General features: G+C 61.4%; 47 protein-coding genes (2 of these 47 running past the window's edge). 22 read left to right on the top strand and 25 right to left on the bottom strand.

Annotation, left to right across the window (positions count from 1 at the left end; all coding sequences use genetic code 11):
* Nucleotides 1–578, top strand: the 3' end of a protein-coding gene (locus J3P75_RS24690; protein WP_434708520.1) for a DUF4329 domain-containing protein. It extends 4231 nt beyond the left edge of the window; the window shows 578 of its 4809 coding nt (coding positions 4232–4809); its start codon lies off the left edge, out of view; it ends in the stop codon at nt 576–578.
* Between the two features lie 42 nt (nt 579–620).
* Here the strand turns inward: J3P75_RS24690 and J3P75_RS24685 are convergent, their stop codons facing one another.
* The 10 genes from J3P75_RS24685 to cbiE all read right to left on the bottom strand — a co-directional run bounded on the left by J3P75_RS24685 (nt 621) and on the right by cbiE (nt 9594).
* Entirely contained in the window at nt 621–1994 is a 1374-nt protein-coding gene (locus J3P75_RS24685) for a PepSY-associated TM helix domain-containing protein (RefSeq protein WP_434708519.1), read from the bottom strand.
* Between the two features lie 121 nt (nt 1995–2115).
* Nucleotides 2116–4236, bottom strand: a complete 2121-nt coding sequence (locus tag J3P75_RS24680; protein WP_434708518.1) for a TonB-dependent copper receptor — start codon at nt 4234–4236, stop codon at nt 2116–2118.
* Between the two features lie 84 nt (nt 4237–4320).
* On the bottom strand, nt 4321–4767 hold the full coding sequence (locus J3P75_RS24675) for a DUF2946 domain-containing protein (RefSeq protein WP_434708517.1): 447 nt from the start codon (nt 4765–4767) through the stop codon (nt 4321–4323).
* Nucleotides 4768–4788: 21 nt separating this feature from the next.
* The gene (locus tag J3P75_RS24670; RefSeq protein WP_434708516.1) at nt 4789–5268 is read right to left on the bottom strand and encodes a copper chaperone PCu(A)C; all 480 of its coding nucleotides are present in this window, start codon (nt 5266–5268) and stop codon (nt 4789–4791) included.
* A 46-nt stretch (nt 5269–5314) separates the two neighbouring features.
* Nucleotides 5315–5713 carry a DUF2946 domain-containing protein gene (locus J3P75_RS24665; protein ID WP_434708515.1) on the bottom strand — a complete coding sequence of 133 codons (399 nt, stop codon included), beginning with the start codon at nt 5711–5713 and terminating at the stop codon, nt 5315–5317.
* A 99-nt stretch (nt 5714–5812) separates the two neighbouring features.
* Nucleotides 5813–6103: an addiction module antidote protein gene (locus tag J3P75_RS24660; protein ID WP_077570750.1), complete on the bottom strand. Its 291-nt coding sequence runs from the start codon at nt 6101–6103 to the stop codon at nt 5813–5815.
* Nucleotides 6100–6408 carry a type II toxin-antitoxin system RelE/ParE family toxin gene (locus tag J3P75_RS24655; RefSeq protein WP_332765091.1) on the bottom strand — a complete coding sequence of 103 codons (309 nt, stop codon included), beginning with the start codon at nt 6406–6408 and terminating at the stop codon, nt 6100–6102. Before J3P75_RS24655 ends, J3P75_RS24660 begins: the two co-directional genes overlap by 4 nt.
* A gap of 159 nt (nt 6409–6567) precedes the next feature.
* On the bottom strand, nt 6568–7296 hold the full coding sequence (locus tag J3P75_RS24650; RefSeq protein ID WP_434708514.1) for a cobalt-precorrin-6A reductase: 729 nt from the start codon (nt 7294–7296) through the stop codon (nt 6568–6570).
* Nucleotides 7293–8390, bottom strand: coding sequence for a cobalt-precorrin-5B (C(1))-methyltransferase (locus J3P75_RS24645; RefSeq protein WP_434708513.1), 1098 nt, complete (start codon nt 8388–8390; stop codon nt 7293–7295). Before J3P75_RS24645 ends, J3P75_RS24650 begins: the two co-directional genes overlap by 4 nt.
* Nucleotides 8383–9594, bottom strand: a complete 1212-nt coding sequence (gene cbiE / locus J3P75_RS24640; protein ID WP_434708512.1) for a precorrin-6y C5,15-methyltransferase (decarboxylating) subunit CbiE — start codon at nt 9592–9594, stop codon at nt 8383–8385. Before cbiE ends, J3P75_RS24645 begins: the two co-directional genes overlap by 8 nt.
* Before the next feature lie 42 nt (nt 9595–9636).
* Between cbiE and cobG the strand changes: the two genes are divergently transcribed.
* From cobG to J3P75_RS24615, 5 genes are all read left to right on the top strand, one after another.
* Entirely contained in the window at nt 9637–11025 is a 1389-nt protein-coding gene (gene cobG / locus J3P75_RS24635; protein ID WP_434708511.1) for a precorrin-3B synthase, read from the top strand.
* Nucleotides 11018–11644: a precorrin-8X methylmutase gene (locus J3P75_RS24630; RefSeq protein ID WP_203420569.1), complete on the top strand. Its 627-nt coding sequence runs from the start codon at nt 11018–11020 to the stop codon at nt 11642–11644. The genes cobG and J3P75_RS24630 overlap by 8 nt, the downstream gene beginning before the upstream one ends.
* The gene (locus tag J3P75_RS24625; RefSeq protein WP_434708510.1) at nt 11641–12375 is read left to right on the top strand and encodes a precorrin-2 C(20)-methyltransferase; all 735 of its coding nucleotides are present in this window, start codon (nt 11641–11643) and stop codon (nt 12373–12375) included. Before J3P75_RS24630 ends, J3P75_RS24625 begins: the two co-directional genes overlap by 4 nt.
* Nucleotides 12375–14075: a precorrin-3B C(17)-methyltransferase gene (gene cobJ / locus J3P75_RS24620; protein WP_434708509.1), complete on the top strand. Its 1701-nt coding sequence runs from the start codon at nt 12375–12377 to the stop codon at nt 14073–14075. The genes J3P75_RS24625 and cobJ overlap by 1 nt, the downstream gene beginning before the upstream one ends.
* 292 nt (nt 14076–14367) lie before the next feature.
* Nucleotides 14368–21519: a TcdA/TcdB pore-forming domain-containing protein gene (locus J3P75_RS24615; RefSeq protein ID WP_434708508.1), complete on the top strand. Its 7152-nt coding sequence runs from the start codon at nt 14368–14370 to the stop codon at nt 21517–21519.
* Nucleotides 21520–21602: 83 nt separating this feature from the next.
* Here the strand turns inward: J3P75_RS24615 and J3P75_RS24610 are convergent, their stop codons facing one another.
* Complete coding sequence (locus tag J3P75_RS24610) at nt 21603–22199, bottom strand: MarC family protein (RefSeq protein ID WP_025111770.1); 597 nt, start codon at nt 22197–22199, stop codon at nt 21603–21605.
* 231 nt (nt 22200–22430) lie between these two features.
* On the opposite strand from J3P75_RS24610, the gene J3P75_RS24605 reads away from it, so the two are divergent.
* From J3P75_RS24605 to J3P75_RS24595, 3 genes are read left to right on the top strand one after another with little or no spacing between them, the layout of a single operon-like run.
* Nucleotides 22431–23231 carry a hypothetical protein gene (locus J3P75_RS24605; protein ID WP_434708507.1) on the top strand — a complete coding sequence of 267 codons (801 nt, stop codon included), beginning with the start codon at nt 22431–22433 and terminating at the stop codon, nt 23229–23231.
* Between the two features lie 54 nt (nt 23232–23285).
* The gene (locus J3P75_RS24600; RefSeq protein ID WP_434708506.1) at nt 23286–23990 is read left to right on the top strand and encodes a hypothetical protein; all 705 of its coding nucleotides are present in this window, start codon (nt 23286–23288) and stop codon (nt 23988–23990) included.
* On the top strand, nt 23983–24624 hold the full coding sequence (locus J3P75_RS24595) for a hypothetical protein (RefSeq protein WP_434708505.1): 642 nt from the start codon (nt 23983–23985) through the stop codon (nt 24622–24624). The genes J3P75_RS24600 and J3P75_RS24595 overlap by 8 nt, the downstream gene beginning before the upstream one ends.
* A gap of 13 nt (nt 24625–24637) precedes the next feature.
* On the opposite strand, the gene J3P75_RS24590 is transcribed toward J3P75_RS24595, so the two are convergent.
* From J3P75_RS24590 to prmA, 7 genes are all read right to left on the bottom strand, one after another.
* The gene (locus J3P75_RS24590; RefSeq protein WP_434708504.1) at nt 24638–27412 is read right to left on the bottom strand and encodes a response regulator; all 2775 of its coding nucleotides are present in this window, start codon (nt 27410–27412) and stop codon (nt 24638–24640) included.
* A 99-nt stretch (nt 27413–27511) separates the two neighbouring features.
* Nucleotides 27512–28807 carry a phosphoribosylamine--glycine ligase gene (purD, locus tag J3P75_RS24585; protein ID WP_434708503.1) on the bottom strand — a complete coding sequence of 432 codons (1296 nt, stop codon included), beginning with the start codon at nt 28805–28807 and terminating at the stop codon, nt 27512–27514.
* A 163-nt stretch (nt 28808–28970) separates the two neighbouring features.
* On the bottom strand, nt 28971–30578 hold the full coding sequence (gene purH / locus J3P75_RS24580; RefSeq protein WP_434708502.1) for a bifunctional phosphoribosylaminoimidazolecarboxamide formyltransferase/IMP cyclohydrolase: 1608 nt from the start codon (nt 30576–30578) through the stop codon (nt 28971–28973).
* Nucleotides 30579–30661: 83 nt separating this feature from the next.
* Entirely contained in the window at nt 30662–30982 is a 321-nt protein-coding gene (gene fis / locus J3P75_RS24575; protein WP_002555375.1) for a DNA-binding transcriptional regulator Fis, read from the bottom strand.
* Nucleotides 30979–31989 carry a tRNA dihydrouridine synthase DusB gene (gene dusB / locus J3P75_RS24570; protein WP_336355796.1) on the bottom strand — a complete coding sequence of 337 codons (1011 nt, stop codon included), beginning with the start codon at nt 31987–31989 and terminating at the stop codon, nt 30979–30981. The genes fis and dusB overlap by 4 nt, the downstream gene beginning before the upstream one ends.
* Before the next feature lie 184 nt (nt 31990–32173).
* The gene (locus J3P75_RS24565) at nt 32174–33418 is read right to left on the bottom strand and encodes a DUF3426 domain-containing protein (RefSeq protein WP_434708501.1); all 1245 of its coding nucleotides are present in this window, start codon (nt 33416–33418) and stop codon (nt 32174–32176) included.
* 30 nt (nt 33419–33448) lie between these two features.
* Nucleotides 33449–34327, bottom strand: a complete 879-nt coding sequence (gene prmA, locus J3P75_RS24560; RefSeq protein ID WP_434708500.1) for a 50S ribosomal protein L11 methyltransferase — start codon at nt 34325–34327, stop codon at nt 33449–33451.
* A gap of 192 nt (nt 34328–34519) precedes the next feature.
* Between prmA and J3P75_RS24555 the strand changes: the two genes are divergently transcribed.
* The gene (locus tag J3P75_RS24555) at nt 34520–38476 is read left to right on the top strand and encodes a type III effector 1 (RefSeq protein WP_434708499.1); all 3957 of its coding nucleotides are present in this window, start codon (nt 34520–34522) and stop codon (nt 38474–38476) included.
* A gap of 64 nt (nt 38477–38540) precedes the next feature.
* On the opposite strand, the gene accC is transcribed toward J3P75_RS24555, so the two are convergent.
* The 5 genes from accC to gcbA form a co-directional block, all read right to left on the bottom strand.
* The gene (accC, locus tag J3P75_RS24550) at nt 38541–39896 is read right to left on the bottom strand and encodes an acetyl-CoA carboxylase biotin carboxylase subunit (protein WP_203420579.1); all 1356 of its coding nucleotides are present in this window, start codon (nt 39894–39896) and stop codon (nt 38541–38543) included.
* 17 nt (nt 39897–39913) lie between these two features.
* Nucleotides 39914–40372: an acetyl-CoA carboxylase biotin carboxyl carrier protein gene (gene accB, locus J3P75_RS24545; protein ID WP_203420580.1), complete on the bottom strand. Its 459-nt coding sequence runs from the start codon at nt 40370–40372 to the stop codon at nt 39914–39916.
* Between the two features lie 48 nt (nt 40373–40420).
* Nucleotides 40421–40873 (bottom strand): type II 3-dehydroquinate dehydratase, encoded by a 453-nt coding sequence (aroQ, locus tag J3P75_RS24540; RefSeq protein ID WP_090281057.1) that lies wholly within the window; start codon nt 40871–40873, stop codon nt 40421–40423.
* A gap of 243 nt (nt 40874–41116) precedes the next feature.
* On the bottom strand, nt 41117–42160 hold the full coding sequence (locus J3P75_RS24535; RefSeq protein WP_434711367.1) for a methyl-accepting chemotaxis protein: 1044 nt from the start codon (nt 42158–42160) through the stop codon (nt 41117–41119).
* Between the two features lie 954 nt (nt 42161–43114).
* Nucleotides 43115–44785, bottom strand: coding sequence for a diguanylate cyclase GcbA (gene gcbA / locus J3P75_RS24530; RefSeq protein ID WP_434708498.1), 1671 nt, complete (start codon nt 44783–44785; stop codon nt 43115–43117).
* A 423-nt stretch (nt 44786–45208) separates the two neighbouring features.
* Between gcbA and J3P75_RS24525 the strand changes: the two genes are divergently transcribed.
* From J3P75_RS24525 to J3P75_RS24495, 7 genes are all read left to right on the top strand, one after another.
* Nucleotides 45209–46276: a DUF2333 family protein gene (locus tag J3P75_RS24525; RefSeq protein ID WP_434708497.1), complete on the top strand. Its 1068-nt coding sequence runs from the start codon at nt 45209–45211 to the stop codon at nt 46274–46276.
* Nucleotides 46277–46279: 3 nt separating this feature from the next.
* A complete protein-coding gene (locus J3P75_RS24520) occupies nt 46280–46837 on the top strand; it encodes an NUDIX hydrolase (RefSeq protein WP_434708496.1) in 558 nt (185 codons plus the stop codon).
* Nucleotides 46838–47023: 186 nt separating this feature from the next.
* Nucleotides 47024–47395 (top strand): translation initiation factor Sui1, encoded by a 372-nt coding sequence (locus tag J3P75_RS24515; protein WP_434708495.1) that lies wholly within the window; start codon nt 47024–47026, stop codon nt 47393–47395.
* Nucleotides 47396–47614: 219 nt separating this feature from the next.
* On the top strand, nt 47615–49528 hold the full coding sequence (speA, locus tag J3P75_RS24510; RefSeq protein ID WP_434708494.1) for an arginine decarboxylase: 1914 nt from the start codon (nt 47615–47617) through the stop codon (nt 49526–49528).
* A 233-nt stretch (nt 49529–49761) separates the two neighbouring features.
* Complete coding sequence (locus J3P75_RS24505) at nt 49762–51111, top strand: type VI secretion system Vgr family protein (RefSeq protein ID WP_434708493.1); 1350 nt, start codon at nt 49762–49764, stop codon at nt 51109–51111.
* Nucleotides 51108–51896, top strand: coding sequence for a DUF4123 domain-containing protein (locus J3P75_RS24500; protein ID WP_434708492.1), 789 nt, complete (start codon nt 51108–51110; stop codon nt 51894–51896). The genes J3P75_RS24505 and J3P75_RS24500 overlap by 4 nt, the downstream gene beginning before the upstream one ends.
* A 17-nt stretch (nt 51897–51913) precedes the next feature.
* Nucleotides 51914–52789: an alpha/beta hydrolase gene (locus J3P75_RS24495; RefSeq protein WP_434708491.1), complete on the top strand. Its 876-nt coding sequence runs from the start codon at nt 51914–51916 to the stop codon at nt 52787–52789.
* Here the strand turns inward: J3P75_RS24495 and J3P75_RS24490 are convergent.
* Entirely contained in the window at nt 52783–54132 is a 1350-nt protein-coding gene (locus tag J3P75_RS24490) for an MATE family efflux transporter (protein WP_434708490.1), read from the bottom strand. The two genes, J3P75_RS24495 and J3P75_RS24490, sit on opposite strands and share 7 nt — an antisense overlap.
* Before the next feature lie 293 nt (nt 54133–54425).
* Nucleotides 54426–54719, bottom strand: a complete 294-nt coding sequence (locus J3P75_RS24485) for a hypothetical protein (protein ID WP_093105111.1) — start codon at nt 54717–54719, stop codon at nt 54426–54428.
* A 242-nt stretch (nt 54720–54961) separates the two neighbouring features.
* Between J3P75_RS24485 and J3P75_RS24480 the strand changes: the two genes are divergently transcribed.
* The 5 genes from J3P75_RS24480 to J3P75_RS24460 all read left to right on the top strand — a co-directional run.
* Nucleotides 54962–55264 carry a MazG-like family protein gene (locus J3P75_RS24480; protein WP_203420596.1) on the top strand — a complete coding sequence of 101 codons (303 nt, stop codon included), beginning with the start codon at nt 54962–54964 and terminating at the stop codon, nt 55262–55264.
* Nucleotides 55264–56013, top strand: a complete 750-nt coding sequence (locus tag J3P75_RS24475) for a methyltransferase (protein WP_434708489.1) — start codon at nt 55264–55266, stop codon at nt 56011–56013. Before J3P75_RS24480 ends, J3P75_RS24475 begins: the two co-directional genes overlap by 1 nt.
* A 12-nt stretch (nt 56014–56025) precedes the next feature.
* Nucleotides 56026–56634 carry a DUF4136 domain-containing protein gene (locus J3P75_RS24470; protein WP_434708488.1) on the top strand — a complete coding sequence of 203 codons (609 nt, stop codon included), beginning with the start codon at nt 56026–56028 and terminating at the stop codon, nt 56632–56634.
* A gap of 53 nt (nt 56635–56687) precedes the next feature.
* A complete protein-coding gene (locus J3P75_RS24465; RefSeq protein WP_434708487.1) occupies nt 56688–57245 on the top strand; it encodes a DUF4136 domain-containing protein in 558 nt (185 codons plus the stop codon).
* 235 nt (nt 57246–57480) lie between these two features.
* On the top strand, nt 57481–57671 hold the 5' end (the start) of the coding sequence (locus tag J3P75_RS24460) for a pilus assembly protein TadG-related protein (RefSeq protein WP_434708486.1). It continues 1807 nt past the right edge of the window; 191 of the gene's 1998 nt are visible here — the first part of the coding sequence; it begins with the start codon at nt 57481–57483; the stop codon falls past the right edge of the window.

Genomic DNA, 57671 nt, shown 5'->3' with positions numbered 1-57671 from the left:
TGGCGCGTTCGAAGAGCCAGCGCTTTGTGCCGCTCGAGCCGGTTGCCGTTTTCAACAATGCCGCCAGCCTTGTTGCACAGCTGTTCCGTACCACCAAAGACGCGCAGTCGCGCAACCCGCCACTGAGCCTGTTCGAGGGCTATACCTGTGTCGCCAGCCACCAGTTCAACCTGTCAGCGAGCACCAGGCTGACGGCCGACTTCGAGCAGATCGGAGCTGATTTCCCCAGTTCCGATCGCATGCATGCCCACACCCATGAATTGAAAAATCGGGGGATCGATGTTCAGGCTTATTTCTACTCGACACCCGATCAGGCACTACTCAAATACGTACCTGATTATTCAGCCACCGAAAGCGCGCTGTTGCTGTCGGCGCATTCGCTGGTATTCAGGGACGGGCGCTGGATAAGCCGGTTGAGTCCGGCGGAGTTCATTTCGCAGCTCAGGCTGTTGGGCGAACTGCGGGTACTGCTCAGCGGACGCTACTGGCGTCAGACCGGGCGCTTGGGCAGCCTCTGGAAAAACCGCCGGCAGCAGCCCTTGCTTGAGACAACCCTGCGCGCCAGAGACGAGCTGTGAACCGGCGGCGCGGGCAGACGAGACTGCCCGCGCCATTCGGGCTCAAGGCGCAATATCTGCCGTGCGCTGGCCCAACCGTGCCAGTAACAGCCTGTCAAGCAACCACACCACCACCAGCGATGCCCCCACCAGCGGGAATATCACCGCCAGCACCAGCATGATCGCCACGCCGGTTTTCCATTTCGGCAGATCATGGCGTAGCGGCGGTACGCCGAATTTTCCTTCGGGCCGGCGCTTCCACCAGATCACCACGCCACTGACAGCACTGAGCAGGATCATCAGGCAGATCAGCAGCACGACGATCTGATTGAAGGTGCCGAACATCTTGCCTTCGTGGAGCATCACACCGATTTCCGTAGCGCGAGCGACCGTGCCGTACTGCTCGAAACGCACGTCGGCGAGGACCTTGCCGGTGTACTGATCGACATGCAGGGTGGCATCGTTGCGCGGGTCGTCGGCGAACACCGCGATGGTGAACACGCCGGTGGCGGTGGTCGGCAGGGTGATGCTGTAGCCCGGTTCGACTTTGCGCTCGGTGGCGATATCCTGTACGGCTTGCAGGCTGACGGCCGGCGCGGCAGGCCCGGCATGGGCACCTGCGTGCGCCATGTGTTCGGCATGGTCGCCGGACATCGGCATCGGCGTGTTCTCCATCGCCCATGGCACGGTCTGACGCGTGGCGCTGTTGAGGCTGCGCGCTTCAACGTCGGAAGTCGGCACGTTGTTCCACATCGCGGCCGGGAACACGTTCCATACCGCCGCATATTGTTTGCCCCAGAAACCGGTCCAGGTCATGCCGCTGAGCAGCATTACCAGCAACAATGTTGCGCCCCAGAACCCGGTGACAGCGTGCAGATCACGCCACAGCACGCGACCGCGGGCGTTCAGTCGCGGCCACAAAATACCCGCCGCCTGACCCCGCGGCCACCACAGGAACAGCCCCGACACCACCAGCACCACGCCCCAGCCAGCGGCCATTTCGATCAGCCGGTCACCGACGGTGCCGATCATCAATTCGCCGTGAATCGCTCGGGCGATGGCTTGCAGGTTCTGTTTGGCATCCTGCTCGCCGAGAATGTCGCCGTGGTACGGATCGACGAACACGTTGAGTTCGTGGCCGGCATTGTTGACCACGAACTGTGCGCTGCGCTCGGCGTTCAGCGGCGGCAGGTACTGGGTCACCTGGCCTTGCGGATAGGCGTTTTTCACCCGTTGCAGCAGGTCATCGGCCGGCACCGTGTGATGACCGGCGGGGACGTTGAGCAGGCTGCTGTACATCAGCGAATCGAGTTGCGGTTTGAACAGGTAGATGATGCCGGTCAGCGCCAGCATCACCATGAACGGGGCGACGAACAGGCCCGCGTAAAAATGCCAACGCCAGGCCAGGTTGTAGAAATTCGGTTGGGGCTGTTTCATCAGGTTTGCTCCGCTTGGCTTGGTTCTTCTGATTGTCTTTGGCGGTTGCTGTGCAACCGATCGCCAGCAGGCTGGCTCCCACAGGATTAGTGTCGAACCTGTGGGCGCCTGCTGGCTGCTGTCAGAAACTCATATCAACTTTGGTCCAGAGCGTGCGCCCCGGTTCATTAATGGCTTGCGGATCGTTGGCCGGGTAGCCGAATCCGGCGTTGCCGGCCAGGTTCAGGTGTTCGGCGTACGCCTTGCCGAACAGGTTGTCGACGCCGCTGCTGACCTTCCATTGCTTATTGATCCGGTAGGCCGCGTTGAGCGAAAACACGCCGAAACCTGCGCTCTGCTCGTAGTCCTTGCCGACCACGTTGCCCTTGTTCTGATCGATACGGTGCTGCGCGGCGACCACCCGCCACAGGGCGCCGGCGCTCCAGTCGTCCTCGCTGTAGGTCAGGCCGAAACGCGCATCCAGCGGCGGCATTTGCGGCAGGGCCTTGCCGTCACTGCTGTTCTTGCCCCACGCATAGGCGAGGGTCGCATCGGCTTTCCAGTGGTCGGTGAGCTTGTAGGCCGCACCGACTTCGCCGCCCATGATCCGCGCATCGATGTTCTCGGCGCGCGAGGTGCTCATACCCATCATCGCCGGGGTGTAATCGAAGAGGATGTAATCGCGCACCACGCCGACGTAACCGGACGCCCAGGCTTCGAGGTCGGCGCTTTTGTAGTTCAGGCCGAAGTCGAACTGGGTGGTCTTTTCCGGTTTAATCGCATCGAATGCATTGACCGAACCCAGCGGGCCGCGGCTTGCCGAAAACAGTTCCCAGTAATCCGGGAAACGCTGGGCATGGCCCAACCCGGCGTAAAGCGTGGTCGGGCTGTCGGCGAGGTCATGCTCGTAGCGCACGAAACCGCTGGGCAGGGTGTCGGCGCGCGTATCGTCGGCGGTCGGATTGGGCCGTGACATCATTCCGGAACCGGTGGTTTGCCGGTAATCCTTGGCCGAGGCGCGGTCGAGCCGGGCGCCGCTGACCAGCCGATCACGCTCGGCGGCGTACCAGGTCATTTCGCTGAACACGCCATAGTTATGGAAATCGGCGTCCTTGCTGTACGGCAGATCCTTGTAAGTGTCGATGCCCATCGCACTGCGCTGGCGGTGTTCATTGGTCTGCGCATCGAGGCCGGTGATCAGCTGAATATCGGCCCAGCGCCAGGTCGCCTTGATCCGCGCGCCGAGGGTGCGGCGGTCGACATTCGACGCCATCGGCCCGGCCATCATGCCGGTCCCGGACGGGGTGCGCAGGGTGTAGTTGTCCATCACATGGTCGGCGTAGTTGTAGTAGACCTGCGCTTCGAACTTCTCCAACACGTCAGTAATGTTTGATTTCTCGAAGCGCAGGCCGAGGCTTTCGCGCAGAAATTGCGCACCGTCCATGCCGCGTCCGGCGTAGCGCGCTTCGCCATCGCCCTTGCCGGCGGTGAGCTCAATCAAGGTGTCGGCGTCCGGGGTCCAGCCGAGTGCGATATCGCCGTTCCATTTGTCATAGCGCGAGGCGACGATGTCGTTGTTGCCGTCGCGATAATCGTCGGAATGCGCAGTATTGCCGATTACTCGCACATAGCCTTGCGGGCCGCCGGCAGCGGCGTCGATGACTTTGTCGAAGCGCCCGTGGGAGCCAGCCAGAATGCTCGCATTGACCCGTGTGCCGAGTTCGCCGAAGTTTTCGGGCTCACGCTCGAACAGCACTGTGCCGGCCGATGCTCCTGGCCCCCAGAGCACGGTTTGCGGGCCTTTGATCACTGTGAGCTGATCGTAGGTTTCCGGGGAAATGTACGAGGTCGGCGCATCCATCCGCCCGGGGCAGGCGCCGAGCATCATGCTGCCGTTGGTGAGGATGTTCAGGCGCGAGCCGAACATGCCGCGCAGCACCGGATCGCCGTTGGTACCGCCATTGCGCACCAGGGCAAAACCGGGAATGGTCTTCAGATAATCGCCACCGTCGCTGGCCGGCACCGGCTGGCGCGGGTCTTTGGGGTTGGTGACGATGGTCAGCGGCGAGCTCGGTGCGATCGCGGTGATCACCGTCGGGCTCAGTTCCTGATTGTGGCCGGCGTGTTCATCGGCCAGCACCAGCGGCGACAGCAGGACGCCGCAAAGCACGGCGGTAGCATGCCTGAAACGAATCGATGATTCGTGCAAAGCGAAAGACGCCGGGGCACACCCCGAGCGTGAAACAGCAACAAACCTGGACATGACAATTTCCATCGAACAGTCGTAAACGACACGGTCGGCAGCCTGAAGCTGTCTTCTCAACCGTGTGCAATCAGCGGTGCGTGTTTACGCGGCGATGGGCGGGGCGCGGGTGCGGGCGCCGGGGAAGAAGGGTTGCCGGGCGTGACCCAGACGTGGAGCGGGCGGGGTGAAGGTGTTCAGCAGCGGCAGATTGAAGGCGATGAAGTCGCCGCCAGCGGTCAGCGCCGGGCAATTGAACAGCAGGCTGCAGTAACCGCATTTTTCCCACAGCACATGGTGGGATGATTGCGGCGGGCAGTGTTCGGCTGCCGGTTGCGCGTCATGGCTACTGTGGTCCATGCCAGGCATGGCCATCGACATGTCCATGCTCATCGGCATCGAAGTCGAGGCGTGTTGATCCATCGGCATCGACTGAGAGATCAGTGGGCCGATGAAGATCATCAACATGGCAAACAGGGCGATCCAGCTGCCGCGGGTCAGGTGTTCAGTCTGACGGCGTTGCCGGGTGGGCCTGCTGCCTGGCGAGCGCATGGGCGAGGTCTGCCGGATGGCTTATTGAGCGTGCGCGTGCGTCTGCGTGGTTTCCGGTGGTTTTTTCTGCACGGCGACTTCGACGGTGAGGTCACCGGCCTTTTCGAAATGCAGGGTCAACGGGAAGCGCTTGCCATCACTGAGCAGGCTGCGATCGCTCGGGTTGAGCAGCATGACGTGGTAGGCCATCGGTGCGAAGGTCACGTTGCCACCCGCCGGAATCGCCACGCTCGGCACCTGCTGCATCTTCATCAGATCGCCCTGCATGACGTGTTCGTGCAGTTGCGCGTCCGGAGCAATCGGCGAGTCGACGCCGAGCAGGCGATCGTCGGTTTTGCCGGCGTTGTGAATGATGAAATAGGCAGCGACCGTCGGGGCATTCGGCGGCAGTTCCTGCGACCACGGATGCGCGATTTCCAGCGCGCCGGCCTTGTATTCGTGGGCATGGGCAAAGCACGTCGGCAACAGCAGCGCAGCGACGACGATGAGTTTGTTCAACATGGCAGTTCTCCAGAACGATTTGAAACGCGGGTATTGCGCGAACAAATCAGACCAGAGGGGAAGCTCGGGGATTGAGACTCGGCCATTGCTGGCGCGGTGTCGGTGTTTGCAGCGAGGCGGGCGCGACGCTGCGATTGCTCTCAAATCGGGCGAAATACAGGTGCGGCGAATGCCCCGGCAGCGCCACCAACGGCGCCGAGCCCGAGCAACACCAGCAATGCTGCATGTTCGAATGAGTGTCGTTGAGCGGCGCTTGCTGATCGCTGGCGCCGATATCGATAGCGACCATCTTCGTACCGCTGCCGGTGCAGAAAGTGCTCCAGAGCAATTGCTCGGCCGGTGAACTGGCCGCTTGCGCCATCGCCCCGCTCATCGGCATGGCGAGCATGTTGAACAGCACTGCAAAGCAGGCGATCCAGGCAAATGCTAGCCGGTGTCGGTTCATGGGACAGATCCGTTGGAGTGGGCGATCAGGCGCGGGCTATTTAGCCTGATCAGGGCCGATAAGTAAAAAAGCGTCGTGCGGTTTGGTGTCGCAGTGCTTTTAAAGTGTTACGGCATGCAATCTCAAGCCAAGAGCCTTCATGACTTTCATGATAGTTGCGAATTCGGGATTGCCAGTGCTGCTCAGCGCTTTATATAGACTTTCGCGGCCCAAACCTGCATCCCGTGCCACTTGCGTCATGCCTTGAGCCCGGGCGATGTCATTGAGCGCTGCACGGATAAGGACGCCGTCACCTTCATCGTCGTCAAAACAGGCATCCAGATACGCCGCCATGTCCTCGGGAGTTTTGAGGTACTCGGCGGCATCAAAACGGGCGAATTCTTCGCTCATGATCTACTCCTCATTTCCGATGTGTGAGCCATCTGCACGGCGCGTTTGATATCTCTTTTTTGTGTCGATTTGTCGCCCCCGATCAGCAGCAGATAAATCACTTCACCTTTGCGTGTGAAGTACATCCTGTAACCAGGGCCATAATGAACACGCATTTCATAAACAGTGTCACCGACGAACCCGCAATCACCGAAGTTGCCATTTTCGGCTTTTTTGATTCTGGAGATGATTCGGCCTTTCCCATTGATGTCTTTCAAGGCGTCGAGCCATTCGGAAAATATGCGGGATCGTTCAAAAGCGATCATGTTGGGATCGTATTCCTTGGGATACAAGCTGGCAAGCCGCTTTTCTTGGCTGTCTGCTTGTCGGGATTGAAGGAACCGAAGTATTGGGGTGAGGATGTAGTGAAAAACAGTCGGCTGCGTCCTCAAAAATTGCAGGTAAATTCGCAAATAAATTCGAAGTCAGGAAAAGTCTGACGTCGTCAGCGCTTCAAGGACTTCAGACGCTGATCGAAATTCCCGATCAACTTCTGGCAACCCCGGCCGCTGCAACACCAGCACCGGCACCCCGCATTCGCGCGCCACTTGCAGCTTCGGCTCGGTAGCACTGCTGCCGCTGTTCTTGCTGATCAGTACATCGATCTGCCGGCGTTCGAACAGCGCTCGCTCATCCTCCAGCAGAAACGGCCCACGGGCGCCGATGACTTCGCAGCGTTCGTTGCCGGGGTAAACGTCGAGGGCGCGCAGGGTCCAGAACTGGTCGGCGGGGATTTCATCGAGGTGCTGCAGCGGTTCACGGCCAAGGGTGAACAGCGGTCGGCGAAACGGTTTGAGCGCAGCGATCAACTCGGCCCAGTCGCTGACTTCGCGCCAGTCATCGCCGGGCTGCGGCTGCCACGCCGGACGTCGTAATGCCCAGCAGGGGATGTCGGTCAGTCGCGCGGCGGTCGCAGCGTTCTGGCTGATCTGTGCGGCATAGGGATGCGTGGCGTCGAGCAGCAAATCCACGCCTTCATCAGTGATAAATCGCGCCAGACCTTCGGCACCGCCATAGCCGCCAACGCGCACCTGACAGGTCAGATCGCTCGGCACCCGGCCGACCCCGGCGAGGCTATAGATGTGTTCTGGCCCGAGGGTTCGGGCAATCGCCAGCGCTTCAGTCACGCCGCCCAGCAGCAAAATCCGCTTCATGCAAAACCTCCGGCATGCCCGACAATGCCGCCCTGACGATCGATCGCAAACACCTCGACCTGCACCTGCGCGGGGACCACGCTGCGCGCAAAGTTCAGCGCATGCCGGCACACCTCATCACCAAGTGCGACCCCCGCCGCAGCCGCCATGGCCAGCGCCTGCTGACTGGTGTTGGCCGTGCGAATGCCGTGCTGCAAGGTTGCGTCTGCGCCAATCGCCGCCGCCCAGCCGGCCAGTTGCGGCAAGTCGATGCTCGAATGCCGTGAATGCAAATCCATGTGCCCGGCCGCCAGTTTGCTGATCTTGCCGAAACCGCCGCACAGGCTGAGTTTGTCCACGGGCACTTTGCGCAAGTGCTTGAGCACCGCACCGACGAAGTCGCCCATTTCGATCAGGGCGATTTCCGGCAGGTCGTAGACCCTGCGCATGGTGTCTTCGCTGGCGTTGCCGGTGCAGGCGGCGATGTGCAGGTAACCGTTGGTTTTCGCCACGTCGATGCCCTGATGGATTGAGGCGATGTAGGCCGCGCAGGAAAACGGTCGGACGATGCCACTGGTGCCGAGGATCGACAGTCCGCCGAGAATGCCCAAGCGTGGATTCATGGTCTTCAGCGCCAGTTCTGCGCCGCCTTCGACATTCACCGTGACTTCGAATCCGCCGCCGTAGCCGGTTTCTGCAGCGAGCAGGTTCAGGTGATCGCTGATCATTTTACGTGGCACCGGGTTGATCGCCGGTTCGCCCACCGCCAGCACCAGACCCGGACGGGTCACGGTGCCGACGCCGGCACCGGCGATGAAACGCACGCCCGGCTCGGCGAGCAGCCGCACCTGCGAATAAAGCAGAGCGCCGTGGGTCACGTCGGGATCGTCGCCGGCGTCCTTGATCGTGCCGGCTTCGGCGCCGTGCGCATTCAATCGGCAGAACTCCAGACGCATCTGCACCTGTTTGCCTTTGGGCAAGACGATCTGCACCGCATCGGCCAACGTGCCGCTGAGCAGCAGGCGCGCGGCGGCAAGGCTGGTGGCGGTGGCGCAGCTGCCGGTGGTCAGGCCGCTGCGCAGGGGCGCGGGTTGTTCGGCGGTTTCGTCACGCATCGAGGGGTTTGACCAGATCAAGCAGGGTGATCGGCAAGGCCTGGCGCCAGGTATCGAACTCGCCGAGCGGCTGGGCCTGGGCGACGTGAATGCGCGTCAGCTCGCCGCCGTAGCGCTCGCGCCAGTTCATCAGCGTCAGTTCGCTTTGCAGCGTCACCGCGTTGGCGACCAGACGACCACCGGGTTTGAGCTGTTGCCAGCAGGTTTCAAACACGCCTTCGCGGGTCACGCCGCCACCGATGAACACCGCGTCTGGGCGCTCCAGCCCGGCCAGCGCCTGCGGTGCCTTGCCGCGAATCAGTTGCAGGCCCGGGACCCCCAGCGCATCGCGATTGCGTTCGATCAGTTGCTGGCGACCAGTATCGGCTTCGATGGCCAGCGCGCGGCAGCTCGGGTGCGCGCGCATCCATTCAATGCCGATCGAGCCGCTGCCGGCGCCGACGTCCCAGAGCAGTTCACCGGGGGTCGGCGCGAGGCGGGCGAGGGTGATTGCGCGCACATCGCGTTTGGTCAGTTGGCCGTCATGTTCGAATTCTGAGTCGGGCAGCCCGGCCAGACGCGACAAGCCCCGCGTACCGGCATCCGCCAGGCACTCGAGGGCGATGACATTCAGATCGGCAATCGGCGCATCACGCCAGGCGCTGGCCATCGCGTCGACGCGCCGCTCGGCATCGCCGCCCAGATGCTCGAACACGCTCATGCGACTGGCGCCGAAAGCCCGTTCACGCAACAGCTGCGCGACCGCCGCCGGGCTCTGGCCGTCGTTGCTCAGCAACAACAGACGCACGCCACTGGCCAGATGCGCATTCAGTGCCGCCAACGGTCGGGCCACCAGCGACAGCGTCACTACGTCCTGCAACGGCCAGCCGAGGCGCGCGGCGGCCAGCGAACAGGACGACGGCGCCGGCAGAATCAACATCTCGTCGCTCGCCACCTGCCGCGCCAGACTGGCGCCGACGCCGTAGAACATCGGGTCACCGCTGGCCAGCACGCACACTGCCTCACCACGACGTTCCAGCACGGGCGCGAGGGAAAACGGGCTCGGCCACAATTGCCGCTCGCCGCCAAGGCAAACCGGCAACAGATCCAGCTGGCGCTGGCCGCCGACGATCCGCGAGGCGCCCATCAGGGCACGCCGGGCATTTTTGCCCAGGCCCTTGAAGCCGTCTTCACCGATTCCCACAACCGTCAGCCAGGGCGACATCTTTCTTCCTCTAAACACGCCGTTCCGACGGGCAGACTTTTCATGCCGGCGGACAAAGCAGGCATAATACCGCGCCTTCGCTTGCGAAGCGCCTTTGCCACGCAACCGGTCAGCCCCTTGAACGAACGCCCGACATCCACCGCTGTACGCCCCTCGGCCTGTCCGGGGTTGCTGCGTATTGTCCAGGCGCTGGATGGCGGCATCTGCCGGATCAAACTCAATGGCGGTTCGATCAGCGCCGACCAGGCCGACGCCGTGGCAGACGCCGCCGAACGCTTTGCCAGCGGCGCGATCGAGGCGACCAACCGCGCCAATCTGCAGATTCGCGGAATCGGCGCGCAGTCGACGGCATTGATTGACAGCCTGCTCGCCGCCGGTCTCGGTCCGCGTACCGCTGCCGGCGACGACGTGCGCAATCTGATGCTCAGTCCCGCCGCCGGGATCGATCGGCAGATGTGTTTCGACACCCGCGCCCTCGCGGGGCAAATCCTCGACACCCTGCAAAGCCATTCGCGGCTCCATGAGTTGAGCGCCAAATTTGCCGTGCAACTGGACGGCGGCGAAGCGCTGGCGATGCTCGAGCATGCCCATGACCTGTGGTTGTCGGCATTCGAGCACGGCGGCGAAACCCGGCTGGCCTTCGGCCTGGCCGGCTGCCCGACGGATCGTGCGCTGGGTGCGGTGGCGGTGGAAAACGGCCACGCGTTGGTGGTGGCGGTGCTGGAACTGTTCCTCGACCTGGCACGTCCCGAGCAGACACGCATGCGCCATGTGCTCGAAGAACTCCCCATGCTGGCGTTTCTTGAGCAGTTGAGACGCCGCGTGCCGGTCAAAGCCATCAGTGGCTGGAAGCGCCAACCGGCGCAGGACTATCAGCATATCGGCGTGCATGCGCAACGCATTGCCGGGCGGGTCTATGTGGGCGCGGTGCCGCCACTCGGGCGACTCGATCCGGCGATGCTGCGAGGTGCCGCGCAACTGGCCCGCCAGTTTGGCGACGGCAGCCTGCGCTTGACGCCGTGGCAGAGTCTGCTGCTGCCGAATATCACAGCGGCGGATGCCGGCGAGGTGCTGCCTCGATTGCAGGCATTGGGCCTGTTGACCGAGGGCACTGAACCACTGGCGCGGCTGATTGCCTGCACCGGTGCCAGCGGTTGCGGCAAAGGCCAGGCCGACACCAAGGGCGACGCCCGACAACTGGCGACGCTGTTGCCCGCAGCGGTCGAGGTCCATCTGAGCGGCTGCGCGCGTTCCTGCGCCGCCGCACACTGTGCGCCAGTGACGCTGCTGGCCGTCAGTCCCGGTCATTACGATCTCTATTTTCGCGATGCAGCGCTGCCGGGTTTCGGCGCGCTGCACGCCTGCAACCTTACTATTGAAGCGGCCGCGACCTTGCTCGCCGCCCGCGCCCGGAGCCCCCTTGATGCTTGATTACATCCGCGACGGTCAGGAGATTTATCGCAACTCCTTCGCGATCATTCGCCGCGAGGCCAATCTGGCGCGCATCCCGGCCGACCTGGAAAAACTCGCGGTGCGGGTGATCCACGCCTGCGGCATGGTCGAAGCCGTCGACGGTCTGCAGTTTTCCGAGGGGGCCGGCAAGGCCGGGCGCGATGCGCTGGCCGCCGGTGCGCCGATCCTCTGTGATGCGCGGATGGTCTCCGAGGGCGTGACCCGTGCGCGCCTGCCGGCCAATAACGAAGTGATCTGCACCTTGCGTGACGAGAGCGTGGCTGATCTGGCTCGCGAGCTGGGCAACACCCGTTCCGCCGCGGCGCTGGAGCTGTGGCGTCCGCACCTGGAGGGCAGCGTGGTGGTGATCGGCAACGCGCCGACCGCGCTGTTCTATCTGCTGGAAATGCTCGACGCCGGTGCACCGAAACCAGCGCTGATTCTCGGCTTTCCGGTGGGCTTCGTCGGCGCGGCCGAATCAAAAGCCGCACTCGCCGCCGACAGCCGTGGCGTGCCGTTCGTGATCATGCAGGGCCGCCTCGGCGGCAGCGCCATGGCCGCAGCGGCGGTCAACGCGCTCGCCACGGAGGTGGAATGATGCAGGCCAAAGGACGTTTGATCGGCCTCGGTGTCGGCCCCGGTGATCCGGAACTGATTACCGTCAAAGCCCTGCGCCTGCTGCGCGAGTCGCCGGTGGTGGCATATTTCGTCGCCAAGGGCAAAAAGGGCAACGCGTTCGGCATCATCGAAGCGCATCTGGTCGAAGCGCAGAGCCTGCTGCCGCTGGTGTACCCGGTGACCACCGAAGCGTTGCCGGCCCCGCTGTCCTACGAGCAGGTGATCAGCGATTTCTACGACGAGGCCGCCGTGGCGGTCGCCGAACATCTGGATGCCGGTCGCGACGTCGCGGTGATCTGCGAGGGCGATCCGTTCTTCTACGGCTCCTACATGTATCTGCATGATCGCCTCGCCACGCGTTACGAGGCCGAAGTGGTGCCAGGTGTGTGCTCAATGCTCGGCGGCGCTTCGGTGCTCGGCGCGCCGCTGGTGTATCGCAACCAAAGCCTGTCGGTGCTCTCCGGTGTGTTGCCTCACGAAGAGCTGAAACGCCGGCTGGCTGATGCCGACGCGGCGGTGATCATGAAACTGGGGCGCAATTTTCCCAAAGTGCGTCAGGTACTCGAAGAACTCGGCCTCGCTGAGCGTGCGCTGTATGTCGAGCGCGCGACCATGGCCAACCAGAAGATCGTGCCGATGGACCAGGTCGAGCCGATGTCCTCGCCGTACTTCTCGCTGATCATCGTGCCCGGCGAACGGTGGCAAGGTTGATGACGCCGATCACTCCCGCCATCGTCATTCTCGGTCAGGGCAGCCTGGCCACCGCGCGGCGCATTCAGCAGGTGTACCCGGCGGCGCAGATTCACGGCCTCGCCGGGCGCGTCGAAGGTGCTGATTCTGTTTATCAGGAATTCGGTGCGACCCTGCGCACGTTGTATCAGCAGGCCACGCCGATCATTGCCCTGTGTGCGGCGGGGATTGTCATTCGTACGCTGGCGCCGCTGTTGCTGGAAAAGGGCGCCGAGCCGCCCGTACTCGCAGTCGCCGAGGATGGCAGCGCGGTAGTGCCGTTGCTGGGCGGCCTGGGCGGGGTCAACGTCATGGCGCGGGACATCGCTGCCGGGTTGCAGGTGGCGGCAGCGATCACCACCAGCGGCGAGTTGCGTTTCGGCACCTGCTTGCTCAACCCACCGTGCGGTTATGCGCTGGGCGATCTGGAGTCGGGCAAGCGCTTTGTCTCCGACCTGCTCGCGGGCCACAGCGTGCGCGTCGAAGGCGCGGCGCCGTGGCTGGATCAGGCGCAGTTGCCGCAGGATCCACAGGCGCAACGCACGATTCATGTCGGCACTGCCGAGCGCCAGGCGAGCGTCGACGAATTACTGATTTACCCGCGCAGCGTCGCGGTGGCGGTGCGTGCCGAGACAGCCGACCTGGCGCATGCCGTGCGCAGCGCGTTGCAGCAGGCGAAAGTCGCCGCGCAATCGTTGGCCTGTCTGCTGGCGGCTGATAGTGACATGGCTTCGGCAACCTTGCGCGAAGCGGCGCATGAGTTGGGCGTGCCGCTGCGCTTTGTCGCGGCTGCACCTGATGTGCAGGCAATCGCGCTGGCTGCCGTACCGCAAGCGCAGCTTCATCTTGTGCAGAATCTGGCCATTGCAGTGGCCGCCGAGCCGCTGGACATCGAGCACGTCGGCCGCCCTCGCGGACGTCTCGCGGTGATCGGCCTCGGTCCTGGTGCAGCCGAATTGATGGTGCCGGCGGTGAAGGCCGAACTGGCCCGCGCCACCGATGTGCTCGGCTACGAAACCTACGTGCGCATGGCGGGCCCCTTCCGCGACGATCAGGTGCAGCATTGCACCGACAACCGCGAAGAGATGCAGCGCGCCCGTCACGCCTTTCGCCTCGCCGCCGCAGGGCGTTCGGTGATCGTCGTGTCCTCGGGTGATCCCGGGGTGTTCGCCATGGCCGCGGCGGTGCTCGAAGCGTTGCACGAATCGAGCGACCCGGCGTGGCACAGCGTCGATCTGCAAATCCTGCCCGGGGTCTCCGCTTCGCTGGCCACCGCCGCGCAGGCCGGTGCGCCACTGGGCCATGACTTCTGCGTGATGTCGCTGTCGGACAACCTCAAGCCGTGGTCGATCATCGAAAAACGTCTGGATCTCGCAGCGCAAGCGGATCTGGCGCTGGCGTTCTACAACCCGATCTCCCGTGCGCGACCGTGGCAATTGGGCAGGGCGCTCGAAATCGTTGCGCAGCACCGCACCCCAGAAACACCGGTCGTGCTGGGCCGTGACATCGGGCGTCCAGGCCAGACCTTGCGTACCACTAGCCTCGGCGCGCTGACGGCGGATCAGGTCGACATGCGCACGATGGTGCTGATCGGCTCCTCCACCACCTGCACGTTCCCCCGCGCCAGCGGTGGTGAGTGGGTTTACACACCGCGTTGGTACGGCGAAAAGCCGCTTTCCTGATTTGCACGCCGAGGCAAGTTGTAAGCAACTTGTCTGGGCGTGACATCCGGTCAAAGTTCCTGTCTGAATCTTGCCCTTTGAAACCGGGCGATGCTTGCGTCAAGAACGCCGCTTTGGCTCTTTGGTCAATGACTGGCGGGCAACTTATATGTTGCCGGATGGTGCACGTGAACAACGTGACTGTTATTCGATGTTTCTCAGGTAATCATTTGAGTTTTGTGTTTTTTGAAGTCACTGCAACAGCAGCATAACTTCGTCCAGGTTCACTTCAATGAATCAGGGATGAAGGCTTATGGGTGTCATGGAACAGTATGTCGGCGAAGCGGATCTTATTTCTGCCGAAGATTATTCAGCGCTGCAACGCGCCTTGAAGGAATTTTCCGCTACTGGCGAATATGCCGAGTTGGCAGCGCTTTACGAGAGCGCCGGCAGGGCCTCGGATTTCACTGAAAAACTGCAAGTCGTAACGCTTTTCCTCGACAACTTCGAACGCCTGGCCAAGCGCAAGACGGCGCCCATGCCGGTGGCCATTGATCGAATCGAAAACCGGCTGCGCGATTACGCGACGCGCCTGGCGGCAACGGTGAGCATGTTCAGTGACGTACCCGCGCCAGTGCCAAAAACAATGCACTTTGTCTGGGTCGGCGGCAGCCAGGTTGGCGCTATCCAGCGTGATTACATGAATATCTGGCGCCAGGTCCTGGCCGCCGAGGGCTACCAGTTCAATCTCTGGTACGACAGCGATGCCTTGCTCGCTTTCGAAATGAACCGGGTCATTTCCGACAGCGCGCGAGTGGATGCGATGGAGTCCGGTGGTGACACTGTGAGCCGCCCCGGTGCGCTGGCAACGATGATCGAAGATCGTGCGCGAGTCTTGAAGCGCGAGATGTTCGAATTTCTACAACAACCACAATGGCGAGACAACGCCGATCAGGCCCGGATCGAATTGATGGCGCGCGCTTACGGTAAAGACCGGGCGACACTGGAGAACTTTCGGCAGCAATGTTTGCAGACCCATCAGCAAATGGCCGGCAGCGACTTGCAGTTGCGCGACGTTCGCCGGGAGCTTCACGGGCATTTTCTCGCCGATGTCTATCAACGTGAAGTGGCGATGCGCGGCAACTTCGCCGCCGCCAGTGATGTTGTGCGCTTGCAGGCGCAGTACCTGGAGGGCGGGCGTTACAGCGACATGGATTACTTGCCGCCGCTGGCTGAAAAGTTGGGTGGCGTCGATATAAGCAAGTTCGATGACGTGCAACGCTTGGGCGTGTTGCAACTTTTGCTCAATCACGATGAAACATTGCTGCCGGGTCGTGACCGCCTGCGCTATGCCGATCGCACCGATACCTTGCCTGCTGCCGATCTGGATGCGTTGCTGGCATTTGCCCGCAGCAAACCCGGCGTGACGCAGATATTCGTCGCCCCGCTTGAAAGCCGCAGCCCGGCTCACGGTTTGCGCATGGGTACGCAACTGGACCGGGAAATGAACGCCTACATGCTGGCCCAGCCGCATAGCGAAATGACTCTCGCGGTCATGCAGTTGATCCGGTTCAATTACGACTGCCTTCAAGCCGTTGAACAGTCAGTGATGGCCTCGTCGGTGGATTGGTCACAGACCGAGCGATTGCTCGATGTGATCGAAAACGTGATGAACGAGAAAATCGAAGGGGGGCAACTGACGCGAACACAGCAGGATTTTCTCGGCAGTCTGAGCGAGGCCATTTTAAATTATTACCGTGATGGCATTCGCGTCGGAGCGCGCGGCACCATTGCGCTAACCGGACCCGGAGCGGCGGTGACCGGGGTAAGGAACTATGTTGAAACTCGTCTGTTCGCACATGATGTGGTCAAGGTTCAGCAACACTTGAAATTGGCCGAGGGCTACAACGTCCAGACCGAAGAAGAAATGATCTCCGGCTGGACCGTCAATGACGATGAGGCGCAGTGGCTGGCCAAAGAGCAGGAAAAATGGCGCAGCGGCAAACTCAAGTCGCGTTATACCGGCCAACTGGCGGATCTGCTCAAACCGCAACAGACGCTGACGTTCAAGCAGGGCTGGCCGGTAGTGGGCGGAAAACCGGTATTGCTGACCTCGGTCCTGCAGCAATGGATGGATGACCTCGGCGAGCCTTTTGTCCGGGCCATGCGCGAAAAACTCAGCGGTGAGATCACCTTCACCGATGCTTTGGCCATCGGCTTCGACACGCGGCAGTTGATTGCGGCGCAACCGCAGGGCGAGCTGCCGGTTTCCCATGGCGCCGAAACGTCCAGCAATTTCAACGAGCTGTTCAGTCGGATTGCCCATGACGCGCTGCCGCTGCAACAACTCAGTCCGCTGGTGCGGGTCATGCTCGGTGGGATTTTCGGTGCGGACAGTCTGGACGATGCGGGCTTTGCGGGCGTCTGGCAGACCGTGCGTGAGCTTGCCGTAGCAACCGATGGCGACGGCACTTTCGCGCGTTTTGACGCCATCGAAAAAGCCATTCAGCAGCGCCCGGAATTCGCGACGGCGCTGACGCGGGGTGAGGCGCATGAAGTGCTGACGGCGCGTGAACTCAAGGTCCAGGCGCTCTTCGAAGCGCTGACGGTGCGGCAATGGGGTGAGCGTATCGGGCAGATCAAGCGCACCGCGCAGCGTGAATACCGCACCCGGATCATTCAGCGCAATGCGCAGGTGCGGGAAATGTTCATCAGCGCCGGCGCGACCTCGGCCCGGCAATTGTCGCAGGATTTGCTGATGCGGACGAGCAGCGACCCTGGGCGACGGTGTTATCCGCTGGCGCTGTTGATGGGCGCAGCGGTGGTCGCCGGCGAGTCGGCCGAGCGCACGCTGGTCGGGCATGTCGCTACGGCCAACATCGATCCTGAACACACCAGTTCACGGGCGTTGCTCAGTGCGCTGAACGAATTGCGGACTGTACCGACCAACACCATTGGCAAGCCTCTTGGCCTGCAGAATCTGGACTCGCTGATGCAGCAGCTGGAGGCGAAAACGGCTTCTACCGTCCTGTTGCTCGACACCGGCGATCACGCGTTGTTGATGGCCAAGGTGCAAGTAGACGGCCGGTTCGTCTATCGCTTCTACGACCCGAACTTTGCCATCTACGCGTTCGCCACAGGTGCCCAGGCCAGGCTTGGCGTGGAGCGTTATCTGAGTGCAGGCGATAGCGCACTGGCCAGGCTTTACGGGCTGGGCGACATGGCGGCAGCGCACTTCAACGTCATCGAGCTGAACACTGAGGTGATCGCCGCGCGCAAGCTGTCGGCGGGGTTGCGCGTGGACAGCTTTTTACACTCGCCATCGAGCGATTCGCGCCGTGCCTCCGTCTGGGCCAGACAAGCACTGGCGCGCCAGCGCTCGCTCAGCGAAAACGCGCGCATGGGCACCAGCCTGGCGCAAGTGGATGCACGGTACTGGGCGCAGGCATTCGGCGAGGCCACGCAGCAATTGCGCAGTGAACACTCGCTCGGGCGCGAATATCTGCCGTTGCTCGACACCCTCAAGCCGCAGGCGGACGGCGCTTTTTCGCTGACTCTGGTCGATGCGCAAAACCCCCGTCAGGCGCGAACGGTCAGTACAATCGACCCGCGATTCAACACGCTCAAAGAGCATCTGCAGCGGTTGGTCAAAGCGGCCAAACCCGCGGCCCCGGGTGAGTCTGACGGCGGCAGTCGCTTGAGCTTTGCCTTTGCGATCCAGACCCTGGTCACCGAAATGCGCCAGCGCGATTACCAGGCTGGCGATCAGTTGCCAGCCCTGTCAATTGCCCTGCAAGTGCAGGTCTACGTCAGTTATGCCCAGCTGGGTTTCGGTGTGGTTAGCGATACCGCTCAGGTGATCAATCTGGTGCGGCAGGTGGCAGCCAGTGAGCAAGCGCTGCTGTTGCGTCAGTCGTCACTGGCCGGCCGTGTGCTCGGGCCGGCAGCCACTGGTGTCGGCTTTGCGTTCTCGCTGGTTAATATCGGCTTCGACATCTACAACCTTTCGCAGGCGCAGAACCACGAGCAGCGCTCACGTTTTTCCACGTCGCTGGTGTTCAATGTGGCGGCATTGGGGCTGGACATTGCTGCGCTGGCAGTCGGTGGAACGGTCGGCGCGGCGGCAGCCATTCTGTCCGTGCCGTTGCTCGGTATCGGCATCGGTGCCACCGCGATTGCCAGCAATCTGGGGCAAATCGCCGACAAGGCTACGGCGGTCGGCAATCATTTGCGTGCCATCCACAACGCTTACCAGCCAGGCGCTTTTACCTTTGCTGACGGGACGCTGCAGTTCCCGCCCGAAGCCGTCATTATCCAGCTTGATCTGCAAGACCGGCAGGTTCGTTTTGACAGCCAGCGGTTTTATCCGTGGGGCGGCGGCCCGCTTGAGTTACCGCAGTACAACGATGATCCGAAGCAGCTCCACCGATCGCTGAACATTCGCCAGGCCTTCGGTCTGGCCGAGAGCGCACCGCTGGATATCCGCGACGATGCTGCGCTGCATACCGTGGTGCTGCCCTGCACGCCGCTTTGCTATTACGGTTACGAATATCAACTGGGGGGCGCCGGCTATGTCTATGAGCCGTTAGCGGGCGAGCAAGTTGAGCCGCGCAGTTCCAGTGAACATGCCGAGCCGCACTGGTACGCAGCGCTTCATCCGTTCACCGCCCTTGGCGATTCGCTGGCGACGCAACTGGATGAGCGCATCCATACTCGCTATCCGCAATTGCGCAACAGCGTGGCGGACAAGCTCGAATATGATGGGCAAGGCAACCGGCGTTTTTATCTGCACAGCACGCCGTCGCTCAAACACATTCTCTACAAGCTGCATCCGGTCTATAAACCGACCACGATTCGCGTGCAGCTCAACGAGCATGTTCGTCAGTTGGCGGTGCCGACGTTGCCGGTGGAATGGCTGCACAAAATTTCCTATGAAATCACGTCCATGCCCGGTCACTGTCAGTTGCGCCTGACTCGCGGTTTGAGCGAGGTGAAATTTAACGGCTTCGGCAGATGGCTGGTGCATGCGCCCTGGGTCAATCTCGAGCAGGTCCGCTTTGCTGATGCAGTGATTGCGGATGACGACGGCCCACGGTTATATCTGGCGGGGCGTCAATTGGCGATTGACGGCATCGTGCTGTCGGCTTTCGAGGGGCTGATCGAACTGGCCGGAGGTGAACTGTACGAGCTGGACTGGCAGCACAATGCATTGCGCCTGGTGTCCGTTACGCTTGGCGATACCCACCATTGGCGCGATGTCCTTGCGCGACTAGGCAAACTCGGTGACGAGGATCGTCTGGCCGCCGGCTATCTGAGGCTTGAGCGATTCAACGTGCCGTTCACCCCGGCCAGCCGCCCGCTGAGGACCACGGCTTTTTACGATGGCCCGCGCAGACGCCTGTTATATGCGCGCAACCTGCCTGGCGCGGTCAACGATGGCTTGCTGCTGGGCGCCGCCACGGCAGATGAAGCGTGGTTTTATCATCCCGATCACGCCACCGTCTGGCGCGTCAATGTGCTCAGCGGGCTGGTCGTGCAGCGCTATCGTTTGCTGAGTCTGGAACCCGGCACGAAAATCAGCGCTTTCGCGCAACTCGCAGATGGCACTCTGCGCGTCTCGCAGCAGTTGGTCGAGCGGAAAAACCTCAACGTGCAAACCACGCTGGAATTTCACCTGGCCGACAAGGACGTGACACTGACCGACATCACGCTAAGGTCGCGCGGGTTGGAAAATTCGCCCCTCAAAGCTGAAGAAGGCAGCCGGATCGTGTTTTTCCGTCATCGCCAGAAACAGCCTCGCCCCTATGCCGACGAAACCCCCGGCATGGCTCCGGCCATCAGCACATGGCGCTACGCACCGTATATTCATGCGCAGGCTTATTCCTTCGATCAACTGCTCGAGCGAGCCTGGATTGGCGCGGAAAACGGCCGCTACTTGCGCGCCGACCCGCACAGTGACGCGGACAGAGTGTTGCTCATGCCGCGATCCGCTGACCCGGCCACGGCACGGCTGTTCTACAGCAAGCAGAGCCAGATGCTCAGCCATGGCATCGAACTGCGTGACAATGTTTTCATGCAGCAAGCGCTGGGGCGGGATGTGGTTGACATCAGACGTGTCGGTGACAGCTATCTCGCCACGTTGAGCGATGGTCGACTGTTCGAGATCGACCTCGGTGCCCGTGAGGATAACTGGTTGTCCGAGATAGACAGGGATGTGCTGCAGTTCGTCGGCCTCAGCCAGCGCTGGCTGCAACAACATCCCGACTGGCTGGCCGCACTGCCGGCGCTGGCCAGGCAATACAACAGCGCAGCATTTGCGATCATCGGCTTGCGCGCCCAGGCAGGCCAGCCCTTTCTGGCGGCGTGGTGCGTGGACGAAAAGCTGGTACTGGCGCAAACGCCTGGCAACCATGAGCTGACGTTACTGGGCCTGACGCCGGACCGGCAAGCCGTCTGGCTGCTGGATTCCGATGCCGGAGCAATCTGGCGCCAGACGCTGGTGTCATTCGAGGAAGCTCGCGCGGCGTTCGGCAACAGCAGCGTCGTGCAGCATCGCCAGGCCTTGCCACAGGCCGAACCGGTCTGGTCGTCGTGGACATTCGGCGAAGTCCTGCCGCAGGGCGATGGCCTGCTCGGACGCACCCGTGAAGGCGTGACGCTGCAACTGCAGGATCAACAACCGGCGCGGATTGTCGGCACGGAAAATCACTGGTCCTGGCGCCTCGGCGAAACGCCCGCACAATTATGCGAGCGTTTGAAGCAACTGCTGGACGGACAATCACATGCTGCCTTCCTGCCCGTCGAAAATACCGGCAATCGTTACCAATATTACGTGCCGACGCTGAATCGGCTGTTCGATGTGTCCGCCCGGGAGGACGGCCAGTGGGCGACGTTCCTCGGTACGCGCGATACCGATAGTCCGCTGTTGCTCGACTCGATCGACGAGCTGGTTTTCAGTGCTGGAAAGACCGACAGCGTCTGGTTGCCCGGCAGCCATGCTCGACGTGAAGGACAGGTCATGTCGCTGCAGGTGAGCGATGACCTCACTGAGGTCCTGCCGCTGCTGGTTGACGGCGTGAACACCTTGATCCTGAGCTTTGGTTCGCACGCGGAGGGCTATCGGATTTCGGCCGAAAGCTGGCAGCGTCTGGATTGCCTTGTCGTCGATGTGCGGCGTCCGTCCGCCAGCGAAACGGCGGAGCCAGGCTTGCTTGCGCTCGACGTGGGCGAGTGTGGGCATTGGTTGATGTCGCGGGTTGGTGACGAGCTGCTGCTTGCCGATCCGGACAATGGTCGCAGTCTGATCGTGCGCCACGCCCAGGAGCAGAGCGCCTGCGAGTTGGCGCTCAGCGTATCGGGTCACCTGTATCTGGTCGCGCTTGAGCAGTGGTTGCTGGCGTTCGAGGCCGCACAGGACAGCGACGCCACAGCCACGCTGGCGGCCGTGACTGAACAGTTGCCTTGACGGGTTGAGCCTGGACGATAAAACGCCGCGAACGTTGCCGTTCGTGGCGTTTTATCGTGTCCTGTGCGTACAGCCGCGGGCGCTCAAGGCACCAGATAACCTTTGACTCCGGTAAAAATGATCTGCGCCGCCAGCGCGCAAACAAACAGGCCCATCAAGCGGCTAACGATCTGCAAACCCTGATCACCGAGAATTCGCTCGATGCGGTTCGATAGATAAAGCACCACGCCCACCGTGAAACTGGCCAGCGCAATGCTCATGATTGCTGTGAGTTTGTCGTCCCAGTGCGGTTGGCTGACGCCCATGACCAACAATGCACCGATGGTGCCCGGGCCGACCGTCAGCGGAATGGTCAGCGGCACGATGGTGACGTCCTGCTGCACGTTATCGGCCTGTACCGCCGGCTTGCCCTGCGCCATGCCCAGCGCGGAAATGAACAATACGCTGCCGGCACCGATGCGGAACGCATCAACCGTGATGCCGAACACATCGAAGATCACCCGCCCGAACAGATACAGCAAGACGCTCGACACCAGCGTCGCCACCGCGACCTTCCAGGCCAGGCGCCGTTGTTCCTTGCGCGAATAACCGCGGGTCAGGCTGATAAAGCAGGACAATACGAAGAACGGGCTGTAAAGCACCAGCATCTTCAGATAAACGCTGAACAACACGTGAAGCATGGTCTTGTCTCGCAGCAACGAACAATGGTAGTGGAGTCTACCAGTGCTTCAGGTTGTTGTGTTATCGACTTTCGTGACTTGTTTGTTTTTGATTTGGTTGCTGATTAGTTGCTGTTTTATAGTTCTGGTAATTGCTGTTACATGTTTTGTTTTGTGGGTTTGTGCTGTTCTTGGTTATGGTTGTTTTCGCAAGTTAATGAGAACTTGCTTAAATGATGATAAGGAATTCAAGTGAACACTCAAACTATCAAACAGCTTCAAATCAATAACTGCATGAATGCTCTGCAGCAATATGAGATTGACGCGCTGCCAATGATTCAAGGCCGTAGTATTGCCTTGAATCTGAATTCGGGTGACGCCGTGGAAGCGCCGACCAAGGCGTCTGTTGTAGGCGAAGGCATTCTGGCTTTTTCTGGTCAACTGAGTGCTGACAATCGCACCGATGCACAGAATGCTTTCCTTTTCGCGACCCTCGTAGCCAGCAAGAAATACCCGCTCGAGAGCCAGGGTTACGAGTGGTACCTGCTGTTCCGCGAAGTCATGACCAATTCGGGCTGGACGCCTGTTTCCAAGTACTACAGCGATATGGAAGTCGCCGGCACCAGTGTGCGAATGGACAAACTGGTACTGGAAATTCTCGGCTCGGTAGTTGCTGGTCTGGCGGTGCCGGGCCCAGCGACCGCGCTGATGCTGAAAGTGGCGAGCGATGCCATCACTGCCTTGCAAAAGCGTGACACCGCCTTGACCCTGTACGAACGTAATCTGTTGGCGCACGGTGTTGGCGGTCTCACCAGCGGCGTCTGCACCGAGCTCAACGGCGAAGCCATCATGGCCGTCGGCACGGTACGTTTCTTGCGCCGCAATACTTCCACTAAAGTTCTGTTTGTCGATGTGGATGTGCGTAATGTGAAGCTTTATCGCGGTGAAACTATCTTCGCCAAAAATACCGAAGTTGCTGACAAAGCTCGCGACCTTATTCGTAGCAAACTGGGTATCAGTATTATCTCGAAAATTGAAGAGTATGAGTGCTGATAGAAAAAAGAGGGCAGCCGTCATGGCTGCCCTTTTTATATATGGAGGTAGTGTATGGATGATAATTTTCAGATATTGGTAGTCGGCGCGGGAATTTTGGTCATACCCGGCGACGAATCACTCGATATGTACGCTGATTTGCTTGATTCAATTTTACTGGCCCAACTGGTTGCGAATAAAAAGAGCGAAAAAAAGTCGTCCGTCAATTGGTACGACACCTACGTGAGTGTTCTTGATGATTTCTGGTTACGCCAGCAAAAATCACATCAGACATGGCAGCGCAGTGGTTTTGTGGATGAGTCTGCACTGGCGTTCTTCAGTGACGCGTTGGGTAATGATGCGCTGCCGGAAACGCAAGTAATAGCTACCGTTCTGGGGCAAGTGGCGCAGATCTCGGGTGATGATCCTGCGATCCAGCGTCTGCGCAGTTTCATGAAGGTACCTGTCGCGATCGAGTCGGTTACTGCTTCAGCGTCATCGGACGCAGTGCATTTACTGGTGGCTATCGCCAACTCACCCACGTCTTTCACCAGCGCATTCGTTGAGTTTGAAACCCGGCGCGAGCTCGGCCAAAACCCGTTTCAACAGATGTATCAAACTGAAGATATTCAAGGGTTGGTTCACGTGCGCCACTCGCGCACGACGCTGGCCGAAGGTCGCTACGGCGACGCGCGCGAGGCCATTGCCAGAAAAATCAGGGACAAGCGTGCTGACAATGTGGCAGTCCTGAGTTTGCCAGGGGAGATGCCACATGACTGATCTGGTTGCACCACAAGCCGCTGTGGTGGGCGGCAGTGTCGTGGCGTTTGCCGGTGGCTTGCCAGCGTCTCATCGCGACGACATCTACATGAGCACCGCCTATGCGCAACGAGCGACCCGCGCAGCGTTCGAAGATGGCCTGTCGGGCGACTGGTTCGAGTATTACAGCAATGTGTTGAGGTTCATCGGGTGGGACGTGCCGAAACCGCAGACGCTGGCGGCGTCGAACATCTCCCTTATGGCCGGTCAGGCCACTCAGCGTATCGCCAGCGTATGGGGTGAGTCGTTTTCTGAACCGATGCGCCTTGCATTGCGGGCGATGGAGCGTAATGCATTGGCACTCAAGCTGTTCGAATCCACGAGTGTGCGCGCCAACGTCGGTTACTTCCAAATGATCCCCTGCATCATGAACGGCCCGAACAAGGTCCAGATGGGCGTCTATCACCGCCAGTTCGAGATCGAGCGAGAGGCCGGTGGATTTCTATTCAGTGAAGATGAAACACTGATTCATAACAGCGTTGAGCAAGTCGCTGCGATTACATTCAACACGCTGTATTACGCCCAGTTTCGCGACAAGGTGAAACAATCGGTCATTACCGGCTCGCTCAAATATCTCAGCGGTCTGGAGATCTGAATTACCGGAGCGCTCAGAACGTCGAGGCCGTGCGGTTCTGTTGGTCGCGCTGGGCCACCCAATGTTCGATCAACTCGCGCAACTGCGACAACTCAACCGGTTTGGACATGTGCCCGTCCATGCCGGCCTGACGCGCGCGTTCCTTGTGTTCAGCGAGAATATGCGCGGTCAGCGCGACGATCGGCGTGCGAACACGCTGGTTGCTGACTTCCCAGGCGCGCAATTGCTGAGTCGCCGAGAAGCCGTCGAGAATTGGCATTTCGCAATCCATCAGCACCAGGTCGTAACGCTGGGCCTTCATCGCTTGCAGCGCTTCTTCGCCGTTGGCGGCGGTGTCCGGTTGCAGGTTGAGCTTGCCGAGCATGCCGCGAATCACTTTGGTCGAAATCGTGTTGTCTTCTGCCACGAGGATGCGGAAGTCGCTGGGTACTTTCGCCGCCGTGGCGGCCGTGAGCACTTGCGGCTGGAACACGGTCTGGCCTTTGTTGCGCTGATTGAGCTCGTCGGCCAGGGTGGTTTTCAGGGTGTAGCCTGCCACCGGTTTGGCGAGGATGCGTTTGATCCCCGAGTTGCGCGCAATGATCTTGCTCGGCGCATTGCTGATGCCGGTGAGCATGATCAGCAGGATGTCGTGATTGAGGCTCGGGTCTTCCTTGATCTTGGCCGCGAGCTGCATGCCGGTCATGCCCGGCATGTTCTGATCGAGCAGCACCACATCGAAATAGTCACGCAGGTGCGCCTTGGTTCGCAGCAGGGCCAGCGCTTCCTTGCCCGACGGCACGGCGCTGACATTCAAGCCCCAGGCGCTGCACTGCTGGACCAGCACTTTGCGGCAGGTGTCGTTGTCATCCACCACCAGCACCCGCGCGCCTTGCAGTGGGCTGTCCAGATCCGAGGTCGGGTGTTCGAGGCGATCGGGGTCCAGCGGCAGTGTCAGCCACAAGGTACTGCCCTGAGTGGCGCCGCTCTTGATGCCGAATTCGCCATTCATCAGGCGGATCAGTTGCCGCGCGATCACCAGCCCGAGATTGCCGCCCAGGCGGTTGGCCGACAGGAAGTGCTTGCTGTGCAATTCGGCGTGCATCAGCGCGTCGCGTTCTTCCTGTTCCATCGGTTGGCCGCTGTCCTGCACGGCAATGCGCAAACGTGGCTTGTTGCTGCGCTCGTCGAGGGCGACGACGATCAGCACTTCGCCTTCGTCGGTTTTCTTCAGGGCGTTTTCCAGCAGGCTCAGCAATGTCTGGCGCAGACGGGTCGGGTCACCGCTGATGACCCGCGGCACTTGCGGCTGGATGAAACTGATCAGCTCGACGTTCTGCTGTTCGGCCTTGGCGCGATAGATGCTCAGGCAGTCATCGATCAAGGCGTTGAGGTCGAATTGCACGTCGTCCAGTTCGATCTGCCCGGACTCGAGCTTGGAGATGTCGAGAATCTCGTTGATCAGCGTCAGCAGTTCATTGCCGGCGCTGTGGATGGTCTGCACATAGTCGCGCTGCTTGACCGACAGCGGCGTACCCAGCAACAGTTCGGTCATGCCCAGTACGCCGTTCATCGGCGTACGGATTTCGTGGCTGATCTTGGCGAGGAACTCGGCTTTGGCGTTGATCTCGGCGTTGCTCGCGGCCAGATCGCGACTGACGCTGAAGCGGCTCTCGGTGATGCTGCGCTGACGCTCGCCCAAGGCGACGCTCATCAGCAGGCCGCTGATGCAGATGAACACCATCAGGATCATGATCAGGCCTTGCGGCGATACCAGTGTCAGCCCCAGCAGCGCCGGCAGAATGATCAGCGTGCCGATGTTGAACACCACCATCGCCGCAACGAACAGCCGCGCGGGGCGGTAGCCTTTCTGCCAGTGGTAGAAGCCGACGAACAACATGCTCAGGCCGGCCAGGGCCACCAGCGCGTAAGTGATGATGTTCAAAGGCAGGGTGTTGACGAACAACAGCAGCAGGCTGCACGTGACGATGAGCAGGATGTCGCCAAGCAACAGTTTGTTCAGCGGGTGCGGGCCGAGCGGGGCGAAGTAGCGGTAAGCAAACATGAGCCCGGCCGGCGCGGTCAGCAGCAGCGCCAGGTAAGCGCCCGGCGTCTGCACGGCTTGCCAGTTCGGCAGCCACGGCCCGGCGAGATTGAGCAGCAGCAACAGGCTCAGGCCCAGCAAACCCTCGCAGACCGCCAGCCACAGGCTGCTGCGCGAACGCGAATAGGCGTAGCGCACGAGGTTGTGCAACAGCAGCATGCCGAGGCAGCCGAACAGCAAGCCGAACAGCAGCGTCTGATGGTGGTCGGCTGCGCTCATCACCGCCGACTGCAGGGTGACGTGCGGACGCAATTGATGGTCGGAAACCATGCGCAGATACACGTCGAGGGGTTTTTCGCTCTGCGGCAGCGGCAGCATGAAGTCGCTACTTGGCAGCGGTCGTTCGGCCTGAGGCTGGTCGGTGCCGGTGTTGCGTTGCTCGATCAGCCTGTCACCGTCGAGCACATACAGATTGAGCTGCGAAAGGTCCGGGGCAAAGATGCGCAGTACCTGTTCATGCTTTCCCGGCGCCAGCCTGAAACGCAGCCACAAGGCGCCATCGGGCGCGGCCGCGGTGAGGCGGTCGAGTTCGATGGGGCTGAATTGACTGGTGTAGCGGGCAGAGCGGATATCGCTCAGTTGCAGATTGCCCTGATCGTCAAGCAATACCGACCAGCCACTGCCTTGACCGGCGAGGGCCGGAAGCATGCAGAGCAAGGTCAGCAGCGTGACGGTGAAGCTTATGGCAATCCTGAGCCAGCGCACGGCGAAATCCCTTCGTAGGTTGATGCCAGAATATAACGACGCGCGGCGGCAGAACAGCCCGGCGAGGAACGGCGTCCCTCGCCAGGCGCAAGGCTCGGCTTATTGCTCAGTTTCGCCACGTTCACGGGCAATGGCGCGGTAGCCAATGTCCTTGCGATAGAAGCAGCCTTCCCAGTCGATGGCTGCTGCCAGCTTGTACGCCTGCTGCTGCGCTTCACCCACGGTTGCACCCATGGCCGTGGCGCACAGCACGCGACCACCGGCGGTGACGACGGCGCCGTCTTGCAGTGCGGTACCGGCGTGGAACACTTTACCTTCCAGGTTGGCTGCTGCCTCCAGACCGGTGATCGCCGCACCCTTGGCGTAGTCGCCCGGATAGCCGCCGGCGGCCAGTACGACACCGACGCTCGGACGTGAATCCCATTGCGCTTCAACCTTGTCCAGCGCTTGCGCCAGTGCGGCTTCGACCAGCAACACCAGGCTCGATTGCAGACGCAGCATCACCGGTTGGGTTTCCGGATCGCCGAAGCGGCAGTTGAACTCGATGACTTTCGGATGACCGGCCTTGTCGATCATCAGACCGGCATAGAGGAAACCCGTGTAGACGTTGCCTTCGTCGGCCATGCCGCGCACGGTCGGCCAGATCACCTGGTCCATCACGCGCTGGTGCACGTCGGCGGTGACCACCGGGGCAGGGGAGTAAGCGCCCATGCCGCCGGTGTTCGGACCGCTGTCGCCGTCGCCGACGCGTTTGTGGTCCTGGCTGGTGGCCATCGGCAGGACATTCTTGCCGTCGACCATGACGATGAACGAGGCTTCTTCGCCGTCGAGGAATTCCTCGATGACTACGCGCGAGCCAGCGTCGCCGAACGCGTTGCCGGCGAGCATGTCGCGCACCGCATCTTCGGCTTCAGCCAGGGTCATGGCGACGATGACGCCTTTACCGGCAGCCAGGCCGTCGGCCTTGATCACGATTGGCGCGCCTTTTTCACGCAGATAAGCCAGCGCTGGCTCGATCTCGGTGAAGTTCTGGTAGTCGGCGGTCGGGATCTTGTGGCGGGCGAGGAAATCCTTGGTGAAGGCTTTCGAGCCTTCGAGCTGCGCAGCACCGGCGGTCGGGCCGAAGCAATCCAGACCGCGCGAGCGGAACAGATCGACGACACCGGCGACCAGCGGCACTTCCGGGCCGACGATGGTCAGGGAAACGTTTTTCTCGGCGAAATCGGCCAGTTGCTCAAGCGCCAGCACGTCGATGGCGACGTTCTCGCACTTGGCTTCGATTGCCGTACCGGCGTTGCCCGGCGCGACGAAAACCTTCTGCACACGCGGATCCTGAGCCACTTTCCAGGCCAGGGCGTGTTCACGGCCACCGCTGCCAATGATCAAAACATTCATTTCAAAAACCTCGGATGACGCTAATTCTATTGAGCGCCGCAGGGACGCTGATCGTTCCCACGCTCTGCGTGGGAATGCCTCTACGGACGCTCTGCGTCCGAGGGACGCGGAGCGTCCCGGGCTGCGTGCCCACGCAGAGCGTGGGCACGATCAAGCAAAATAATCAGTGACGGAAGTGGCGCATGCCGGTGAACACCATCGCAATGCCCGCTTCATCGGCTGCGGCAATCACTTCCGCATCACGCATCGAACCACCCGGCTGGATCACCGCGGTGATGCCAACCTTGGCCGCGTTGTCCAGACCGTCGCGGAACGGGAAGAACGCGTCCGAGGCCATCACCGAACCGGCGACCTGCAGACCGGCGTGCTCAGCCTTGATCGCGGCGATACGCGCCGAGTTTACGCGGCTCATCTGGCCGGCGCCGACACCGATGGTCTGACGGTTCTTGGCGTAAACGATGGCGTTGGACTTGACGTACTTGGCGACTTTCCAGGCGAAGATCAGGTCATGGATTTCCTGCTCGGTCGGGGCGCGCCTGGTCACGACTTTCAGGTCATCGGCGCTGATCATGCCGATGTCGCGGCTCTGTACCAGCAGCCCGCCGTTGACGCGCTTGTAGTCCCACGCGGCAGCGCGGTCTGCCGACCACTCGCCGCAGGCCAGCAGGCGCACGTTGGCTTTGGCAGCGACGATGGCGCGGGCTTCTTCGCTGACCGATGGGGCGATGATCACTTCAACGAACTGACGCTCGACGATCGCCTTGGCGGTCTCGGCATCCAGTTCACGGTTGAAGGCGATGATGCCGCCGAAAGCCGATTCGGTGTCGGTGGCATAGGCCAGTTCGTAGGCCTGACGGATACCGCCTTCGGCGTCCGGGCTCACGGCAACGCCGCACGGGTTGGCGTGCTTGACGATCACGCAGGCCGGCTTGACGAAACTCTTCACGCATTCCAGCGCGGCGTCGGTGTCGGCCACGTTGTTGTAGGACAGCTCTTTGCCCTGCAGTTGGGTCGCGGTGGCGATGCCGACTTCGGCAGGCCTGGCTTCAACGTAGAACGCCGCGCTCTGGTGCGGGTTCTCGCCGTAGCGCATTTCCTGGGCCTTGATGAACTGGCTGTTGAAGGTGCGCGGGAATTCGCTGCGGCCTTCGGTGCTCAGGGTTTCAGCCGCCTGATTCACCGTGCCCATGTAGTTGGCGATCATGCCGTCATAGGCCGCGGTGTGTTCGAAGGCCTTGAGCATCAGGTCGAAACGCTGCGCGTAGGTCAGGCCGCCGGCCTTCAGGTTTTCCAGCACGCTGCTGTAGTCACTGGCATTGACCACGATCGCCACGTCTTTGTGGTTTTTCGCCGCCGAACGGACCATGGTCGGGCCGCCGATGTCGATGTTCTCGATGGCGGTCGGCAGGTCGCAGCCTGGCTTGTTGATGGTGGCTTCGAACGGGTACAGGTTGACCGCGACCAGATCGATCGGCTGGATGCCGTGTTCGCTCATGATCGCGTCGTCGATACCGCGACGACCGAGGATGCCGCCGTGGATTTTCGGGTGCAGGGTTTTCACCCGACCGTCCATCATTTCGGCGAAACCGGTGTAATCCGCGACTTCCACTGCGGCAACGCCGTTGTCACGCAGCAGCTTGAACGTTCCGCCGGTGGAGAGGATCTCGACGCCGAGAGCTTCCAGCTCTTTGGCGAATTCGAGGATCCCGGTCTTGTCGGAAACGCTGATCAAGGCGCGGCGGATCGGCAGGCGGGTAGTCTGGTCGGTCATCTCAATTTCCATCAAAAGCAAAGGAAGTCAGCAAAAAAGGCGACCGTTTTTTAAGCGGGCGCCTTTCTGGTTTGATTGAATGCTTACAGCAGATCGTACTGCTTGAGTTTCTTGCGCAGCGTGCCGCGATTAAGTCCCAGCAGCTCACTGGCCTTGGTCTGGTTGCCCTTGACGTAGTTCATCACGCTTTCGAGCAGGGGAGCCTCGACTTCGGAGAGCACCAGGTTGTACACATCCGTGACGGACGCGCCCTCAAGGTGGGCGAAATAATTGTGCAGCGCCTTCTCGACACTCCCGCGAAGGGTCTGGCCTTCTTCGCTCGGCGTGTTGAGGTGCTGTTTCAAATTCACGTTGTCGCTCACGGGTGTTGTTCCACTCACTAAAGTCTCGGTCATCATCGTCATGCGGCCACCCCTTCTTCGTCCCCTGTCAGGCTCTTGTAACGCTCGGCGAAGAACTCCCGAACGTTGGCGCATTGTGTTTCCGTACCATCCAAACGATTGAAACGGGCGCGAAACTCCCTAGCGCCCGGCAAGGTTGCGAGATACCAGCCCACATGCTTGCGCGCTATGCGCACGCCCATCACGTCCCCATAGAAAGCGTGAAGGGCGGCCAGATGCTCCAGCAGAATGCGTTCCACCTCGATCAGCTTCGGTGCCGGCAATTTCTCGCCGGTACGCAGGAAGTGCTCGATCTCGCGAAAAATCCATGGCCGCCCTTGAGCGGCACGGCCCACCAACAGGCCATCGGCACCGGTCGCATCAAGCACGTAACGGGCCTTCTCTGGCGAATCGATATCGCCATTGGCGAAGACCGGGATCGACACCGCCTGCTTGATCGCGGCAATCGTGTCGTATTCGGCTTCCCCGGTGTACAGATCGGCGCGCGTGCGGCCATGCACGGCCAGCGCAGTGATCCCGGCCTGTTCGGCGATTTTCGCCACGGTCAGGCCGTTCTTGTTCTCGCGATCCCAGCCGGTGCGGATCTTCAGGGTGACCGGCACATCAACTGCGGCCACTACGGCCTGCAGGATCTCGGTCACCAGTGCTTCGTCTTTCAGCAACGCGGAGCCGGCGGCCTTGTTGCAGACCTTCTTTGCCGGGCAACCCATGTTGATATCGATAATCTGTGCGCCCAGCTCGACGTTGGCCCGGGCCGCCTCCGCCAGCATCTGCGCATCACCACCGGCGATCTGCACCGAGCGTGGCTCGGGATCGCCTTCGTGGATCATGCGCATGCGCGACTTGCGGGTATTCCACAGGCTCATGTCGCTGGTGACCATTTCCGAGACTACAAGCCCTGCGCCCAGACGCTTGCACAGCTGACGAAAGGGCTGATCGGTGACGCCCGCCATCGGGGCAAGAATCAAGCCGTTCTGCAATGTGTATGGGCCGATGCGTACCGCCGACATAGGACTTCCCTGAGGTGGGGCCGGATCATGAGAGTTCGAAAAAGGGTGGGCATGATACCCGCTCTCGATGACTGGTTAAAGGCTGAATTGAACAAAATCTGAACAGTAATTTTGTTATCGCCGCTGGTTTGGTCGTGCACGGCGAAGTCAGAAAACCGCCGTCAATCCACAAACCGCGCGGGCTTCACTCGGGGGAGTGGAAACTCAGGCTGTAATTCACCGCTTTCGGGCCTGGATCGAGAATGTCCAGTGCGATGTGGATCGGCGTCTGCGGCGGCATCTCCGGCAGGCCTTCAAGATCGCCCTTGAGGTATTCGCCGGGTTTGAAGCGACGACTGGCGATCAGATGACCATTGAGATCGGCAAAGCGCAGTTCCAGCAGCGGGAACGGCTGGGAAAACGTCGCCCGGTTGTAGATGATCGCATCGACCACCAGCGCACCGTTGAATTCCGGATGGCTGCGCACCACCAGATTGCTGCTCTTGATTCTGGAGATGTCGACCTTGGACGGCACCGTGCAGCCGATCGGCGGGCAGATTCGCTGGAACCATGGGCGGTATTGATCCTGCCGGGCCAGTTCGTCGAAATGATAGGCAATGTACTGCGCCGCCAGACCACCCGCCGCGATCAGCACCAGCAGCAGCCAGAGCAGGCGGCGGCCCCAGGGCGAGCGGCGTTTCTGCCAGTCGAGTTGCAGCGGATCGTCGGTGAGGTCTTGCAGGACTTCGGCGCGTACGCCGGGCTCTGCGCGTTCGTGCTTTTTGCGCAGCGGCGTGATCGACGGCAAATCGTCATCATCGCTGTCGTCGCTGGCCGACAGCCGTTCGCGGCGGGCATTCGGGTCGATCGGGTCGTGCAGGCGCAACTGCGGAATGCGCGGCTCGTCATCCAGATCCACCGGTTCCAGCGACAGCGAGGGTTCGGTGCGTTCGGGTTCGAGGGTTTCGATGGCTTCGATGTCCGGCTCGACATCCGGCTTCGATGTGCGCTCATCGGCCGGTTCGCTGAACAGGCTGCCCGGCCATGCCGCGTCATCCGGTTCGGGGCTGTCGCGGCGTGCACTCAGGGAGTCCTCGCGCGGGCGCCCCGGTTCGGTGACCGGCTGGATTTCGCGCTGCTCGAGACGGGCCAGTTCCTGATCCAGGTCGAGGCTGTCGAGATCCAGTTCCGAAGCGTTCCACTGCTTTTGGCTGATCGCGCGTGGCGCTGGCGTTTCATCGACAACAGGTGATGGTGCTTCAGCCTGCGTCGGCGCGACGGGCGTCAGTGCATCCTTGCCGGCGTGTTGTTCAAGCAACTGTTTGGCGGCGTTGAACACTTGCAGGCAGGAGCCGCAGCGAACCACCCCGCGGGCCACGCTCAATTGAGCATGGCTGACGCGGAAGCTGGTTTGGCAATGCGGGCACTGAGTGACGAAACTGTCGGTCATGCGGCGATCCGGTTTATGCAGGCGCTCATATTAGCGCCGACGGCCAGTGATGCGCACCCAGCCATCGCGATTGGCAATCGGGTCGAGATCGAAGTCCTGAGCATAAGCGGCGGCGACTTCGTCACCTTGTTCGGCGAGGATGCCGGACAGCGCCAGACGCCCACCGGGCTTGACCAGACCGGACAGTTGCGGCGCCAGCGAAACCAGCGGGCCGGCGAGAATGTTGGCGACCAGGACATCGGCTTTGACCTGCGGCAGATCTGGCGGCAGGTACAGCGGGAACAGTTCGTCGGCGATATTGTTGCGCCCGGCATTGTCGCGCGACGCTTCCAGCGCCTGCACGTCGATGTCGGTGCCGACCGCTTGTTTCGCGCCCAGCAGCAGCGCCGCGATCGCCAGAATTCCCGAGCCGCAGCCGAAGTCGAGCACGTTGCAGTCTTTCAGATCCTGGCCGTCGAGCCATTCAAGGCACAACGCCGTGGTCGGGTGCGTGCCGGTGCCGAAGGCCAGGCCCGGGTCCAGCAGCAGGTTGACCGCATCAGGTTCCGGCGCAGCGTGCCAGCTCGGCACGATCCACAGGCGCTGACCGAAACGCATCGGCTGGAAACCGTCCATCCAGCTGCGTTCCCAATCCTGATCTTCGATCACTTCACTGTGATGCTCGGGCAGCGGGCCGCCGGTCAGCAATTCCAGATGAGCCAGAACCGGTTCCGGTTCAGTGCCACCCTCAAACAGGGCCAGCAAATGCGTGTGCGACCACAGCGGGGTGGTGTTGAGTTCCGGCTCGAAGATCGGCTGGTCTTCGGCGTCCATGAACGTCACCGACACAGCGCCCACTTCAAGGAACGCGTCCTCGTAGGTTTCGGCTTGTTCCGGGGTGATGGCGAGACGGACTTGCAGCCAGGGCATGGCGGTTACCTTTGAAATCTGTGGGGCAGCCCGAAGCTGCAAAAGCGCGCAGTTTACGCCAGGTCGCCAGCAAAGTGGACAAGCCGGTTGGCTGTTACACATTCGCGGGCGCGATATACCGGTGTATCGCCTGAGTGCGCTGGTTGGCAAATACAGTGGAGGCTAATTTCTACGCAACGACGGGCCGGGACTATGGCGACTCAACAAGGGATTGTAGAAGAAACCGCAGCCGCCGCTGCGTCGACAGGGACGGTGCAGGAGGTTCTGCTGCGGATCACGCGTTGGCAGGTGTTGATCGACAAGCGCCTGAGCAGCCAGATGAGCGTGTTCGAGGCCATGGAAGATTTCGCATTGACCGAACTGCGCAGTCATCACCCTGACGGCAATATTGATCCGGGTTTTGTGCAGGCCCTGCTTGATGCGATTGTGCAGAAAATGATCGATGGCAAGCCTTTGATGTACCTGGCAATCCGCGACGCTCCGTATCGCTGGCCGGGTGCTGCCGATCGGGGCTTGCCTGCCAGCCATCGTGAGGCGGTCATCCGGACAGTGGATAGCGTTGCCGAGCATTTCCTTGTTCAGTACAAAAACTACCTGCAAGAGCTTTGGGAAACCAAGGAGCAGGAGGCGGCGTTCGATCGCCTCGTCCTGCGCAAGCTGCAGCGCTTTATCGACGACATCGACGCGCTGTTCAACGCAGACCGGCTCGCGAACCTGACGCTGGATAGATTGCGCAGGCAAATCGAAAAGATTGAGAATCGAAACACTCGCCGGTATCGGTTGACCGCGCTGGCAACCGCCGCGGAAAAGAAAATCCTTCAAGCGCAGTCATTCGCGCAGTTGCCGCACTGGCTGCGAGTGCTGAACGAACCGGACCGTGCCAGGTTGCGCGAGTATCAGCAACAGACGTCACTGGCCCAGGCCGCGCTTGATGACCTGCTGGAAGGCTATGGATCGCTGCGCACTTTCGCCCGTCAACAAGCGATCGATTACCTTCTGCTCAAACTCGACATCGAAGTAGAACCGGACCGCATCGAGGTGCGCTTGAAATGGCGCTCGGCGGTCGGCGAGCCAACGCAGAATCGCAGCCTGAGCGAATTGCTCGCGGCGGGGCCGATCGGTAAGGATTTCGCTGCGGTGCTGGACGTTACCAGTGGTCCTTCGCAACGTAACCAGCCCCTGACGCCGACATTCGTTGCCGATATGCTGGCGGAGCTGGACTGTCCGGCGGATTACCTGCAAGTTCTGGCCCGGCAGTACGAGCGCGAGGACGTACAGAAAGCCTCGTTCGACTGGCTTGTCGCGCGGCTTAAACAAAGCGCGTTCGTTGCGCGTTGCGCTGGGCATCTGACCGTGGCCGACCATGCCCGTCTCGGTCAGGCGTGGGCGACAGATGTCACAGAGAAAACTCTGCGATTCGCTGCGCTGACGCTGCCCAACGGCATGCAGTGTGCTGACCTGCTGGTGTGTTATCGCGAAGAGACTGCGCAACAGGTCGAGGATCTTTTGCTGTACGCGCCGAACAAGCCAGACGGCCAGGAGTGGGTGCGCTTGCGTTCGCTGGCGGCGTTGACCGGAGAAGTCTGGAGCTGGACGCAGAGTGAATCCGGGCGCGAATACCTGTTGCAGCAACTTTCACCCACTGCGCATCGCAAGGCGCGGGATTACCTGTTAGCCGTGTCGGCGAGCCCGGCTCTCTGGGGAATGACCAGTGACATTCGTCGCGCACCCGTTCCGTTCGCCGAATGTGTTGAAGCAGCGGTAAAAATGGGTCTGGCAAAAAGTCTGCAGCGTGTCGAGGAGGATAACTCGCTGCGCTGGTACACGACGCTGGGTCTTGAGGCCCGCCGGCGCATCAGCAGCCAGAATCAGGAACTGGTGGTGCATCAGCAGACTTTCAATGAGTTGCTGGGCGGTTTCGAAGTTTTCGTCGACTTCGCCAGGCGCACGGTTGCCGCAGCGATTGCGCCGTATATGCGCAGCAAGAATGTGCTCGAACCGGTCGACCCGGGCACCGTGTTGATCGACTACAGCCCCGGCGTTGGCGACCGCAGGAAGCAGCCATCAGCCAGTCTGCTTGACCTCGCGATCTACGGCTACGATGACAACGCTGGCATCGAGCATCCAAAAAAAGGCGTGCGCTCGTCAGTCGGCCAGGATTTGAGTCAGGTCCGCAGCGCCGATCTGGCGCGGTACATGCGCGGGGCCTGGCTGGGTGAAAAGTACGCCAAAGAGATCCGTGGCCAATACCTGGACGCTCGCGATGACGTCTACGAGTCGCGTCGGTTCGGCTACCGCAATGTGCTGTTGTCGAAAATGGACCGTGATCTGCGCATTGCCCGAAGTCAGGCGCGCTTGAGCGACGCAGTGTATTCGGCGCTGGTCCGTCAGGTCTCGCTGCTGAGCCAGCTGCCAACGTCGGGAGCGCATGTGCCGGGTGCCGACATTGCTGCGAGCGACGGCGTGTTCAGGTTCACCGTGCGCCATAACGTCGTGCTTGGGGTGTACGTTTTTATCTGTTGCCAGCCCGAACTGTCCCGATGGCTATACACGCCGGATGCTCCCGACGGTCTGACGGTGCGTCCGTATCTGTCATTGGAGGGCGAGGTCGCCGGTACATTGCATGACTACCTGATGGCGCGCTGCCCCGTCGCCGCGCGCAATTCGGTGTCGCGCTCATTGCGCGCGATAGCGGCAAAGAAACAGCGCGTCGATACGCTGTACGAAGCGCAGCGAGTGATTGACGCGCGCAGTGAGTTCAACGCTTACATCGAGCGCACGGTCACGGACGTGGAGGACATCACCACCAGCCGTGCGGAAATGATCGAAAGGCAAGTGGTTAAAGGATTGATGTTCGGCGCGGCGCCGTTTTGTATGGTGTTTCCGCCGTTTGCCTTGCTGCTGGATGTTGTATTCATCGCGGTCAGCGCCGGCCAGGCAGTCGCGGCGCACCTGGAGGGCGATGTTGATGGCGCGCTCGTTCATTGGCTGGAGGCATCATGGGGCGCGCTGTTTGCCATGGTCGGTGCCGGCAGCGCGGTCAGGTTCCTCGCAGGCACGGTCAGTAATCTGAAGCGTACGACGAGGCCGGTCTCATTGTTGGCCGAACGCTTCGAGACGCTGGCGCCGATTCGCAAGGAAGCACTGCCGGCAGTCCGGGAGGTGCGCTTTCGCGCGGGGCAGGCCGTCGGCAAGGTGCCCGAACAGTTGCAGCGGGTCACTGAAGAAACGGTGTTTTTCGGTACCTGGCGCAGTCCGCCAAGCGCCGGGCAGCCTCAACCGAGCTATTACATCCGCAACAAAGGCAGGTATTTCCAGGTCCGGGAAAATCCGCATTTCGGTGGGCTGAGCCTGATCGATGCCCGTCGCCCCGCAGCCATCTATCAGCGGCCCATACGTTTGACAGCCAACGGTAAGTGGACTCATGACCGGGTCGGGCTGCGCGGCGGCAATGATCAGGTGCGCAATCTTGGCCATGTGAACAACCTGCGCAACGCGTTTCCCGGGCGAGTCGAGCCGGCGCTCAACCGGGGCGCCATGCAGGGTGAGGCTGTGGTCGCGAGGTTCGTTGCCGGGTCAAAGGACAATTATCTGTTTTCGCTGAACGCGCAGACCTGTGTCATCGCCTCAATGTACAACCCGCTGACGAAGGTTGGCGCGGTCATCCATTTCGACCACAACATTCGCGCGCTGGCCGAGCGCACTGTTCGTGACGTGATGAGACGACTGGGAGGCTCGCCCAGCGACGTTCGCGCGACGCTGGTAGGTGGTGACTGGTTGACGGGCACGGATATCGGCGGATCGATCAGGAGCGTATTGCGCCAGCAAGGGCTGCGACCGACCTGGGATTACTGGTCCTATTCCTCTTGTCTCGGGAATAACTATGCCGTGTCGTTGAATCTGCAGAACGGCGTGTCGACCGTGTTCAAGGCTTCCGCCAGTCAGGTCGAGCGGTTGTATACCCCGGTTTTGCAGCGAGCCCGGTACGCCAACGACGCGGTATCGACGCGCGCTACGAGCTTCATGCAGAGAGTGCGCAGCAGGCCGCTGTATGAGGATGCCTCAGGCAGCGTCGTCGATCAGGCCGGCCGTCGCGCGACCGCGGCGATGGTCGAGGAACAGGCTTTTTCGACGGTACTGATGAACTGATGCGTTTGTTGCAGGCATAAAAAAACCCGATCGCACGGATCGGGTTTTTCACGCCGGTGCAGTCTTACGACTGTTTGGCCAGCTTGTGCTCGAGGTAGTGAATGTTCACACCGCCTTTGCAGAAGCCTTCGTCGCGGACCAGATCACGGTGCAGCGGGATGTTGGTCTTGATCCCGTCGACCACGATTTCGTCCAGGGCATTGCGCATGCGCGCCATGGCTTCGTCGCGGGTCGCGCCGTAAGTGATCAGCTTGCCGATCAGCGAGTCGTAGTTCGGCGGAACGGCATAACCGCTGTACAGGTGCGAGTCGACGCGCACGCCGTTGCCACCTGGGGCGTGGAAATGCTTGACCGTGCCCGGGCTCGGCATGAAGGTTTTCGGGTCTTCGGCGTTGATCCGGCACTCCAGCGAGTGACCGCGGATCACCACGTCATCCTGAGTGAACGACAACTTGTTGCCAGCGGCGATGCTGAGCATCTCCTTGACGATGTCGATACCAGTGACCATCTCCGAAACCGGGTGCTCCACCTGAACACGGGTGTTCATTTCGATGAAGTAGAAGCGACCGTTTTCGTAGAGGAACTCGAAAGTGCCGGCGCCACGGTAGCCGATGTCGATGCATGCCTTGACGCAGCGAGCCAGGACTTCCTGACGCGCCTTCTCGTCGATGCCCGGTGCCGGCGCTTCTTCGAGAACCTTCTGGTGACGACGCTGCAGCGAGCAGTCGCGGTCGCCCAGATGGATGGCGTGGCCCTGGCCGTCGGACAGCACTTGCACTTCGACGTGGCGCGGGTTGGTGAGGAATTTTTCCAGATAGACCATCGGGTTGCCGAACGCCGCGCCAGCTTCGGTGCGGGTCAGTTTGGCGAAGGCGATCAGGTCTTCTTCCTTGTGCACGACACGCATGCCGCGACCACCACCGCCGCCAGCGGCCTTGATGATCACTGGGTAGCCGACTTCACGACCAATGCGCAGCGCTGTTTCTTCGTCTTCCGGCAGTGGACCGTCGGAACCTGGAACCGTTGGCACACCAGCTTCGATCATCGCGTGCTTGGCCGAGACCTTGTCACCCATCAGGCGAATGGTTTCGGCTTTCGGGCCGATGAAGGCGAAGCCGGAGTTCTCGACCTGCTCGGCAAAATCGGCGTTTTCCGCGAGGAAACCGTAGCCTGGGTGAATGGCGGTAGCGCCAGTCACTTCAGCGGCGGCGATGATGGCCGGGATGTGCAGGTAAGACTGAGAGGCAGACGCCGGGCCGATGCAGACGGATTCGTCTGCCAGACCCAGGTGCATCAGCTCTTTGTCGGCCTTGGAGTAAACGGCGACGGTCTTGATGCCCATCTCTTTGCAGGCACGCAGAATCCGCAGGGCGATCTCACCGCGGTTCGCGATCAGAACTTTTTCCAACTTCGCAGTCATCAAAGGCTCTCCGCAGTTCAAACGATGGTGAACAGCGGTTGGTCGTACTCAACCGGCTGGCCGTCTTCGACGAGGATGGACTCGATCACACCGCTGGTTTCAGCTTCGATGTGGTTCATCATCTTCATGGCTTCGACGATGCACAGGGTGTCGCCTTTCTTCACGGTCTGGCCGACTTCAACGAAGGCTGGCGAGGCTGGCGAAGATTTACGATAGAACGTGCCGACCATCGGCGAACGGGCAACGGTGCCGTTCAGCGCTGGAGCAGCAGCGGCAGCCGGGGCGGCAGCAGCGACTGGCGCGGCGGCAGGTGCGGCAGCCGGAGCCTGCATCGGGGCCGGCGCGTAATATTGCTGAGCCGGGGTCTTGCTGTGACGGCTGATGCGTACGGACTCTTCGCCTTCCTTGATCTCGAGCTCGTCGATGCCGGACTCTTCCAGCAATTCGATCAGTTTCTTAACTTTACGGATATCCATGAATCATCAACTCCCAAGGGTCGGTCAGGGGCGTTTAACGCTTGTTGTTCAAGTCGTTGCCTGTGTTTCAAGCTGTTCTAGTGCGGCCTCCAGGGCCAGTCGGTAACCGCTGGCGCCAAGGCCGCAGATCACTCCCACCGCTACGTCGGAGAAGTAGGAGTGATGGCGGAAAGGTTCGCGTTTGTGCACGTTGGACAAATGCACTTCGATGAATGGGATGCTCACTCCCAGCAGCGCGTCACGTAATGCGACACTTGTGTGCGTAAAAGCCGCCGGATTGATCAGAATGAAATCGACGCCTTCGCCGCGGGCAGCGTGGATGCGCTCGATCAATTCGTACTCGGCGTTGCTTTGCAGATACAGCAGATGATGGCCGGCTTCTCGGGCGCGGCGCTCCAGATCCTGGTTGATCTGCGCCAGCGTCGTCGAACCGTAAGTGCCGGGTTCGCGGGTGCCGAGCAGGTTCAGGTTGGGGCCGTGCAGCACCAGTAGGGTCGCCATCTGCGGAGTCCTTGTCATGAATGAGCAATCGTCAGAACCCGGCGACTATGCCGCAAAGCCTTTGTGACTGTCCAGTTCCATGCAATAGCCAGCACGATGGCCGATGTTTGCGCGAAGTATGTGACCAAGTGCTCCGATCCGGTCATTTGTGGCGCCTGGGCTGACGTCTTCGCGAGCAGGCTCGCTCCCACAGGGGGGTTGTGTTTCTACTGTAGGAGCGAGTCTGCTCGCGATAGCGGTCTATCAGACGCGAAAGGCCTGAACGGCTGTATGCAGTTGTCCGCCCAGTGCCAGCAAGTTCTCGCCTTGTTCGCGACCGCGACCGATGCGCAGCAGATTATCCCCGCCCAACTGATGAATACGCTCGCTGTGATCGCGGATTTCGCTGACTGCGCCGCTCTGCTGTGCGGTCACGTCGGCAATGCGGATCGCCGTGTCGGCAATGGTCTGGATCGCGCCGACAATCTTGTCCAGTGCGCCGTCCGCCGCTTGTGCCTGATTGGCCGTGGCCTCGGCATGTTCGACCTGCGCACGCATGCCTTCGACCGATTGCCGGGCGGCAGTTTGCAGACCGGCAATCAGCGTCTGGATCTCGGCCGTGGCGCCAGCCGTGCGTTGCGCCAGCGAGCGAACTTCTTCAGCGACCACGGCGAAACCGCGACCCATTTCCCCTGCGCGCGCCGCTTCAATCGCCGCGTTCAAGGCGAGGAGGTTGGTCTGGTCGGCAATCGAGCGAATCACCGTCAGCACGCCACCGATAGTGGCCGACTCCTCGGCCAGGTGTTCGATCATTTGCGCGTTGCCCTGTACTTCACCGACCAACGCATGCAGACCGGTGAGGCTCTGGCCGATCACCGTCTGACCATGTTCCACCGCCAGGCCGGCGTGTCGACTGGCATCGGCGGCCTGCTGCGCATCGCCGGCGACCTGTTGAATGGTCGCCTCCAGTTCGCCCAGCGAATCACGGATCAGTGCGGTGTCGCCGGCCTGATGTTCGGCACCGCTGTGCAGGTCATTGCTCAATTCGGCCAAGGTGCGGCTGCTGCCGGCGACTTGCTCGGCGTTGCCACGAATGGTTCCGACCAGATCCACCAGATAGGCACGCAAGCGGTTGAGCGAGGCTTCAATGTCATGCAGTTCGCGATTGGTCTTACCCAGGTGGATGTCACTGCTGAAATCGCCCTCTGCCCAGGTCGACAGCGCGGGGGCGAGATTGGTCAGGGTGCGCGCCAGGCGGCGCTGCAGGGTGTCGATCAGCAGCGCGATCAGCAGAATCAGGCCGATCATCACCCCTTGCATCAAGCGCACTTCGCCCTGGATCTGGCCGTGCTGGGCGCGCACGGCCGGTTCCAGAGCAGCGATGGCTTGTTGCACCGCAGCGATTTTCTGATGGGTCGCGACACTCAAGTCCGTGCGCTTCTGGATTTGCTCACGGGTGCGCTCAAGCTCCGCCGGATAACGCCCGAGCAAGCTGTTGAGTTCGCGCCTGAGGCCGACGCCAGCGTCTTCGGCAATGGTTTTTTCACTGTTCTCGATACCCATCATGGCGGCGAAGTCGTCGCTGCCGGAGGCGCTCTGACTGACCACGCCGAGCAACGGCAGGGCATCGATCGCTTGTGCCTGGGCGCGGATGTTGCTGACTTCGCGCTCGACATCGGCGGCCAGTTCGCTGCGTCCGCTGCTGACCAGTTTGTCCCGTGCCAGCGAAAGCTTGCCAAGATGCTGCGACGCCACCAGCAGCGGCGTCAGATAGCTCGCGTTGCCGCCGGCGTACGTGCTCAGTTGTTCGAGGCTGGCGCTCAATTCGCGCTCGGCTTGCAGTAGCAAAGCCTGCGGATCACCGGCCAGTTTGCCGGCGGCGAGCAGGTCGGTCTTGCTGAACTCGGCCAGCCCGGACAGGCTCGGGCGCAGCGACTCGGCCAGGGTCGTCGGTAATTCTGTCAGTTGCGTTTGCAAGTCGTCGATGGCCTGGCTGGCGCTGCTCAAACGCAGGGCGTCGCCGCTGGCGAGGTAGTCCTCGACGTTGCGCGCGACCTCGTTCTGAAACTGCTGGGACAGGCCCAGATAACGCTCCATCAGCAGATAGGGGCGTTCGAGGGCTTTTTGCGACCACCACAGCGTGGCGCCGAGTGCCAGGCACACGGCGACCAGCAGCAGCGTATTGAGATTGGTGAGCAACTTCAGGCGCATGACGGCTACCAACGGCAGAAATGGTAAGCGCCTGAATTTATTGCGGTTCTGTTACAGGGTTATGACCGAATCAGTGGATTCCGATAAAAAAGTGGCACTTTGCTTTGAGTGCCGCGCGGTCTGTACCCGATTGCGTCCGGCACCCTTGGCGCGGTACAGCGCTTCGTCGGCCTGACTGGCCATCATCAGGCTGTCGCAATCGTCGTGCATTTCCACCACGCCGGCGCTGAAGGTGCACCACAAGTCCTGCGGCTGCGCCGGATAGTGGATTTCGGCGAAGCGCTGGCGGATCTCATCGAGCACATTGTGTGCGGCTTCGATGTCGGTGTCGGGCATGACGATGGCGAACTCTTCACCGCCGTAACGGCCGATGAAATCGGTCTTGCGCAGGCGCTGCTTGAGAAACAGCGCCAGGCTCTTGATCACCCGGTCGCCCATCGGGTGGCCGTGGCTGTCGTTGACCCGTTTGAAGTGGTCGATGTCGAGCATGGCAAAACTCAGCGGCTTGTTCTCACGGCGGGCGCGGAACGAGCAGTCCTCAAGCAATTGCAGGATGTGCGTGTGGTTGTACAGGCCGGTGAGGCTGTCGCGCACCATCCGCGCTTTCAGATTACGCGCACGGGCGGCCCGGTTGCGCACCGTGGTAATCAGGTGGCGTGGCTTGATCGGCTTGGTCAGGAAGTCATCGCCGCCCTCGCTCATGGCGTCGAGCTGCTTGTCCAGATCGTCTTCGGCCGACAGATAAATGATCGGCACGCTGACATAGCGATCATTGTGGCGAATCACCTTGGCCAGTTCGGTGCCGGTGCAGGCCGGCATGTACATGTCGAGGATGATCAGGTCGGGTTGAAAATCCGCCAGTTCGGCCATCGCCTGGATCGGCTCGATCAAGGTGCGGGTGACGATCCCGGCACTGTTGAGCAGGCGCTCGGTGTGCAAGGCCTGGGCGCGCGAATCGTCGATGATCAGTACTTTGTAAGGCTCGTACTGCGCGACGCAGGTGAGCACTTCGATTTTTTCCAGCAGGCTCGACGCTTCGAGGGTGCCGGTGAGAAATTCCTGGCCGCCGGCGCGCACGGCGGCGAGGCGGGTCGGGGTGTCGGTTTCATGCAGGCTGAAAAACAGCAGCGGCAACGGCTCGTCGAGACCGACCTGGGCTTCAGCGGCCAGTTTCAGGCCGATGCCGGGCCCGCTGAAATCCACGTCCATGACAATCGCTGCTGGCAGGCGCTCAACCATCGATGAGCGAAACGCCGACACACTGTCCAGCGCCTGCGCGCTCAGGCCGAAGAATTCCAGTTGTTTGGCCAATCTTTCAGCGCGGTCGTGATCCTGCAACAACACGTAAATCGGTTTGCGCAGCGGCGGCAGAAAGGTCTGCTCGAGCTGATCGCCGTGGCGCAGGCCGGTGCGTGACAGCCGCTGCATCAACCGGTTGAGGTCGGTGATCAGCCCGCTGCTGAGGCGCCCGCGATTGGCGTCCACCGCTTCCAGCGACTGGCTGATATGCCGCGCCAGTTGCGTGTGCTCAGGCTGTTCGAAACGCTCGGCAAAACGCAGCAGGCGCAGGTTGGCCTCGCTCAGTTCGGCGAGGTCGACGGTTGACCATTCGCTGCGCTGCAGGCGCTGCCATATCTCGAGAATCTGACGCGCCTGATGAATTACCCGCTGGGCAAAGTGGTGCTTGAGACGCTCACGGCTGGGGTCTTCTGGCTCGGTCATATCCTGACTACTAGTTAGGCTGCATGCTGAGATCGACTGGTGGCTCTATGCTAGCACCTCTTTTCCCTTAGACGAGTGTCGTACGTCAATAATCTGATGTGCGACACAATTCAGTTTCTGACCGGGTGGTTCTATTGCGGCCGTAATTGTCGCTGAAGCGCCCATGAATCGGGAGTATTGCTGATTCGGCGCTGTATCGTCTCCATGGCTGCCCGCATTGTTCTAGTGCCTTCGTGTGTATTTTCAAAGTCCTGCATCAATGGGCAGATGAGCGGCGAGCTAGGGGATTCCCCTAGTCCCGGTTGAAGCGTCACTCGGCCGTACCATTTGCGGCTTATCGCAACCGGCGCGTGCCCGGCCAAGGCACGTTGTTGTATGGTTGTGGTCGAACCGTTGAACCCAAGTGATTGAAAGGATATCGCCATGCTGGACTGGAAAAACCGCGCGGGCAGTGCGCCTGAACGTGCCGCCGACCCCAAGTCGGCCACCCGCAGCTACGTCGGCGGGCTGTTGTTCAGCCGCGCGCTGGCCACACTGGTCGGCCTTTATCTGCTGGTGACCATTGGCCTTGGCTGGTACTGGAGCCAGGAGCCGGCGCTGTTTCCGGTGGCGCAAAACGCCCAGGTCGCGGCCGAGAAAGAAGGCAAGCAAATGGTCGTCGGCTACACCACGGTGGAAACCCTGAAGACCGTCGCCGGCACCTTGCTCGACAAGCCGGGCGGCTACATTTCCAACGACCGCTTCCCGCCGGGCCTGTGGATGGACAACACGCCAAGCTGGGAATACGGCGTGCTGGTGCAGGTGCGTGACCTGACCCGAGCCCTGCGCAAGGATTTTGCCCGTTCGCAATCGCAGTCGGCCGAAGACGCCGATCTGGCCAAGGCCGAACCGCGCTTCAACTTCGACAATAAAAGCTGGGTGCTGCCGTCCAGCGAGTCGGAATACCAGGAAGGCATCAATTCCCTGAGCCGTTACCAGTCGCGCCTGTCGGACCCGAATCAGAAAAACGCGTTGTTCTACGCGCGTGCCGACAACCTCAATAACTGGCTGGGCGATGTCGGCACCCGTCTCGGTTCGCTGTCGCAACGGCTGTCGGCCAGTGTCGGCCGGGTCAAACTCAATACCGCGCTGAAAACCGAAGTGCCCGCCGTGGGTGAAGTGCCGCAGGTCGACGAGGAAGTCGTCGAGACACCGTGGATGCAGATCGACAACGTGTTCTACGAAGCGCGCGGTCAGGCCTGGGCGCTGTCGCACTTGCTGCGCGCGATCGAGGTCGATTTTGCCGATGTGCTGGCGAAGAAGAATGCGACGGTCAGCGTGCGTCAGATCATTCGCGAGCTGGAAGCCTCGCAGGAACCGGTATGGAGTCCTATGATTCTCAATGGCAGCGGCTTCGGCGTGCTGGCCAACCACTCGCTGGTCATGGCGAACTATATTTCCCGGGCCAACGCCGCGGTGATCGATTTGCGTCAACTGCTCAATCAGGGCTGATCAATGAGCCACAACGCCAGGGAGGCAGCCCATCGCGCCGCTTCCGATGCTGAACAGATCGCCTGGGTCGACGAGCACGACAACCTGCTCGGCGCCCTGGTGCGCTCCGATTTGCGCGAGCGCGGGCTGATCGGCCGTGGCACCTACATCATGCTGTTCAATTCCGCCGGTGAGCTGTGCGTGCACCGGCGCACGTTGAGCAAGGCGATCTATCCCGGATATTGGGACGTGGCTGCGGGCGGCATGGTCCAGGCCGATGAAAGCTATGCCGAGTCGGCGGCGCGCGAGCTGGAAGAGGAATTGGGCGTGAGTGGCGTCGAACTCACCGCTCACGATCATTTTTACTTCGAAGACACCGGCAACCGTCTATGGTGTTCGGCGTTTTCCGCTATCTGGGACGGTCCGCTGAAACTGCAGCCGGAAGAAGTCCTCGAAGCGCGGTTCATTCCTGTCGAGCAAGTCATGCAGGAAATCGAGCGGAAGCCTTATTGCCCGGACTCTTTGGCCGCTCTGAAGCGCTATCTCAAGGCGCAGCAAAGCGACGTCGCAAAGAACACATGAATTGGCGCCGATTGGCACTTAGCAATCGCGTTTTTTGTCGTTACACTGCGCGACCTTTTCAAGCTGTGCCGAGTCGTTTGCATAAGCGTTCGCTGCAGTAGCGCTGCCCCTGCCTGAGTGGGGCTTCGCGGTCGCTGACCTTGCCCAAGGTCGCGATCAGTCTTTGTCCTCCCGAGAGGATTGCCGGTGGCCAAAAAAGCCGCATCCTTCGCCGCCCTGGGCGGCCTGGTATTTTCTACCGACGCAGGTCGTCATTGCCCCGATTGCAGCCAACCGGTGGACGCCTGTATCTGCAAACAAACCGTGATCCCGGCCGGTGACGGCATTGCTCGCGTGCGTCGCGAAAGCAAGGGACGTGGCGGCAAGACGGTGACCACCATCACCGGCGTGCCCCTGGCCGAAGACGCGCTCAAGGAACTGGCGACAATGTTGAAGAAACGTTGTGGCACCGGCGGGGCGCTGAAGGACGGCGTCATCGAAATCCAGGGCGATCACGTCGAGCTGCTTCTGGCGGAGCTGATCAAGCACGGTTTCAAGGCGAAGAAGTCCGGCGGCTAGCAGCCTCTGTGAAACCCACCGGCGGCTTGATCCGGTTCTGCAACGTTGCAGGATCGACATCGTCGCCATGGTTTTCACAGAGCCTGTTCATGACCGGTTTCTAAACTCCACGCAGTCAGTGCGGTCTACCGCCGCACTGACGAACCGTCATTTTCATTCTTTAGACTGCGCCGGCCTGAACACAGGCGACGCACTATGACTTCTTTATAGGGGACTTCGATGTCCGTACGACGCACACGTAAAGACGATGGCAGCCAATGGACAGTTGCGGACAGCCGCAGCGTTTACGGGATTCGCCATTGGGGGGCCGGGTATTTCGCGATCAATGAAGCCGGTCGCGTCGAAGTACGTCCGAACGGCCCGAGCAGCTCGCCTATCGATCTGTTCGAGCAAGTCGACCAACTGCGCAAGAGCGGTTTGTCCTTGCCGTTGCTGGTACGTTTCCCCGACATCCTGCAAGACCGCGTCCGTCAGTTGACCGGCGCTTTCGATTCAAACATCGAGCGCCTGGAATACCAGAGCAAGTACACCGCGCTGTACCCGATCAAGGTCAACCAGCAGGAAGCGGTGATCGAGAACATCATTGCCACCCAGAACGTCTCCATCGGTCTGGAAGCCGGCTCCAAGCCTGAACTGCTGGCGGTACTGGCGCTGGCGCCGAAGGGCGGCACCATCGTCTGCAACGGTTACAAGGACCGTGAATTCATCCGCCTCGCGTTGATGGGCCAGAAGCTCGGTCACAACGTATTCATCGTCATCGAGAAAGAATCCGAAGTCGGCCTGGTCATCGAAGAGGCCGCGTCGCTCAAGGTCAAGCCGCAGGTCGGCCTGCGCGTGCGTCTGTCATCGCTGGCCTCCTCGAAGTGGGCGGACACCGGTGGCGAGAAATCCAAGTTCGGTCTCTCTGCGGCACAGTTGCTGTCGGTGGTCGAGCGTTTCCGTGGCGCCGGGCTGGATCAAGGCATTCGCCTGCTGCACTTCCACATGGGCTCGCAGATCGCCAACCTGGCGGACTACCAGCACGGCTTCAAGGAAGCGATCCGTTACTACGGCGAGTTGCGCAACCTCGGTCTGCCGGTCGATCACATCGACGTCGGCGGTGGTCTGGGTGTCGATTACGACGGTACCCACTCGCGCAATGCCAGCTCGATCAACTACGACATGGACGATTACGCCGGTGTCGTGGTCGGCATGCTCAAGGAGTTCTGCGACGCGCAGAGCCTGCCGCATCCGCACATCTTCTCCGAAAGCGGCCGCTCGCTGACCGCGCACCACGCGATGCTGGTGGTACAGGTGACCGACGTCGAGAAGCACAACGACGAAATCCCGCTGATCGAGAACAAGGACAGCCTGCCGGAAACCGTGCAGTGGCTGGTCGATCTGCTCGGCCCGACCGACATCGAGATGGTCACCGAAACCTACTGGCGCGCCACTCACTACATGAGCGACGTCGCTGCGCAGTACGCCGATGGCAAGCTGACCCTGGCGGAAAAAGCCCTGGCCGAGCAGTGCTACTTTGCCGTGTGCCGCCGTTTGCACAATTCGCTGAAAGCGCGTCAGCGTTCGCACCGTCAGGTGCTCGACGAACTCAACGATAAGCTGGCCGACAAGTACATCTGCAACTTCTCGGTGTTCCAGAGCCTGCCCGACACCTGGGCAATCGATCAGGTGCTGCCGATCATCCCGCTGCACCGTCTCGACGAAGAGCCGCTGCGCCGCGCGGTGCTGCAGGACCTGACCTGTGACTCCGACGGCAAGATCAACCAGTACGTCGACGAGCAGAGCATCGAAACCAGTCTGCCGGTGCACGCCTTGAATGAAGGCGAAGATTACCTGCTGGGCGTGTTCCTGGTCGGCGCCTATCAGGAAATCCTCGGCGACATGCACAACCTGTTCGGTGATACCGATTCGGTGAACATCTACCAGAACGCCGATGGCAGCGTGTACCACGCCGGCATCGAGACCCACGACACCATCGAAGACATGCTGCGTTACGTGCACTTGTCGCCGGAAGAGCTGATGACGCACTACCGCGACAAGTGCGCCAGTGCGCGCATCAGCGCCAGCGAGCGTACGCAATTTCTCGATGCCTTGCGTCTGGGCCTGACCCGCTCCTCCTACCTGTCTTCCTGAGGTCAGGTGGCGATCACGCCGGGTTGTCTGAAACTTTCCCGCAAGCTGCGGAAAATTCGGATGATCCGGTGGGATGTCTCCCAAAATCTGCGCGAAATGCTTGCCGGTCCAGGCCAGCAAAGTCATCCGGTCTGCTTTTCGCGTAGGTCATTTCCTAAGTTGTACTTCAGCTCTCTACTCGGCCATGGCTCTCGGCGAGAATCCCCGGCCGCCCCTCCTGTAGAGATCCGCCCATGTTCGATCCAGTCAACGAGTCGTCGTTTCGTCTCGATGTAGCGGGCCTGTCCGACCCTTTCGAAGTCCTGGCCTTTACCGGTAGCGAAGCCCTCAGCGAAGCCTTTGCATTCGAGATCGATGTCCTGATCGATGATCCGCATCTTGACCTCGCCGGTCTGCTTCATCGTTCGGCTTTCCTCTGTTTCGGGCCGTCGGGGGAGGGCGTGCACGGGCAATTGCAAAGCCTTGTCCAGCATGAGCACGACCCCGGCCTGCGCTTGAGCCGGGTCCGGCTGGGGCCGAAACTCACCTGTCTGGCGCTGCGCCTGAGTCAGCGCATCTTCAGTGGCCGCTCGGTGCCGCAGATCCTCGAACAAGTGCTCAGGGAACACGGCATCGTCGGCAGCCAGCGCCGCTTCGAGCTGCGCGGCGACTACCCGGTCCGCACGTTCTGCACGCAATACCGCGAATCGGACCTGCAACTGCTTCAGCGTTTGTGCGCGCAAGCGCAAATCCACTATTACTTCGAGCACCAGCACGACCGGCATTGCCTGGTGTTCACCGATGACCCGGCGCAGATGCCACTGGCCGATGCACCGCGGTACCAAGGTGAAGACGACAAGCAGGACGCTGCGCCGGCACTGCGCCAATGGCGGTTGCACAAGGCGTTGCAGTCGGGACCGTCAGGGCTGCAAACCGTAGAGCACGCTGAGGGTCATAGCGACCTGGCCGTGTTGCGCAGTGGGCATTGGCTGCGTCTGGCCGGCCATCCCTTCGCCGAATGCAATCGCCAATGGTTACTGACGCGCATTGAGCATCACGCCGATCCTGCCCTCGAACTGCCTTACACCAATCGCGTATTCGGTGCGGTGCAGTTGCCGAATCCAGCACTCAGCACCGCGTCACGCGTGCGCATGCACAGCCTGCAACGGGCCTGGGTGGTGACGGTCGATGAGCCGCAGCCCGATCATCAGCGACCGGTGGCGGTGCAGTTCGATTGGCTCTATCAGGGCGAAGGCGCTGCGCCGAGTCACTGTTGGCTGCCACTGGCGCCCTCGCTGGCGCAGTCGTCCATGCCCGCGCTGGACGATGGCGTCGAAGTGGTGGTGAGTTTCTTCGAGGGCGACCCGGATCAACCAATGATCAGCGGTGTGCTGCAGCCATCACTCGCCGCGGTCGAGGATGACGCTGACCCACCGCCGCTGCCCGACAGCCTGGAAAGTCATGGGCTGCTGCAACTGCTGATGAGCGCTGAGCCATTGCTGTTGCTGTGCCTGATCCCCGGCGGCGGCAGTTTCAGCCATTGTGCGCAGGCGGTATGCAGTTGCCGGCTGGTCACGGCGCTTGAACAGAGCGGCGCAACATGACGGGCGCCCAGCCCCGGACGCAGTGGCTGTTGCTCGACAGTCTGGACGCACCGCAGGCCTTGCCGGTGTTGCGCCAGGCGTTCAGCGCCGTGCGCCGATTCAGTCTGTTCGACGGCACCGAGTTCGAACCGGTCAGTGCGCACGGGCCGCTGCTGATCGATCTGAACGAATCCCCGGCCCTGACTGCATTGTGTCACCGCGACCCAGATACCTGGCGCGGTCTGTTGCTCACCAGCGAGGCGTCGGCGCAACACCTGCTTGGCCATTTGCAGCGCATGCTCACCGTGTCGTTCGGCCTCAGCCATCGCGCTCTGCTCAGCTATTACAACCGGCAGACCGCGAGCTATTTTTTCGACGCCTGCGATGCTGCCGAACTGAGCCGCTGGCTCGGGCCGATCCGCCAGTTGCGCTGGTTCGGCGGCACCTGGGCCGACCGGGCAATCGGCAGCCAGGGCTGGCAACAGTTGCGCAACCCGGGGCTGGCCGTCGAGCCACTGAACATCGAAGAAAGCCTGACCCGGCGCCAGCGCGAGCGCCTGCAAACCTGCCTGCTCGAACAGCACATCTGGCGCTGGAGCCAATCGCTGGGAACCGAATACGCCACCATGGCCTCCCATGTCCAGCAAGGCCTGGCGCTGGGCTTCAGCGACCGCAGCGTGCTCGATGGCTGGTTGTGGCTACGCTTGTTGCATCCGCGTGCCGTGCTGGTGCCACCGCCGGTGGGGCTGACCCAGCAACAACGGCTTGACCATGTGCGACGTCAGTGGCGCGGCGATCAGCCCTGAGACGAGGTTCGGCGCAGATGGCAGGTGTATTGCGGCAAGGGTTTGGCGTGTTGCTCGGCAGCCTGTGGCTGCTCGCGCTGTGCGCGTGTTCGCCGGTGCAAGTGCTCAATGCACTGACGCCGGACAGCACCTACAGCAAAACCGCAGGCATCGCTTATGGCGACGACCCGCGGCAGAAGCTCGATGTATATGTGCCGCATACGTCGCTGGCGGATGCGCCAGTCGTGGTGTTTTTCTACGGCGGCAGCTGGAACAGCGGTTCGCGGCGCGACTACGCTTTTGTCGGCGAAGCGCTGGCGTCGCGGGGAATTGTCGCGGTGGTGGCGGATTACCGTTTGTACCCACAGGTGCGTTATCCACTGTTTCTGCAGGACGGTGCACGGGCCGTGGCCTGGACGCGTACGCATATCAGAGAATTTTCCGGCAACCCGCAAAACCTCTATCTGATGGGCCATAGCTCGGGCGCCTACAACGCGGCGATGCTCGCGCTGGATGGCGAGTGGCCGGCGGCGGTCGGTCTGTCGCCCACGGACTTGCGCGGCTGGATCGGGCTGGCCGGGCCGTATGATTTTCTGCCGATCAAGAACCCTGCCGTGCGTCCGGTGTTCTTCTGGCCGGATTCACCGCCGCAGTCGCAGCCGATCAATCACGTCAGTCGCGGTGCGCCGCCTGCGTTGCTGATTGCGGCCCGTGAAGATGATCTGGTCAATCCGACGCGCAACACCGGCGGCCTCGCCGACAAGCTGCGCGCCGCCGGTGTTCCGGCGCAGGATCTGTATTACGCGCGACCCAACCACATCACTTTGGTCGCGAGCCTGTCACGGCCGTTGCGGCGCCTGGCGCCGGTGCTCGATCAGGTGGTCGGCTTTGTCCGCCATACCCCGACTCAGTGAACGCCGCCGTTGAACCAGCCATCGTTGCGCTTGAGCCACCAGCCCTGCGCGCCGAGGGTGAGGCTGCGCAGCACCATGAACAGCAGGAAAGATATCCACAGCCCGTGATTGCCCAGACCCTGCAACGCCCAGGCGAACGGCACGAGCAACACCACGGTAATCAGCATGCCGTTGCGCATTTCCCGCGCACGGGTCGCACCGATGAACAAGCCGTCGAGCAAATAGCTCCACACTGCAATCAGCGGCAGCACGGCGAGGTACGGCAGGTAGATGAACGCGGTGTCGCGCACGCTCTGAATGTCGGTCTGCATCTCGATGAACAGGTGCCCGCCGAGCAGAAACAGCATAGCAAAACCAAGGCTGGCGATCAGCGACCAGCCCCCGGCGATCACCAGTGAACGCCGCAGGGCGAGGCGGTCGCGGGCGCCGATGGCGTGGCCGCACAAGGCTTCGACGGCATGGGCGAGGCCGTCGAGCGCATGAGCGGTCAGCAGCAAGCCGTTGAGCAGCAGCGCATTGGCCGCCACGGTCGCATCGCCCAGTCGCGCGCCTTGCACGGTGATTATGAAAAACACCGATTGCAGTGCCAGACTGCGAATGAAAATGTCGCGGTTGACTGCCAGCAACGGGCGCCAGCTCTGCCAGCGGTTAAATGCGGCCCAGACGATGTGCCCCGGATACGCGCTCAGCCCCTTGCGCGTCAGCAACAGGCCGAGCAGGGCGCCGCTCCATTCAGCGATCACCGACGCTCGCGCCGAACCGACCACGCCCCAGTCCAGCCCCATGACAAACCACAGATTAAGCACAATGTTGATCAGATTGGTGCTCAGCAGAATCGCCAGCGGCGCCCGGGCGTTCTGCGTGCCGAGGAACCAGCCGACCAGCGCATAACTGGCGAGCGCTGCGGGCAGGCCGAACAGCCGCGTATGGAAGAACTCGCGAGTGAGTTGCTCCAGTTCCGCAGAGGGTTGCATGAAGTGCAGCGCGACCACGCTCAACGGCACGCCCAACGTGCCAAGCAGCAGCGCCAGGCCCATCGCCAACAGCAACCCCTGCAACAGGATCTGCCGCAACGCCGCGCCATCGCTGCGCCCGGCAGCCTGCGCGGCAAACCCGGTGGTGCCCATGCGCAGAAAGCCCATGGCCCAGGCCAGAAGCGTATAAAGGCTGGCGCCCACCGCCACCGCGCCCAGTTGATGAGCGTGCGGCAAATGGCCGATGACGGTGCTGTCGACCAGCGCCACCAGCGGCACGGAAATATTGGACAGGATCATCGGCGCGGCAAGCGCCCAGACCTTGCGGTGGGTCAGGCGGTCGCGCCAGTCGGCAATCAGAGTGGACATGCAGGCTCCTTCGGGGAGCGGGGATTGTAGCGATTCATGAGACCTGAAATGCGATCCCCTGTGGGAGCGAGCCTGCTCGCGAAGGCGTCAGTTCAGGTGAATCATTGGTGACTTGCTCACCGCTATCGCCAGCAGGCTGGCTCCCACGTTGGATTTGCGTGTGGCCCCGAAGCTTGCGTCCACCGCAAAACCTGTGGGAGCTGGCTTGCCAGCGAAGGCGTCTGTTCAGGCGAAGCATCGGCGACTGACTCACCGCTATCGCCAGCAGGCTGGCTCCTGCAGGTGTTGTGTTTTCAATGAATAATCCAGCTGAGCAACCACAACCCCAGCAACAGCCAGATGATCCCGGCAATGATCGACGCGTTCATGAACGCGCGAATCGCCGACCACAACAGCATCAAGCCGACGATCAGCGCGATGATGCTGATGATTGAAGTGTCCATCCCCAGCGTGCGGGAGAGTCCCTCGACGAAGTTGCCACCGGCATTGCTCAACAGGTTGAACAGGCCGCTGAGCCCATCGACGATGAAGCGGATTACCGAACCGAGCACCTGCCCGAGCCATTCGAAAAAGCTTTCTACCTGCATGTGTGCGTCCTGATGAAAGAGCTGAGCCTTGGGCCACAACGGCAGTGGCCGAGTTCCCTGCATCATAGAAGGTTTACCACAATCCTGTAGGAGTGAGCCTGCTCGCGATGGCGTCGTGTCAGGCAAATCAATTTCAATGACACGACGCCATCGCGAGCAGGCTCACTCCTACAAAGATCAAGAGCGCCGCGCTTGCCTTCAGCCGTTATCCCCCCGAAGCTATACGCCTTCAGGAGAGCCCGATGAACCTTGTTGAACTGACCGAACGCCTGCACGCCATTCGCGACCGCAATGACTGGCGACAATTTCACAGCCCGAAGAACCTGGCGATGGCTGCCAGCGTCGAGATGTCCGAGCTGGTGGAAATTTTCCAGTGGCTGACCGAAGACCAGTCGCGCCAGTTGCCCGCCGACCAGCTTGCCCACGCCGGACAGGAAGTCGGCGATATTGTCCTGTATCTGTTGTTGCTGTGCAGCGAGCTGGGGTTGGACATGAATGAAGTGGTGCGCGCCAAACTCGCCGACAGCGAACGGCGGTTCAGCTGATGGGCGACCGGCATTTCGATCAGTTGGCGACGCGTTTCGCCGAAAAAATCTACGGCGGTGCCAAAGGCGCGATCCGCCTCGCGGTGTTGCAGGCCGATCTGGCCGAAGCGCTGCCAGACCGTCCGTTGCGCGTGCTCGACATCGGTGGCGGGCTCGGCCATATGTCGCTGTGGCTGGCCGAACGCGGGCACGACGTGACGTTTACCGAACCGGCTGAGCCGATGCTTGAAGGCGCCCGTCAGCGGTTCGCCGATGCCGGGCAGCGCGCCACCTTCATTCAGGCACCGTGGCAAGCGCTGCCCGATCAGCTCAGCGAACCGTTCGATCTGGTGATCTGCCACGCCGTGCTCGAATGGCTGGCCGAACCCCACGCCATTCTGCCGGTGCTGCATAAGCTGACCCGGCCCGGCGGCTGGTTGTCGCTGGCCTTTTATAACCGCGACGCGCTGATCTACCGCAACCTGCTCAAAGGCCATTTCAAAAAGATGCGCAAGAACGTCATGGCTGGCGAAAAGCAGAGCCTGACCCCGCAGCAGCCGCTCGACCCGCGGGAATTGGAGACGCAACTCGACGGTCTGTGGCAGGTCGAAAGCCAAAGTGGCGTGCGGGTTTTTCACGATTACATGCCGGTGGAATTCCAGGCCCGCGCCGACCTTGCGGATTTACTCGAGATGGAACTTGCTCACCGCCGTCACCCAAGCTTCGCCGGGCTTGGGCGCTACCTGCACTGGATCTGCCGGCCGATCTGATCGGAGCGCGTCATGAAAGCTCAATCCGGGTTGTTGCTCATGTGTATGGGGTTGGCCGCCTGTCAGGCCAGTAACCCCTACGTGGCGCAATCGCGGCCGTTGCCGCCGGCACCGCCGCAAGCCGCCACCACCTTTGATCGCAGCGCCTACCCGGCGCCGCCGCGCGATTACGCGCGCTACCGCAGTTGGGCCTGGCTCGACGGCCAGATGCCGCCGGGCACGGTGTGGGCGGATTCGGCGCAAGTTGCCGAAGCGGTCAGCAATGCTCTGGATCAACGCGGTCTGCGCCCGTTGCGCGACAACCGCCCGGCGGATGTGCTGGTCAGCGCCAGCCTGCGCATGGAAACCCGCTTGCGTCAGGTCCGCGACGACTATGGTTACGGTGGGTACGGCGGCTACGATCGCTACGGGCGCGGCTACGGCATGTACAACAGCGTGCCGATCGTGCGCACGTATCAAGAGCAGGTTGTGGTGGTTCAGGTCGATCTGTTCGACGCCGGCAACGGTCAGCCTGTATGGAGTGCCAGCGCCGAAACCGCCGCCACCGGCAATCAGATCGAGCGCAGCGATGCGATCCGCGAGGCTGTGGAAAAGGCCTTGGCGGCGTATCCTCCAGGTTAACGTCGCAGCATTCGCAACGCCCGCAGGTTCATGTCTTCAACTGGAGAAATATCATGTTCCGCCGTCTCGCTCTACTCGCCATGGCCGCACTGCTCAGCGCTTGCGCGGCGAACCAGGTCAATCACGATTTCGATGCCAGTCGCGACTTCGCCGCCTATCGCAGCTGGAGCTGGAAAGATCCCGCCCTTCAATATCGCCCTGATGATCCGCGGATCAAGAGCGACCTGACCGAGCAACGCATCCGCCAGGCGGTGGCCGATCAACTCGATCAGCGCGGTTTGCGCCCGGCGCCTGCGGGTGCCAAGGCGGACTTGAATGTGCAGACCTACCTGATCGTCGAGGATCGTCAGCAACAAGTGACGACCAACTATGGCGGCGGTTGGGGTGGCCCGTGGAACGGCTACTGGGGCGCGCCGATGTACAACGAAACGCGCAACATCACCTTCAAGGTCGCGACCATCCAGGTCGACCTGCTCGACGGCAAGGACGGCAAACTGGTGTGGCGCGGCAGCGACGAGCAGATGCTCGCCAGCCGGCCGAACCCGGAAGACCGCAGCAGTGCGATTCGCGAAACCGTGACGCGGATTCTGAGCAACTATCCGCCGCGTTGATCTGCGGTAAAAAGGGAGCCATCCAGCTCCCTTTTTACCAGCACACCCATTTCACCTGTGGGAGCCAGCCTGCTGGCGAATGCGGTGTGTCATTCAACATTGATTCGTCTGACACGGCCCCTTCGCGAGCAGGCTGGCTCCCACAGGGTTGTTTGTCTGTACGCGAGGATGCACAGCCCCCAGCCCCGTCTACACTCACCAACACCCACAGGAGGTCACGGCAAAGGAGTGCGCCATGTCACCTCGTTCGCGATTCAACGGCCCGGCCCGGCAGCGCGGGGCGATCGGGTTGATGGCGGCGGCCACGCTCAGCCTGGCGGTGGTCATGCTGTTGCTGGTGGTCGACAGCGGCCGCTTGTACATGGAGCAACGCAAGTTGCAGCGCGTGGTCGACAACGCTGCGCTTGAAGCGGTCAGCCGTGGCGG

The organism is Pseudomonas sp. R1-1, from assembly GCF_051132135.1.
GTDB lineage: Bacteria > Pseudomonadota > Gammaproteobacteria > Pseudomonadales > Pseudomonadaceae > Aquipseudomonas.
Note: the sequence above shows the minus strand (reverse complement) of the source record. Positions and strands in the feature narration are given on the sequence as shown.

What these genes read in the sequence shown, in the direction of transcription:
- J3P75_RS24485 (WP_093105111.1), bottom strand. Translation starts at nt 54,719, where the DNA reads ATGCAGGTAGAAAGCTTTTTCGAATGGCTCGGGCAGGTGCTCGGTTCG.
- fis (WP_002555375.1), bottom strand. Translation starts at nt 30,982, where the DNA reads ATGACGATGATGACCGAGACTTTAGTGAGTGGAACAACACCCGTGAGC.
- J3P75_RS24500 (WP_434708492.1), top strand. Translation starts at nt 51,108, where the DNA reads ATGACGGGCGCCCAGCCCCGGACGCAGTGGCTGTTGCTCGACAGTCTG.
- J3P75_RS24610 (WP_025111770.1), bottom strand. Translation starts at nt 22,199, where the DNA reads ATGCTTCACGTGTTGTTCAGCGTTTATCTGAAGATGCTGGTGCTTTAC.
- J3P75_RS24525 (WP_434708497.1), top strand. Translation starts at nt 45,209, where the DNA reads ATGCTGGACTGGAAAAACCGCGCGGGCAGTGCGCCTGAACGTGCCGCC.
- J3P75_RS24505 (WP_434708493.1), top strand. Translation starts at nt 49,762, where the DNA reads ATGTTCGATCCAGTCAACGAGTCGTCGTTTCGTCTCGATGTAGCGGGC.
- J3P75_RS24555 (WP_434708499.1), top strand. Translation starts at nt 34,520, where the DNA reads ATGGCGACTCAACAAGGGATTGTAGAAGAAACCGCAGCCGCCGCTGCG.
- J3P75_RS24535 (WP_434711367.1), bottom strand. Translation starts at nt 42,160, where the DNA reads ATGATCGGCCTGATTCTGCTGATCGCGCTGCTGATCGACACCCTGCAG.
- J3P75_RS24665 (WP_434708515.1), bottom strand. Translation starts at nt 5,713, where the DNA reads ATGAACCGACACCGGCTAGCATTTGCCTGGATCGCCTGCTTTGCAGTG.
- cobG (WP_434708511.1), top strand. Translation starts at nt 9,637, where the DNA reads ATGCCGGCGGACAAAGCAGGCATAATACCGCGCCTTCGCTTGCGAAGC.
- J3P75_RS24675 (WP_434708517.1), bottom strand. Translation starts at nt 4,767, where the DNA reads ATGCGCTCGCCAGGCAGCAGGCCCACCCGGCAACGCCGTCAGACTGAA.
- accB (WP_203420580.1), bottom strand. Translation starts at nt 40,372, where the DNA reads ATGGATATCCGTAAAGTTAAGAAACTGATCGAATTGCTGGAAGAGTCC.
- J3P75_RS24595 (WP_434708505.1), top strand. Translation starts at nt 23,983, where the DNA reads ATGACTGATCTGGTTGCACCACAAGCCGCTGTGGTGGGCGGCAGTGTC.
- J3P75_RS24470 (WP_434708488.1), top strand. Translation starts at nt 56,026, where the DNA reads ATGAAAGCTCAATCCGGGTTGTTGCTCATGTGTATGGGGTTGGCCGCC.
- gcbA (WP_434708498.1), bottom strand. Translation starts at nt 44,785, where the DNA reads ATGACCGAGCCAGAAGACCCCAGCCGTGAGCGTCTCAAGCACCACTTT.
- J3P75_RS24670 (WP_434708516.1), bottom strand. Translation starts at nt 5,268, where the DNA reads ATGTTGAACAAACTCATCGTCGTCGCTGCGCTGCTGTTGCCGACGTGC.
- J3P75_RS24565 (WP_434708501.1), bottom strand. Translation starts at nt 33,418, where the DNA reads ATGACCGACAGTTTCGTCACTCAGTGCCCGCATTGCCAAACCAGCTTC.
- J3P75_RS24655 (WP_332765091.1), bottom strand. Translation starts at nt 6,408, where the DNA reads ATGATCGCTTTTGAACGATCCCGCATATTTTCCGAATGGCTCGACGCC.
- J3P75_RS24630 (WP_203420569.1), top strand. Translation starts at nt 11,018, where the DNA reads ATGCTTGATTACATCCGCGACGGTCAGGAGATTTATCGCAACTCCTTC.
- J3P75_RS24600 (WP_434708506.1), top strand. Translation starts at nt 23,286, where the DNA reads ATGGATGATAATTTTCAGATATTGGTAGTCGGCGCGGGAATTTTGGTC.
- cbiE (WP_434708512.1), bottom strand. Translation starts at nt 9,594, where the DNA reads ATGTCGCCCTGGCTGACGGTTGTGGGAATCGGTGAAGACGGCTTCAAG.
- purD (WP_434708503.1), bottom strand. Translation starts at nt 28,807, where the DNA reads ATGAATGTTTTGATCATTGGCAGCGGTGGCCGTGAACACGCCCTGGCC.
- J3P75_RS24480 (WP_203420596.1), top strand. Translation starts at nt 54,962, where the DNA reads ATGAACCTTGTTGAACTGACCGAACGCCTGCACGCCATTCGCGACCGC.
- J3P75_RS24490 (WP_434708490.1), bottom strand. Translation starts at nt 54,132, where the DNA reads ATGTCCACTCTGATTGCCGACTGGCGCGACCGCCTGACCCACCGCAAG.
- J3P75_RS24660 (WP_077570750.1), bottom strand. Translation starts at nt 6,103, where the DNA reads ATGAGCGAAGAATTCGCCCGTTTTGATGCCGCCGAGTACCTCAAAACT.
- J3P75_RS24680 (WP_434708518.1), bottom strand. Translation starts at nt 4,236, where the DNA reads ATGTCCAGGTTTGTTGCTGTTTCACGCTCGGGGTGTGCCCCGGCGTCT.
- purH (WP_434708502.1), bottom strand. Translation starts at nt 30,578, where the DNA reads ATGACCGACCAGACTACCCGCCTGCCGATCCGCCGCGCCTTGATCAGC.
- J3P75_RS24520 (WP_434708496.1), top strand. Translation starts at nt 46,280, where the DNA reads ATGAGCCACAACGCCAGGGAGGCAGCCCATCGCGCCGCTTCCGATGCT.
- J3P75_RS24495 (WP_434708491.1), top strand. Translation starts at nt 51,914, where the DNA reads ATGGCAGGTGTATTGCGGCAAGGGTTTGGCGTGTTGCTCGGCAGCCTG.
- J3P75_RS24465 (WP_434708487.1), top strand. Translation starts at nt 56,688, where the DNA reads ATGTTCCGCCGTCTCGCTCTACTCGCCATGGCCGCACTGCTCAGCGCT.
- J3P75_RS24685 (WP_434708519.1), bottom strand. Translation starts at nt 1,994, where the DNA reads ATGAAACAGCCCCAACCGAATTTCTACAACCTGGCCTGGCGTTGGCAT.
- accC (WP_203420579.1), bottom strand. Translation starts at nt 39,896, where the DNA reads ATGACTGCGAAGTTGGAAAAAGTTCTGATCGCGAACCGCGGTGAGATC.
- cobJ (WP_434708509.1), top strand. Translation starts at nt 12,375, where the DNA reads ATGACGCCGATCACTCCCGCCATCGTCATTCTCGGTCAGGGCAGCCTG.
- J3P75_RS24650 (WP_434708514.1), bottom strand. Translation starts at nt 7,296, where the DNA reads ATGAAGCGGATTTTGCTGCTGGGCGGCGTGACTGAAGCGCTGGCGATT.
- prmA (WP_434708500.1), bottom strand. Translation starts at nt 34,327, where the DNA reads ATGCCCTGGCTGCAAGTCCGTCTCGCCATCACCCCGGAACAAGCCGAA.
- J3P75_RS24645 (WP_434708513.1), bottom strand. Translation starts at nt 8,390, where the DNA reads ATGCGTGACGAAACCGCCGAACAACCCGCGCCCCTGCGCAGCGGCCTG.
- J3P75_RS24625 (WP_434708510.1), top strand. Translation starts at nt 11,641, where the DNA reads ATGATGCAGGCCAAAGGACGTTTGATCGGCCTCGGTGTCGGCCCCGGT.
- dusB (WP_336355796.1), bottom strand. Translation starts at nt 31,989, where the DNA reads ATGTCGGCGGTACGCATCGGCCCATACACATTGCAGAACGGCTTGATT.
- aroQ (WP_090281057.1), bottom strand. Translation starts at nt 40,873, where the DNA reads ATGGCGACCCTACTGGTGCTGCACGGCCCCAACCTGAACCTGCTCGGC.
- J3P75_RS24615 (WP_434708508.1), top strand. Translation starts at nt 14,368, where the DNA reads ATGGGTGTCATGGAACAGTATGTCGGCGAAGCGGATCTTATTTCTGCC.
- speA (WP_434708494.1), top strand. Translation starts at nt 47,615, where the DNA reads ATGTCCGTACGACGCACACGTAAAGACGATGGCAGCCAATGGACAGTT.
- J3P75_RS24475 (WP_434708489.1), top strand. Translation starts at nt 55,264, where the DNA reads ATGGGCGACCGGCATTTCGATCAGTTGGCGACGCGTTTCGCCGAAAAA.